Annotated in this window: 52 protein-coding genes (1 of these 52 cut by a window edge); 19 read left to right on the forward strand and 33 right to left on the reverse strand. The window is 70.9% G+C overall.

All coding sequences use genetic code 11. The annotated features are described in order from the left end of the window. Positions 1-223 precede the first annotated feature (223 nt). The 10 genes from IEY82_RS17130 to IEY82_RS17175 form a co-directional block, all read right to left on the reverse strand. The gene (locus IEY82_RS17130) at positions 224-3,853 is read right to left on the reverse strand and encodes an NlpC/P60 family protein (RefSeq protein WP_189125126.1); all 3,630 of its coding nucleotides are present in this window, start codon (positions 3,851-3,853) and stop codon (positions 224-226) included. A 670-nt stretch (positions 3,854-4,523) separates the two neighbouring features. Further along, entirely contained in the window at positions 4,524-4,913 is a 390-nt protein-coding gene (locus IEY82_RS17135) for a DUF7715 family protein (RefSeq protein ID WP_189125127.1), read from the reverse strand. After that, complete coding sequence (locus IEY82_RS17140; RefSeq protein ID WP_189125128.1) at positions 4,913-5,266, reverse strand: hypothetical protein; 354 nt, start codon at positions 5,264-5,266, stop codon at positions 4,913-4,915. Before IEY82_RS17140 ends, IEY82_RS17135 begins: the two co-directional genes overlap by 1 nt. Positions 5,267-5,495: 229 nt before the next feature. After that, positions 5,496-6,044, reverse strand: coding sequence for a hypothetical protein (locus IEY82_RS17145; protein WP_189125129.1), 549 nt, complete (start codon positions 6,042-6,044; stop codon positions 5,496-5,498). A 275-nt stretch (positions 6,045-6,319) separates the two neighbouring features. Further along, complete coding sequence (locus IEY82_RS17150; protein ID WP_189125130.1) at positions 6,320-6,523, reverse strand: hypothetical protein; 204 nt, start codon at positions 6,521-6,523, stop codon at positions 6,320-6,322. Continuing rightward, complete coding sequence (locus IEY82_RS17155; RefSeq protein WP_189125131.1) at positions 6,520-6,852, reverse strand: hypothetical protein; 333 nt, start codon at positions 6,850-6,852, stop codon at positions 6,520-6,522. Before IEY82_RS17155 ends, IEY82_RS17150 begins: the two co-directional genes overlap by 4 nt. Beyond that, on the reverse strand, positions 6,849-8,372 hold the full coding sequence (locus IEY82_RS17160; RefSeq protein WP_189125132.1) for a winged helix-turn-helix domain-containing protein: 1,524 nt from the start codon (positions 8,370-8,372) through the stop codon (positions 6,849-6,851). The genes IEY82_RS17155 and IEY82_RS17160 overlap by 4 nt, the downstream gene beginning before the upstream one ends. After that, complete coding sequence (locus tag IEY82_RS17165; RefSeq protein ID WP_225263315.1) at positions 8,369-9,139, reverse strand: bifunctional DNA primase/polymerase; 771 nt, start codon at positions 9,137-9,139, stop codon at positions 8,369-8,371. Before IEY82_RS17165 ends, IEY82_RS17160 begins: the two co-directional genes overlap by 4 nt. Positions 9,140-9,144: 5 nt before the next feature. Further along, positions 9,145-9,354, reverse strand: coding sequence for a hypothetical protein (locus tag IEY82_RS17170; protein ID WP_189125134.1), 210 nt, complete (start codon positions 9,352-9,354; stop codon positions 9,145-9,147). Between the two features lie 118 nt (positions 9,355-9,472). Next, entirely contained in the window at positions 9,473-9,754 is a 282-nt protein-coding gene (locus IEY82_RS17175; protein ID WP_225263304.1) for a hypothetical protein, read from the reverse strand. A 138-nt stretch (positions 9,755-9,892) separates the two neighbouring features. Here IEY82_RS17175 and IEY82_RS17180 point away from each other — a divergent pair, with 138 nt between their 5' ends. Next, positions 9,893-10,480, forward strand: coding sequence for a hypothetical protein (locus IEY82_RS17180; protein ID WP_189125135.1), 588 nt, complete (start codon positions 9,893-9,895; stop codon positions 10,478-10,480). Here the strand turns inward: IEY82_RS17180 and IEY82_RS17185 are convergent, their stop codons facing one another. After that, complete coding sequence (locus IEY82_RS17185; protein WP_189125136.1) at positions 10,481-11,374, reverse strand: tyrosine-type recombinase/integrase; 894 nt, start codon at positions 11,372-11,374, stop codon at positions 10,481-10,483. A gap of 49 nt (positions 11,375-11,423) precedes the next feature. Then, on the reverse strand, positions 11,424-12,443 hold the full coding sequence (gene ligD / locus IEY82_RS17190) for a non-homologous end-joining DNA ligase (protein WP_189125137.1): 1,020 nt from the start codon (positions 12,441-12,443) through the stop codon (positions 11,424-11,426). 329 nt (positions 12,444-12,772) lie between these two features. Between ligD and msrB the strand changes: the two genes are divergently transcribed. Further along, a complete protein-coding gene (msrB, locus tag IEY82_RS17195) occupies positions 12,773-13,174 on the forward strand; it encodes a peptide-methionine (R)-S-oxide reductase MsrB (protein ID WP_189125138.1) in 402 nt (133 codons plus the stop codon). 58 nt (positions 13,175-13,232) lie between these two features. On the opposite strand, the gene hemQ is transcribed toward msrB, so the two are convergent. Both hemQ and hemG read right to left on the reverse strand, forming a co-directional pair. After that, positions 13,233-13,934: a hydrogen peroxide-dependent heme synthase gene (gene hemQ, locus IEY82_RS17200; protein WP_189125139.1), complete on the reverse strand. Its 702-nt coding sequence runs from the start codon at positions 13,932-13,934 to the stop codon at positions 13,233-13,235. Between the two features lie 4 nt (positions 13,935-13,938). Next, entirely contained in the window at positions 13,939-15,342 is a 1,404-nt protein-coding gene (gene hemG / locus IEY82_RS17205; protein ID WP_189125140.1) for a protoporphyrinogen oxidase, read from the reverse strand. Between the two features lie 122 nt (positions 15,343-15,464). On the opposite strand from hemG, the gene IEY82_RS17210 reads away from it, so the two are divergent. After that, a complete protein-coding gene (locus IEY82_RS17210) occupies positions 15,465-16,427 on the forward strand; it encodes a DUF4349 domain-containing protein (RefSeq protein ID WP_189125141.1) in 963 nt (320 codons plus the stop codon). Here the strand turns inward: IEY82_RS17210 and hemE are convergent. Further along, positions 16,415-17,437, reverse strand: a complete 1,023-nt coding sequence (gene hemE, locus IEY82_RS17215) for a uroporphyrinogen decarboxylase (protein ID WP_189125142.1) — start codon at positions 17,435-17,437, stop codon at positions 16,415-16,417. The two genes, IEY82_RS17210 and hemE, sit on opposite strands and share 13 nt — an antisense overlap. A gap of 586 nt (positions 17,438-18,023) precedes the next feature. Here hemE and IEY82_RS17220 point away from each other — a divergent pair. The 6 genes from IEY82_RS17220 (at position 18,024) to IEY82_RS17245 (ending at position 23,829) form a co-directional block, all read left to right on the forward strand. Further along, entirely contained in the window at positions 18,024-18,620 is a 597-nt protein-coding gene (locus tag IEY82_RS17220) for a DUF3000 domain-containing protein (RefSeq protein WP_189125143.1), read from the forward strand. Between the two features lie 45 nt (positions 18,621-18,665). Continuing rightward, on the forward strand, positions 18,666-19,892 hold the full coding sequence (locus tag IEY82_RS17225; RefSeq protein ID WP_189125144.1) for a ribonuclease D: 1,227 nt from the start codon (positions 18,666-18,668) through the stop codon (positions 19,890-19,892). A gap of 76 nt (positions 19,893-19,968) precedes the next feature. Next, positions 19,969-21,114, forward strand: coding sequence for a Gfo/Idh/MocA family protein (locus IEY82_RS17230; RefSeq protein WP_189125145.1), 1,146 nt, complete (start codon positions 19,969-19,971; stop codon positions 21,112-21,114). Then, entirely contained in the window at positions 21,114-22,271 is a 1,158-nt protein-coding gene (locus IEY82_RS17235; RefSeq protein WP_189125262.1) for a dihydrodipicolinate synthase family protein, read from the forward strand. Before IEY82_RS17230 ends, IEY82_RS17235 begins: the two co-directional genes overlap by 1 nt. Beyond that, positions 22,268-23,185 (forward strand): sugar phosphate isomerase/epimerase family protein, encoded by a 918-nt coding sequence (locus IEY82_RS17240; protein ID WP_189125146.1) that lies wholly within the window; start codon positions 22,268-22,270, stop codon positions 23,183-23,185. Before IEY82_RS17235 ends, IEY82_RS17240 begins: the two co-directional genes overlap by 4 nt. Before the next feature lie 29 nt (positions 23,186-23,214). Then, on the forward strand, positions 23,215-23,829 hold the full coding sequence (locus tag IEY82_RS17245) for a GNAT family N-acetyltransferase (RefSeq protein ID WP_225263299.1): 615 nt from the start codon (positions 23,215-23,217) through the stop codon (positions 23,827-23,829). Here the strand turns inward: IEY82_RS17245 and IEY82_RS17250 are convergent. The 5 genes from IEY82_RS17250 to IEY82_RS17270 form a co-directional block, all read right to left on the reverse strand. After that, positions 23,798-26,416: a PEP/pyruvate-binding domain-containing protein gene (locus IEY82_RS17250; protein ID WP_189125147.1), complete on the reverse strand. Its 2,619-nt coding sequence runs from the start codon at positions 26,414-26,416 to the stop codon at positions 23,798-23,800. The two genes, IEY82_RS17245 and IEY82_RS17250, sit on opposite strands and share 32 nt — an antisense overlap. An 80-nt stretch (positions 26,417-26,496) precedes the next feature. Then, positions 26,497-27,420: an alkaline phosphatase family protein gene (locus IEY82_RS17255; protein ID WP_225263297.1), complete on the reverse strand. Its 924-nt coding sequence runs from the start codon at positions 27,418-27,420 to the stop codon at positions 26,497-26,499. Continuing rightward, positions 27,417-28,199, reverse strand: a complete 783-nt coding sequence (locus IEY82_RS17260) for a sugar phosphate isomerase/epimerase family protein (protein WP_189125149.1) — start codon at positions 28,197-28,199, stop codon at positions 27,417-27,419. Before IEY82_RS17260 ends, IEY82_RS17255 begins: the two co-directional genes overlap by 4 nt. Next, a complete protein-coding gene (locus IEY82_RS17265; protein ID WP_189125150.1) occupies positions 28,196-29,200 on the reverse strand; it encodes a LacI family DNA-binding transcriptional regulator in 1,005 nt (334 codons plus the stop codon). The genes IEY82_RS17260 and IEY82_RS17265 overlap by 4 nt, the downstream gene beginning before the upstream one ends. Before the next feature lie 105 nt (positions 29,201-29,305). Then, on the reverse strand, positions 29,306-30,178 hold the full coding sequence (locus tag IEY82_RS17270) for a hypothetical protein (protein ID WP_189125151.1): 873 nt from the start codon (positions 30,176-30,178) through the stop codon (positions 29,306-29,308). A gap of 616 nt (positions 30,179-30,794) precedes the next feature. Between IEY82_RS17270 and IEY82_RS17275 the strand changes: the two genes are divergently transcribed. The 4 genes from IEY82_RS17275 to IEY82_RS17290 all read left to right on the forward strand — a co-directional run bounded on the left by IEY82_RS17275 (position 30,795) and on the right by IEY82_RS17290 (position 35,443). After that, positions 30,795-31,541 (forward strand): hypothetical protein, encoded by a 747-nt coding sequence (locus IEY82_RS17275; protein ID WP_189125152.1) that lies wholly within the window; start codon positions 30,795-30,797, stop codon positions 31,539-31,541. Between the two features lie 60 nt (positions 31,542-31,601). After that, entirely contained in the window at positions 31,602-32,765 is a 1,164-nt protein-coding gene (locus tag IEY82_RS17280) for a thiolase family protein (protein ID WP_372459731.1), read from the forward strand. After that, positions 32,762-34,894, forward strand: a complete 2,133-nt coding sequence (locus IEY82_RS17285; RefSeq protein ID WP_189125154.1) for a 3-hydroxyacyl-CoA dehydrogenase NAD-binding domain-containing protein — start codon at positions 32,762-32,764, stop codon at positions 34,892-34,894. The genes IEY82_RS17280 and IEY82_RS17285 overlap by 4 nt, the downstream gene beginning before the upstream one ends. 138 nt (positions 34,895-35,032) lie before the next feature. After that, the gene (locus IEY82_RS17290) at positions 35,033-35,443 is read left to right on the forward strand and encodes an SSI family serine proteinase inhibitor (RefSeq protein ID WP_189125155.1); all 411 of its coding nucleotides are present in this window, start codon (positions 35,033-35,035) and stop codon (positions 35,441-35,443) included. Positions 35,444-35,489: 46 nt separating this feature from the next. On the opposite strand, the gene IEY82_RS17295 is transcribed toward IEY82_RS17290, so the two are convergent. Beyond that, positions 35,490-36,986, reverse strand: coding sequence for an amino acid permease (locus tag IEY82_RS17295; RefSeq protein ID WP_225263295.1), 1,497 nt, complete (start codon positions 36,984-36,986; stop codon positions 35,490-35,492). Positions 36,987-37,037: 51 nt separating this feature from the next. After that, positions 37,038-38,918 (reverse strand): 1-deoxy-D-xylulose-5-phosphate synthase, encoded by a 1,881-nt coding sequence (gene dxs, locus IEY82_RS17300; RefSeq protein ID WP_189125265.1) that lies wholly within the window; start codon positions 38,916-38,918, stop codon positions 37,038-37,040. A gap of 131 nt (positions 38,919-39,049) precedes the next feature. On the opposite strand from dxs, the gene IEY82_RS17305 reads away from it, so the two are divergent. Both IEY82_RS17305 and IEY82_RS17310 read left to right on the forward strand, forming a co-directional pair. Beyond that, complete coding sequence (locus tag IEY82_RS17305) at positions 39,050-39,883, forward strand: neutral zinc metallopeptidase (protein WP_189125156.1); 834 nt, start codon at positions 39,050-39,052, stop codon at positions 39,881-39,883. A 111-nt stretch (positions 39,884-39,994) separates the two neighbouring features. After that, positions 39,995-40,780, forward strand: coding sequence for a neutral zinc metallopeptidase (locus IEY82_RS17310; protein WP_189125157.1), 786 nt, complete (start codon positions 39,995-39,997; stop codon positions 40,778-40,780). A gap of 2 nt (positions 40,781-40,782) precedes the next feature. Here the strand turns inward: IEY82_RS17310 and IEY82_RS17315 are convergent, their stop codons facing one another. The 4 genes from IEY82_RS17315 to IEY82_RS17330 all read right to left on the reverse strand — a co-directional run bounded on the left by IEY82_RS17315 (position 40,783) and on the right by IEY82_RS17330 (position 45,232). After that, a complete protein-coding gene (locus IEY82_RS17315; protein WP_189125158.1) occupies positions 40,783-41,988 on the reverse strand; it encodes an ROK family transcriptional regulator in 1,206 nt (401 codons plus the stop codon). Between the two features lie 35 nt (positions 41,989-42,023). Continuing rightward, positions 42,024-43,286: a sugar ABC transporter permease gene (locus IEY82_RS17320; protein ID WP_189125159.1), complete on the reverse strand. Its 1,263-nt coding sequence runs from the start codon at positions 43,284-43,286 to the stop codon at positions 42,024-42,026. Next, a complete protein-coding gene (locus IEY82_RS17325; protein WP_189125160.1) occupies positions 43,283-44,047 on the reverse strand; it encodes an ATP-binding cassette domain-containing protein in 765 nt (254 codons plus the stop codon). The genes IEY82_RS17320 and IEY82_RS17325 overlap by 4 nt, the downstream gene beginning before the upstream one ends. A 78-nt stretch (positions 44,048-44,125) precedes the next feature. After that, positions 44,126-45,232 carry a sugar ABC transporter substrate-binding protein gene (locus tag IEY82_RS17330; RefSeq protein WP_189125161.1) on the reverse strand — a complete coding sequence of 369 codons (1,107 nt, stop codon included), beginning with the start codon at positions 45,230-45,232 and terminating at the stop codon, positions 44,126-44,128. Between the two features lie 182 nt (positions 45,233-45,414). Here IEY82_RS17330 and IEY82_RS17335 point away from each other — a divergent pair, with 182 nt between their 5' ends. Next, on the forward strand, positions 45,415-46,068 hold the full coding sequence (locus tag IEY82_RS17335; RefSeq protein ID WP_189125162.1) for a 4a-hydroxytetrahydrobiopterin dehydratase: 654 nt from the start codon (positions 45,415-45,417) through the stop codon (positions 46,066-46,068). A 78-nt stretch (positions 46,069-46,146) separates the two neighbouring features. Here IEY82_RS17335 and IEY82_RS17340 read toward each other — a convergent pair whose 3' ends face one another. After that, complete coding sequence (locus IEY82_RS17340; RefSeq protein WP_189125163.1) at positions 46,147-46,872, reverse strand: sulfite exporter TauE/SafE family protein; 726 nt, start codon at positions 46,870-46,872, stop codon at positions 46,147-46,149. A gap of 199 nt (positions 46,873-47,071) precedes the next feature. Between IEY82_RS17340 and IEY82_RS17345 the strand changes: the two genes are divergently transcribed. After that, positions 47,072-48,163, forward strand: a complete 1,092-nt coding sequence (locus IEY82_RS17345; RefSeq protein ID WP_225263293.1) for a neutral zinc metallopeptidase — start codon at positions 47,072-47,074, stop codon at positions 48,161-48,163. A 332-nt stretch (positions 48,164-48,495) separates the two neighbouring features. Here the strand turns inward: IEY82_RS17345 and acnA are convergent, their stop codons facing one another. Together acnA and IEY82_RS17355 are read right to left on the reverse strand one after the other, a co-directional pair. Next, entirely contained in the window at positions 48,496-51,270 is a 2,775-nt protein-coding gene (acnA, locus tag IEY82_RS17350) for an aconitate hydratase AcnA (RefSeq protein WP_225263314.1), read from the reverse strand. Positions 51,271-51,409: 139 nt separating this feature from the next. Continuing rightward, on the reverse strand, positions 51,410-52,138 hold the full coding sequence (locus tag IEY82_RS17355) for a metal-dependent hydrolase (protein ID WP_189125165.1): 729 nt from the start codon (positions 52,136-52,138) through the stop codon (positions 51,410-51,412). Positions 52,139-52,477: 339 nt separating this feature from the next. Between IEY82_RS17355 and IEY82_RS17360 the strand changes: the two genes are divergently transcribed. Further along, positions 52,478-53,191, forward strand: a complete 714-nt coding sequence (locus IEY82_RS17360; protein ID WP_189125166.1) for a PadR family transcriptional regulator — start codon at positions 52,478-52,480, stop codon at positions 53,189-53,191. A gap of 55 nt (positions 53,192-53,246) precedes the next feature. Further along, a complete protein-coding gene (locus tag IEY82_RS17365) occupies positions 53,247-53,744 on the forward strand; it encodes a DUF1707 SHOCT-like domain-containing protein (RefSeq protein WP_189125167.1) in 498 nt (165 codons plus the stop codon). Positions 53,745-53,813: 69 nt separating this feature from the next. Here IEY82_RS17365 and IEY82_RS17370 read toward each other — a convergent pair whose 3' ends face one another. The 4 genes from IEY82_RS17370 to IEY82_RS17385 all read right to left on the reverse strand — a co-directional run. Beyond that, a complete protein-coding gene (locus IEY82_RS17370; RefSeq protein WP_189125168.1) occupies positions 53,814-55,214 on the reverse strand; it encodes a sugar porter family MFS transporter in 1,401 nt (466 codons plus the stop codon). An 80-nt stretch (positions 55,215-55,294) separates the two neighbouring features. Next, on the reverse strand, positions 55,295-55,894 hold the full coding sequence (locus tag IEY82_RS17375) for a response regulator transcription factor (RefSeq protein WP_189125169.1): 600 nt from the start codon (positions 55,892-55,894) through the stop codon (positions 55,295-55,297). Next, positions 55,891-56,982, reverse strand: a complete 1,092-nt coding sequence (locus IEY82_RS17380) for a sensor histidine kinase (RefSeq protein WP_189125170.1) — start codon at positions 56,980-56,982, stop codon at positions 55,891-55,893. The genes IEY82_RS17375 and IEY82_RS17380 overlap by 4 nt, the downstream gene beginning before the upstream one ends. Continuing rightward, positions 56,979-57,360: the 3' end of a sensor histidine kinase gene (locus tag IEY82_RS17385; RefSeq protein ID WP_189125171.1), read on the reverse strand. Its footprint extends 743 nt past the window's final position; only the last 382 of its 1,125 coding nucleotides appear in the window; its start codon lies off the right edge, out of view — the gene reads right to left on this strand; its stop codon occupies positions 56,979-56,981. The genes IEY82_RS17380 and IEY82_RS17385 overlap by 4 nt, the downstream gene beginning before the upstream one ends.

Here is a 57,360-nt window from a genome sequence, read left to right on the forward strand (position 1 = left end):
CCCGATCAACTCGCCAGACTCCTCGGTGTAACAACAGTCCGCCGAGGACCGTGGCCCTGCCCTTGGGGAAGCATCGGGCAGGGCCACTCGACCAAGCCCCCCGGGAGCGTGCACGCCTGTCGCTCGCTGGGGTTGCCGGCCCTGTCCCGTGCACTGCGGACAGGACGGGACAGGGCCGGCGTCCACCACGCGCGCACCCGCGCGTAAGAGGCTCGCGAAACTCTCAGCGGGGCCTGCTCTTGGACAGCCAGTAGAGGTCACGCGCCATCTGGTCGGGCGTCTGCATGTCGTTGGTGATGTAGTCGCCTTGGATGTTGACCATCGGCCCGTCGCCGCCCTGGGCGCCGCCGGCGAGGGACTTCCACTGCTGGTCCGTCAGTACCGGCTCGGGTGAGCCAGTGCCGTTGTAGACGAGCGAGTGACCGGTCGGCAGGAACCCGCCCGAGTCGTAGGTCGCCGGAGGCACGCCCACGAGCTGCGCCGCGCGGGCGGCCACCTCGCGCACCTTCAGCCCGGTCTGCGGAGCCTCGACGATGGTGTTCGGTGAGGCGTACAGCCAGACATGCCCCGGATGCGGGAACCCGAGAGCACCGGGCACCGGCTTGGCAATCTGCTTCACCCATCCCATCTGCTGCTGCGACGTGCGCGGGATGTCGCCGCGGCCTGCGGCCTGCCACGCCCTCATAGTGAGGCCTGAGCAGTCGAACGAGCCCGGCCCGGTCCCGCCCCACTGGTACGGCTTGCCGAGCTGGGCGCGAGCGAACGCGAGAGCCTTCCCGGCGCCGGCGCCACCCTGAGCGGCTTCCTTCCCTTCCAGGAACTTGACCACGTCGGCGACCATCTTCTTAGGCCACGCCGTGAGCATCTGCCCCCACTGCGAGCCGCCCATCGCCTTCGCCGCCTGGTCGAGGATCGGGTTGAGGAACGCCTCGGCGCCAACCTTGACGCCCTTCGCCAGCACGTCACCGATGATGCCGCCGGTCGCGAATCCGCCGGCGAACCGCTCGCGCATGAAGCCCGACGCACCCGACACGCCGCCGTGCCGGGCAGCTGCATTGGCCTGGTGCACGAAGTCGGAGCCGACCGCCCGCGTCCACTCCGGACGCATGACGGCCTCGCCGCCCGACACCGCCGCGACCATCGTGTCCCGGCCTGGCGTATAGCCGGGCAGTACTCCGCCCGTGGCCAGAGCGGGCAGCGGCGCGAGCTTCATGTCCTTCAGCCCGAGCGCGTCGGCCACGGTGTTCCACAGCTTGACGATGCCGTTGTTGTAAACGGTCTCGATCACGAAGTTGACCGGCGCCTTAGCGACGGCCTTCAGCCCGTCCCAGAACTTGCCGACCAGCTCCACGCCCTTCTTGAAGCCGTTCGGCAGCGTCTCGGAGATGAACGTCCACAGCGCCGAGAACGCGGGCTTGACGACCTTCTCCCAGACGAACGCGATAGCCTCGCCCACCTTGGTGAAGACGGGCTTCACGATCGTGTCGTGGAACCAGACGACCTTCGGCGCCAGCGTCTCGGTGATGAACGTCCACACGGCCTTCAGCGCCGGCTGAATCCAGTTCGTCCACGCGTACTTGATGAACTCGCCGATCTTCTGGAAGACGGGCTTCACGATGGTGTCGTGGAACCAGAGCACCTTCGGGCCGAGGGTCTGCGTGATGAACGTCCACAGCGCCTTCAGTGCCGGCTGAATCCAGTTGGTCCACGCGTAGCTGATCGCCTTGGAGATCGCATCCCAGGCGGGCTTGATGACGTTCTCCCACAGCCACGTGATCGCCGGGCCGAGGACCGTCTGCCAGAACACCACGAGCTGCGAGACGGCCGGCTGAATGACGTTCTCCCACGCCCACTTCACAACCCACGCGATGCCTTGCAGGGCGGGTGTGACGATGTTCTGCCACAGCCACACGATCACCGGGCCGAGGACGTTCTGCCAGTACGCGACCAGGATCTCGAACGCGGTCTTGATGATGTCGATCACGGCCTTGAACCCGGCATCACCTGACAGCCCCTTGGCCAGAGAGGCGAACGCCCCGGTGATCGTCCCGAAGACTCTCAGGATGACGGGCATCAGCGGCAGAGCGGCCTTGACCAGTCCGGCGAACCCGACGATCAGATCACCGATGATCTTCCCGAGTCCGCCGATCGCGCCCGGTGCGGCGGCCGTCATCTGCTTGAAGAAGTCCGTCCAGAACTTGCCGCCGAGAGCCTTGGCCGCGGACTTCTCCAGCGTGACCAGAGCGCCGGCCGACGCCTTGATCAGCGGCGTCATCGGCTTGAACAGCTTCTCGACGACCTTCAGCCCGCCCGTGATCACCGGCAGAACCGCGCCGCCGAGATCCTTCTGAAACTTCTCGTACGTCTTCTTGAAGGCTTGCAGCGACTTGGCGGCGGCCTTCTCGGCGGGCGACAGGTCCGGGCCCTTCGGCGTCGCCGTGGCGCTCTGCCTCGCGGCCAACGCGGCCTGCTTGGCCTGCTGCTTGGCCTGCTCGCGGGCGATCTTCTCCTGCAAAGCGGCGATCTTCTGCTGCCGCTTCACGCCCTCGACGGCCCGCTTCGCGTCGTCGACCCGCTTCTCGGCGTCGGCCAGCGCCTTACGCGCGTCCGCCACCCGCTGCGCCGCCTCCTCACCGGCCTTGCCCGACTCGGCGTACGCCTGGGCGAGCGCCCGTTCCTGGTCGATCACGCGGGCGTTCGCCGACTCCACCGCCTGCTTCGCCGAGACGACCCGGTCGTTTCCCTCGACGCCCTTCGCCTGCTCGGCGTTCAGCCGCTCCTGCTCGGCGCGTAACTCCTCGACGCGGATCTTCGCTCGCTCGTAGGAGATCGACGCCCGTTCGATGTCCTCGGCGTTGCCGCCCTTGCGTGCGGCGGCCAGCTCCCGTTCGGCGTCCGCCACGTCGAGTGCGGCCTCGCGCTGGTCGAGCGCGTTGCCTCGCAAGCTGCGGGCGACGCCCTCCAGATCCTTGATCGCCTGCTGCCGTGCCCGGTTCAGGTCTTCCTGCGCCTTCAACGCCTGGCGCTGAGCATCCGCCAGCGACCGTTCAGCAGCCGCGGCCCGCTGAGCCGCGGCGGCCTGAGCCGACGCCGCCGACTGGACCGCCTGCTTCAGCCGGTTCTGCGCCTCGACCACGCCGCCAACGGCGTCCTTCACCCGGTCCTGGGCGCTGCGCAACGTCTCGGCCGCGTTCGCCGCCTGCAACACCTTGATCTGCGCCTGCGCCTGCTCGATCACCAGATTGCGGGTCGCGCCCGTCGCCGCTGCCAGACCGCGCGCCGCCGCGTTCCCGGCCTGCTCCTGCGCATTCAGCGACTCATTGATCCGGCCCAGCGCCGGGATCGCCACCGCCGCGATACCGGCCACACCGAGCAGCGCCGGCGTCAGCACCGCCACCACGCCACCCGCGACCGCCGCGGCCGTGGCACTCAACGCCAGCAGACCCGACGACACCGCCGCGAGTTTCGCCAGCGCCATCCCCGCGTCGACATTCACGTTCACGTGCGCCGTACGGCCATCCAGCCTCGACACCGCAGCGTCGGCAACGGCCAGATTCGCCACAGCCCCACCGACATCGGCATCAGCGTTCACGTTCGCGCGGCGGCCATCCAACCCGCTCACCACCGCACCGAGCGCAGCCAGCGCAGCCTGAGCAGCCCCCGTGTCCGCGTCCGCCCGCACCCGCACCGACTGACCGGCCGCCCGCTCCGCCTCACGACGCAACGCCTCGATCGACGAACGAGCAGCCGACGTGTCCGCCTCGACCGGCACGGAGATCTTCTTCAGGCTCGACAAGATGCCGCGCTGCACCTCACGGCCCGTCTCCTGGCCCACACCGAACGCGGCAGGCACGATCTGACGGCCTAGCTGCTTGTTGAAGCCCTTCGCGTCCGGGACTACCGGGACGACAACCTCGCCGGCCTTGAACTCCGTCATGCCTCAACTCCCCCGGGGAATGACCCCCGATCCACCAGGGCAAGCCGTGTTGTAACGCTTATGAGGCTCTGACCTGGGATTATTCGTCTGGAAGGTGGGGGGCTAAGGGGGGCGCTCGGCGTTTTCGCTGATCAGGAACTAGTCATGGCCCGTACAAGATCTCCGGCGCAATCACCGTCAGCGCTCGGGACAAAACAGACAAAGGGGACACCCCCCAGGTCCTTGCGGAATCGGACATACCGGACGTGATCATGCGATGAGTCCCGGATGCGGCTCGGCCGGTCTCTTGCGTGGCTTGCGTGCGCGTGCCGCGGCTGCTGCCTGCGCTCCCTGCCGGCCTGTGCGCCTGCGGTGATGCGTCCTGCACAGAAGCCTGAGGTTGGCCAGGTCGTGGTCGCTCGGGTCCCCTATGTGGTCGACCTCTAGGTTCTCTGTGCTTCGGCAGAGTTCGCCTGCTTCGATCCAGCGGCAGGACTGGTCGCGCTTCTTGACGCGCTCGACGCGGGCAGGCCAGTCGACGGGCCTTGCTGTGGTGCGCCACATCTGGCCGGACTCGACACGGTCACGCGGGTTGGCCTGTACGCGCCTAGGCATGGTCGGTCTCCATGAGCTCGAAGACGTGGCTGTCGTCCTCGATGCGGATGGTCACGTAGGCGCCGGCTCCGAAGTCCTCGGCGATGGCGGCGAGGGTCTGCGCTTCGTCTACGGCGTCCTTGACCTCCCAGTCCCACGTTTCAGCGAGGAACAGGCTGATGGTGTTGAGGTACTCCGATGGGGTCATGTCGGGCTTGTCGATGACCTCGGCGAGGGTCGTTGCCCTACTGCTGCCTACGCCTGCCCATGACCTCTCACAGCCGCATGCATGCTCTTGTCCGCTGGAGCACACGAACGGCCGGTAGAGGAGTTCGCCGGGGATGGCGTGGTTGAACCCGTCGTCTCGCGGGTCGTCGCTGTGTGGTGCTGCGAGTATGAGCATCAGGCGTTCTCCTGCTGCTGGCGCGCGGCGAGTTGCCGGTCTCGGAGCTGTTCGAACCTGGCGCGGTCTACGCCGTGCGTGTGGCCCCATGCGTCTTGGTCTTGCCGCCACAGTTCGGCTGATCGCAGGCCGCGGAAGCGGACGGTGGGGCCGACCTGGTCGATGTACCTGCTCTCGTCGTACACGAGCAGGTGATCGGGGATGACGGGCATGTCGGCGTAGGTGAGTACCTCGTTGACTGCCTGCTTGAGGTGCTGGCCTAGGTCTGGCGGGACGTTGGCGAGGGTGTGTCCGAGGATGGCGGTCACCCTGTCCTCGAAGTCGTCGGGGATGGTCCTGATCGCGGTGGCCACGCTGTTCTCCTTTGTGTGGAGCGGACCGGCCGCACGGGTAGCCGGTCCGCTCCGTCTCGCCCCGTGCCTGCGGCGGCGAGGTCTGTGGGTTATGCCGGGCCGGGTGGCTGGCCGCGGCGTAGGAAGTCACGGACGGCTTGCCTGCGGCGTTCGAGGAGCTGCCGTAGGCGTTCTTCCATGAGGGTCCGCGTGACGTCGGGGTTGCTCTGGTCTTCGGGTGGCTTGTCGTTCATCGCGGCCGGCCGGGGGCGATGGCGCCGATGTAGCCGCGGACTTTGCCGGTGTCGGCGAGGGCGCCGGCGAGGGCGTCTTGGATGGGTACCCGGATGTTGCCGAGGGCGACGCGGTTGCCGTCGAGGCGGATGTGGTCGGCCTGGGTGAAGGCGTCGGCGTTGGCCCATCCGATGCCGTGGTCTTCGTTGCCGGGGCGGATGCCTTCGGCGAGTAGGCCGGAGATGACGGCGTCGCGGTCGGCTTCCATCGCGTCTTGGATGCGGATCATCTCGGCGAGGGTTTGCCGGAGGGTGTCGGCGAGGGTGTCGCGCTGCTGGCGCTGGTCGAGGATGCCGCGTGCTCGAGTTCGGAGGTCGTCGAATCGTGCGGCGCGTTCGGCTTCGGCCTGGCGGGTGGCGGCGCGTTGGTCGGCCTGCTGCTGTAGCTCGTCCAGTTCGGCCAGTACTCGCGCCCGCTCGTACTCTTCGGGGGTGACGTCGCCGCCGTCGAGGATGCGCTGACGTAGCTCAGCGAAGGTCGGTGGCTCCGTCGTGGTCATGCCCATCGTGCTCCTTCGTCCTGATCCACCAGTCGCGGCCTGCTCGGCGGGCGGGGAGTTTGCCTGCCCTGCAGAGGCGCCGTACGTGCTGCACCGTGTAGCCGGACCGTTGGGCCCATTCGGTGCTGCTGACTTCTATGGTTTCAGAACGATCGAACGCATGTTCGCTAGGGAACATGGGCGGGTTGAGGATGTCGCGAAGCAGGCCGGGCAGCTCGGCGGGGAGGTCACGCCCACGATCGGAATCGTCGCGGGCGTGACCGAGTAGCCAGGCGGCAAGGTCAGGCTTCGTCACCTGTGCCGTACCTGCGCTGGAGTCGGCGGGCGAGGGCGAGAGCGACGCGCGGTGTCATGACGGGCATGCGGGCGAAGGTCTCCACGATGCCGTCAACGATCGCTTCGGCCCGCTGGTCGAGGACCTGGTCTATGCAGTCGTCGGCCTCCTCGGGAGTCAGCCCGTAGTCCGCCGGGTTGGGCAGGGTCACGGGGTCTCCTCCGGCCCGATGGTGCGTTCGTAGTTGCCCACGTCGTCAGCAGGGCACAGGGTGGCCATGTCGTAGTCGGCGAACACGGCCCGCGTCTCGTACGGCGGTTGCATCAGCTTCTCCTCGGTGCGCACGTCGTAGTGCCCTTCGGGGAGCGGGATGTCCCAGCAGGCGACGGTTGACCGGTGCTCCTGCAGGAGGATCGCCGGGCATGGGCTGGTGCTCGGTCCGTCGTCGTGCCGGTAGACGTTGCGCCATCCGGGAGGCAGGGCGGTGACGGCCACCGTCTCCCAGTGCTCGACGTAGCGGGATGGCTTGCGGTTGGTCATGAGGTCTCCTTGGGCTTCTTGCGGTGGGCGGCCTTCCGGCACCTGTCCTCGCAGTACTTGGAGGGCAGCTTGGCCGGGGTGTACGACTTCTTGCAGTGGCCGCACTTCTGCTTGGGCAGCTTGGCTTTGGCGGGCTTGCGCGCTGCGCGAGGCTTGGCCGGAGGTGGTTCGGGGGCGGGATCGGGCGAGGGCGTGCCGGGCACCTGTAGCTGAGCCGGGTGGACCTCGGCGGGGGTTCCGCCATTTTTGGTTAACCTCGCGTCCCCGTCCCGGGGGAGGGTGTCGCCATTTTTGGTGGCCTTCGGTGGCGAACCATCTCCCTTCGCGCCCCCGGGAGTCCCCTCGCCATTTTTGGTCAACCTCGCCAGCGCCGATCTGTCGATGCGCTCCGAGATGGCGAAGACGTTGCGGGTCCCCTGGCCCCACTTCTCCTCTCTGGCCTCCAGCACGCCGAGCAGGTGCAGTTCGTCCAGGCCGCGTTCGACGGTGGTCCGGGGGAGCTGCAACCCGTTCTTGACGTCGCCAACGGGCTTCGGCCCCTCCTTGAAGAGGTAGGCGAGGATGCGACGACGAAGAGGCGGCAGACTGTCTCCCGCACACCGGGCCGCAACAGCGAAGGCGCGTGCCCGGTCCATCCCGAGGGCGATCCCGCCGCGCACGATCTGGGCGAGCTGCTTCGTGAAGCGGGTCGGCATCTCGGGTGCGTGGGCGTAGACGACCTTCGGCCCTTCGCGCTCGACGGCGGTCCGAGCGAGGGTGACGACGTCCGCCAGGTCGAGGAGGCTCTCCATCTCAGGATCGGTCAGCTCGATGGCCGTGCCCCGCTCCACTGAGCAGATCAGCTCACCTACCAGCTTGCGCAGTTCCTCGCGCATGGCGGCCTCGTAGCCGACGTTGCGCAAGGCTTGGAGTCCGGCCGCGCGGCGGTTCTCGGAGGAGTCGATACGAACGAGCACGAACCGGTCACCCATGCTGGAGATCACCGCGTGAGCGGAGTCCCATGCCGTCGTGACCGCTCCAATGACGGCGATCTTCCCTCGCCATGAAAGCGTCTTGCCGCCTTCGGTTCCTACCTCGCGGTTCCATCGGCCGTCGTACACCTCGCGGAGAGCCGCGAGCACCTCCGCGCGGGAGTCCCGGCTCATGCTGATGATCGTGGTGACGTCCTTCACGACAAGCAGGCCCGTAGCGCCGAGCTTGCACAGCAGGCCACCTGTCGCGTCTGCCGCCCGGTCCTTCTCGCTCGTCCCGGACAGGAGCGCTGCCTCGCCGGAGATCGTTGACACGATCAGGGCACCGGCACCCTCCAGCGGCATCACGGTCTCGGTCTTAGCTGCTCCAGACCCGGACAGCACCAGGAGCCAGCAAGGGTCACCTTCGAGGCGCTCAGCAGCGGCGGCGGACAGAACGGCATCGAGGGCACCGAGGTCGTACTTGTCGCCGAGCCACTTCTTGTAGGCACCCCTAACCGTCTCCAGAAGTTCACCAAATTTGGCGGAGGGGGTCTCAGGGGCGGTCACGCGGTCCTCCTGGTCGTGGTACGGAACGCGTCGGCCACCGTGCGGGCTGCCTGCCGCTCGTCGAATCCGTCGCCGAACTGCATGGCGCGGTACAGCTCGTGTAGCTCGACCTCGCTCGCGCCGTTCTCCGAGGCCCGGCACGCGGCCCAGAACAACGCCTGGTTGCGGCCCGGTTTGGTCTTGCCTGCCAGGAACGCGGCGAGGTGGTCGATGCCCGTGCCGACGCTGGCGCGGTGGGGTGCGGCCCGCACAGGCTTGGGCGGGTCGAGGAACTGCCGGACCGACGACCAGTTGAGTTGAGCTCGCGCCTCTGGACGCTCCGAGATGAGCGTGTACGGCCTGCCGTCGACGACGGAAGGCGGCGTGAGGACGTAGCCGCCGCTCGATTTCCAGTCGATGAAGTGGCGCTTCAGTGACCCGCACGCCTGATCCGTCCCGACATAGTGGGCGTGCCCACCGCCAGAGGGCGTGCCCACGAAGACCAGCGGTTCGGGCAGCAAGCCCGCGGCCCGGAGTCGGTGGAAGGCCGGCCACCCGGTGCCGCCCGGCTTCACGTCGATGTCGAGCACGTCGCGCCAGGGGTGACCGGTGGCCATCGCGACGTTCCCGTTCGGCTCGTGCCTCCACCACCGCGAGGCCAACTCAGGGTTGTCCGTGGCACTGAGGACCCCGTTCGGGAGGAACCGCGTCAGCGGAGCCTTGCCGCCCGGCTCGCAGATCAGGACCCGCCCGCCCTGGCTGATGATGGCCAGGGCGGCGGCGAGCATCGCGTTCACGCGGCCCGCCTTCCGCGCTTGGCCTTCGGCGCGTGCAAGGCGAGCTGGTACTTGGTGCCGCATCGGGCCGTACGCGCGAGCAGCGCGGGGGCGGGAGCCTTGACCCTGTGCGCGTGAAAGTAACCGCACTCGCACTCGTCATCAAGGATGATCAGCACCGTGACCATGCCCCACGCGGGCGGGAACGCGGTAGCGGAGTGAACCACAGGAAGCTGCCCGGTCACGTGACGCGCACGGGTCCGGCGCGCTACTCTGGCGGTGTCGTTGGTGGCCTGCTGGGTCATCGAATCGAGAGCCGCCCCTGGCCGGGCGGCTTTCGTGTTTTCAGGCGGCATCGTCCACCTCCCTGCCCCGGGTCTCGCGCCCGCTGCGAGCGCGAGCGGACCTGTACGCGAGCCTCGTGAAGTACGCCTTACGGGCGGACTCGGCGGCCAATGCGCGAGTCTCAGGGGTCATCTCTCCGTTGGGGTCAACCTCCTTCTCGAACCGCGACATGAACGTCTCGCGGGCCTTGGCCAGCTCGGCGGACCTGTCGCGGGCCTTGCTCCACCGCACATGGGCGGCCAGGCGTGCCCGCATGGCGCGCTGTTCCGGGGTGAGGGGCATGCTCCGTCTCCTGACATGAGAGAGCCGGGGGCACAGGCAGATGCGCTGTGCTCAGAGGGAGCATAGCGCGACTAGATGGTTCACTGGATGGTTGAGCCTTGCAATGTTGACGTACATCGAAAGTGGTAGGTTGACCGGGTGCGCACACGGAAGAGCATTGGCAACATCGGCTACGCCGAAGCCCAGATCGGGCCGGATCACTGGGTTCGCGTCGGAGATCGACTACTGCCGAAGCAGATTCACGTCGTGTTGCCGGGCGCCGGCGGACAGCCTCGACTCACCGCACGCCTAGAGGTGGTTGAGGGCATCCCGCAGTGCCGGGAGATCACGATTGCGAGCGTCGAGAACGGCCGCGAGGTGAAGCAGAACGACCTTCGCACGGTGAGCATCGCCGAGATGGTCGAGGGCATCTACGCCGGCTTCTCCGAGAAGATCGAGCGGGAGGAGAACGGCGTGATCATGGCCGTGGCATCCTCTGGCGAGATCGCATATGTGGATGCGATGCACGACATAGCGGCTGCCCGAAAAGGGCGAGGGGCGCGAAAGATCACGCCCACGTTCCTCGCCGAGGTCGCGGACGTCTACCGCGCCAACGTCAACGAAAATCCGACACAGGCCGTTCGGCGCACGTATGACGTCAGTACGAGCATGGCGGCAGAGTACGTCCGGAGAGCCAGGAAGGCGGGGCTTCTTCCGGCGACGACCTCCGGAAAGAAGCAGGCGTAGCTAGAGCTGGTCGCCGAGTCCCATTCGCTTGTGAGCGTCGCGGGCTCGCTGGTCTGCCGTGCTCGCCGCGTACCGGCCCAACATTTCGGCGGAGCGCCAACCGGCGAGGCGCATCAAGTCACGCTCCTGCCCGCCCTGGGACAACCACCGATGCGCGAATGTGTGCCTGAACCTGTGCGCGTGGACGTCATCAATTCCCGCCTTCGTCGCCAAGGTCCTCAACAGATCATCGATGCCATCCGTGGAGTAGGCGCCGCGCTGACTCAGCCACAGGCCGTCGAGGTGGGCCAGCTTGTGCTGGCGACGGGCACGGATGTAGCGATCGAGGGATCGTGCCGTCTTGGCACCGAAGGGCACCGCACGCCCACGTCTCCCCTTGCCGATGACGTGGATCACGTCGTGATCAAAGTCGACGTCGTCGAGCTGCATCCCAGCCAGCTCTGAGATTCGTACGCCGGTGTCGAAGAACACGCGCACGATCGCCTCGTTGCGCCGGCCGAAGAAGTCGGTGCCGGAGGCGGTCTTGATGAGTGCGGCGATCTCGGCGTCGGTGAAGACGGGCACGGGCGTCTCGGGAGGCCGCGGCGGTTCGATGTTGGCAAGCGGGTTAGAGGTGATCTCCTCCTCGGCGAGGAGCCAGCGTACGAACCGGCGCATCCCGCGGAATCGGGTCAGCACGGTCGAGGTGGCGTTCTTGGCGGACAGGTCCCCCAGCCACCCGGTCAGGTTCGACTTGGTCAGCGAGTCGAGGGTCTGCGGTAGGTCGCGCTCCTTAAGCCAGTCTCCGAAGTAGCGGACGGACTGGAGGTAGAGGGTGATGGTCCGCTCTGCCTTATTGGAGGCGCGTAAGTCCCGAGCGAACGAGGCTGCGAGGTCTTCAAGAAGTTCGGGCACAGGGCTAGGTTATCTGGAGAGTGAGCGTTATGCTATGGCAAGAGATGGTCTAGTTCTGGTCATTTCCGCTGGTAGACGGCCTAGCTTTGCTTGGTTGCACGCGCTTGGGCTCGCCGGGCATCTTCGGATAGTTGGGCGGATACGGCAGGTCGCCGCGGTCGTCTGAGGCGTACCAGTCGAGCAGCGTCTCGATCGAGTACGCCTCGTCGTCGATGGCGGCGTGGACGTCGCCCAGCTTGGCGAAGCGGGCCGGGACGGTGCGGATGTCGAAGTCGGCCGGATCGGCGTCCTCCAGCTCCTCCCAGGTGAGCGGGGTGGAGACGGGCGCCGTGGGCCTGGCCCGCACCGAGTAGGCGCTGGCGATCGTCCGGTCGCGGGCGTTCTGGTTGAAGTCGATGAAGACCCGCTCGCCGCGCTCCTCCTTCCACCAGGCCGTGGTCACCAGGTGGGGCGCGCGCTCCTCCACGGCCCTGGCCAGGGCGATGCCCGCGTGACGTACCTGGACGAAGTCCCAGCGCGGTTCGATCCGGACCGCGATGTGCAGGCCGCGGTTGCCCGAGGTCTTCACGAACCCGGTCAGGCCCGCCTCGGCGAGCACCTCACGGGTCAGGAAGGCGGCCTTGCGCGCGGCGTCGAACTCGAGCCCCGGCTGCGGGTCGAGGTCGACGCGCAGCTCGTCGGGGTGCTCGACGTCGGACGCGCGCACCTGCCAGGGGTGGAAGTCGATCGTGCCCAGGTTGGCGCAGTAGGCGATCGCGGCCACCTCGGTGACCCGCAGCGAGTCGGCCTTGCGTCCGCTGGGGAAGGTGACGGTGACGGTGCGCAGCCAGTCGGGATGCCGGGGCGGCATCCGCTTCTGGTAGATGGCCTCGGTGTGGATGCCGTCGGGGTGACGTTTCAGGTTGGTCGGGCGGTCTCGCAACGCCCGCAGCGCGCCGTCGCCGACGCTCACGTAATACTCGACGAGCTCGCGCTTGGTGCCGCCGATCTCCGGAAAGTAGACCTTGTCGGGATTGGTGACCTTGACGGTCCGCTCCCCCACCTCGAGCTCTATGTACGGCGATGCCATGCCCCCGAACCTACCCCGGACCGGTCCGCGAACGGGTGGGTCCGTCCCGGAGCCGCCTCGGTGGCGGGACCGAGGGCTCGACGGGACGGACCTTTTAAGATCACCCGCCATCGTCGCCGTCCCGGGCGCTGGCGCGCCGCCCGGCCGGCCTCTGATCGCCTGCGACTCCAGCACGGGCGTGGGCTGTGCCGCCTCAGCGATCCGGCGAATGATCTCACCCTTGACAGGAGGCGATGACACCCCCTTGCTTACAAAGACGCAAATTCGCCCCAGAAAGGATGCTTCCCCCTGCGGAGATCTCTTTTTGCCGCATCTCGTACGCTGAACGTATGGACAAGGTCGTCAAGAGCGAGGCCGAGTGGCGGGTTCAGCTCTCGCCCGAGGAATTCCACGTGCTCCGCGAAGCCGGCACCGAGCGGCCCTTCACCGGTGAATACGTCGACACCAAGACCGAGGGCGTCTACTCCTGCCGCGCGTGCGGGGCCGAGTTGTTCAGGTCGGACGCGAAGTTCGAGTCCCACTGCGGATGGCCGAGCTTCTTCGAGCCGTCGGAGTCGGAGGCGGTGCGGCTGATCGACGACCGCAGCCACGGGATGGTGCGCACCGAGGTGCGCTGCGCCCGCTGCGACTCCCACCTGGGTCACGTCTTCCGGGGCGAGGGCTACGCGACCCCCACCGACGACCGCTACTGCATCAACTCCGTCTCGCTCCGCCTCCAGTCAGCCGAGTGAACGCGGCACGCCCCCGCGCTTTGCCGAGCGCGAGGGCGTGCCGTGAGTCGCCGGCTGATCACGGCAGGGCCGCGACGAGCTCCTGGACGGGCTTGCGGGCCCCGGTGTAGAAGGGGATCTCGATCCGGGTGTGCTCGCGGGCCTTGGCGCCGCGCAGGTGACGCATCAGGTCGACGATCCGGTGCAGCTCGTCGGCCTCGAAGGCGAGCATCCACTCGAAGTCGTTGAGCGCGAAGCAGGCGACCGTGTTGGCCCGCACGTCGGCGTAGTCGCGGGCCATCTTGCCGTGCTCGGCGAGCAGCGCCCGGCGCTCGGCGTCGTCGAGGAGATACCACTCCAGCGACCGTACGAACGGGTAGACGCTCACGTAGGCCCGCGGCTCCTCCTCGGCCAGGAACGCCGGGATGTGCGACTTGTTGAACTCGGCGGGCCGGTGCAGCGCCATCGCCGACCAGACCGGCGTGGTGTGGCGGCCGAGACCGGTGCGGCGGAAGCGGGAGTAGACGTCCTGCAGGTCCTCGGGGGTGGGAGCGTGCCACCAGAACATGAAGTCGGCGTCGGCCCGGAAGCCGGCCACGTCGTAGAGGCCCCGGGTCACCACGTCCTTCAGGGCGGCCTGCTCCAGCAGCTCACCGAGCTCGTCGGCGAGCTGGCCACGGTCGCCCGGCACGGGCTCGGTCACCTTGAAGACGGACCACATCGTGTAGCGGATCACCTGGTTGAGATCGCGGGCCTTCGGCCGCGCAGCGCCCTCTGTCATGCCTCTATTCTCCTCGCTGGGACAGGTGGTCCAGAATCCGGCCCGCGGCCGTCCGGGCGGTGGCGACGCAGGCGGGAATGCCGAGCCCCTCGTAGGCGGCCCCGCACACCGCGAGCCCCGGCTGCACGGCCACCGCGGACCGCACCCTGGCCACCCGGTCGAGGTGGCCCACGTTGTACTGCGGCAGCCCGCCGCCCCACCGGGTGACGCGGGTGTCGACGGGCAGCCCGCGCACGCCCATCACGCCGGCCATCTCGGCCGTGCCGAGCGAGACCAGCTCGGCGTCGTCGCGCTGCAGCAGGTGCTCCTCGCCGACGCGGCCGATCGAGCAGCGCAGCAGCACCAGGTCGCCCGCGAGGTGGGGCCACTTGACCGAGCTGAACGTGACGGCCTTGACCGGGCGGCCCTCGACGGGCGGGACGAGGTAGCCGGTGCGCGCGGGCGGCTCGGGGAAGGCCGCGACGGGGTAGGCCAGCGTGACGACGGCCATGCTGGCGTACTCGATCTTGGCCAGCTCGGTCGCGGCCCCCGGCACCTCGGCCCCGAGCAGCCGGGCGGCGGCGGGAGCGGGAACCGCCACGATCACCGCGTCGGCATCGATGACCTCGGGCTTCGGCACCGGGCCGGTCACGAGCCGCCAGCCCTGCTCGGTGCGGCACAGCTCGCGGACGGTGACGCCGGTACGGACGTCGGCCTCGGCGGCCTTGGCGACGGCCTCGGGCAGGCTGCCCATGCCGTCGCGGAGCGTGGTGAAGACGGGGCCGGCGTCCCTGGGGCTCTCCTCGGCCATCCGCCGGGCGGCGCTGAGCAGCGAGCGCTCGGATCGGGCGGCGGCGGCCACCTGGGGCATCGTGGCCTCCAGCGACAGCTTGTCGGCGCGGCCGGCGTAGACGCCGCCGAGCAGCGGCTCGACGAGCCGGTCAAGGACCTCGCCGCCCATCCGGGCCCTGATGTAGGCGGCTACGGACACGTCGGTGCGCACCAGGGTCGGCGGCAGGATCTGGTCCATCGGCACCCGGAGCAGCCCGCCCGGCGACAGGATGCCGGATTTGGCCAGCTCGGCCAGGTCGGCCGGCACGCCCATGACCTGTCTCCTGGGCATCGGCCGCAACGCGCCCCTGCTGAGGATGGCGGAGCCGGCGGAGCCGGGGCTCATCAGGTCGTCGCCGAGCCCGGCCGCCTTGGCCAGCTCCTTGCCCTCGGGCCGCCTGGCCAGCATGGCCTCGGCGCCCACGTCGACGCTGACTCCGGCGACCGGCGAGGCGAGCAGCTTGCCGCCGACACGCGGGGCGCCCTCCAGCACGGTGATCCTGATCCGGTCGCCCCCGGCCTGGCGAAGGTGCCAGGCCGCGGCCAGCCCCGAGATGCCGCCGCCGACCACGACGACGTGGGGCGCGTTCTCTTCCACGGCGTTCCCATTCACGGCTCCTGACGTTACCGTCTCGGGTGCCTGACCGGCCGTTCGGGGCGCGTGACCATACCGTGACGGCTGCCATCAAACCCGCCTGTTCCCACGGCCGTCATAGGGGCATGAAGAGATTCCGGTACGGCGTGGCGTTGTCGGCCGCGTGCGTTGCCCTGCTCGCGTCAGGGTGCGGCGGCGGCTCGCTCCGCACCATTTCAACCGATTCAGCCCCGGCCGCGGCGCCCGAGTCGGCGGTCGCGCAGGACCGGGCGGACACGGACGGCTCCGCGGAGGTCAGCCCCAAGTCCGCCGCCAAGAGCGGGCGGTCGGCGGGGAGCGGCGAGAACCTCGCCTCCAACGTCAAGCTGACCCAGCAGGAGCGCCAGGTCGTCTACGTGGCGAACATGACCGTGCGGGCCAAGGAGGTCACGGCGGCGGCCTCGCGGGCCAAGCAGATCGTCACCTCGGCCGGCGGCTACCTGTCGAAGGAGGAGTCGCACTTCTCCGACGGCGGAGACGGCTCCGCCACCCTGGAGTTCAAGGTCCCGCCCGCCCGTTATCCCGAGGTGCTCGCGAGTCTCGGCAAGGACCTGGGCAAGCAGCTCTCGGTGAACCAGGGCACCCAGGACGTCACGCTGCAGGTGGCCGACGTCGACAGCCGGCTGAAGTCGGCGCAGGAGGCCCTCGTCTCGCTGCGCACCCTGCTGAAGAAGGCCGACACGATCGGCCAGGTGCTGGAGGTGGAGCGGGAGATCTCCGCCCGCGAGGCCGACCTGGAGTCGCTGCAGGCGCGGCAGAAGGAGCTGGCCGCCCAGGTGGGCATGGCGACGCTCACGCTCAACCTGGTCGGGCCGGTCACCGTGGTGCCCGAGCCGTCGGAGGAGCCGGCGGGCTTCCTGGGCGGGCTCGCCGCGGGCTGGTCGGCGCTGAAGGGGTTCGCGATGGTGGCCCTGACGGTGCTCGGCGCGGTGCTGCCGTGGCTGATCGTCATCGTGCCCGTGGTGCTGCTCGTGTCCTTCCTCGTGCGCCGCGCGCGTGGCAGGAGGACGCCCCCGGCCGTCGCCCCGGCGGAGACTCAGGCCTCGTGAACCAGGTCGGTCAGCCGTCTGAGCTGGTCGGGGTCGGTCGAGGGGAGCACGCCGTGGCCCAGGTTGAACACGTGACCCTCGGCCGCCCGGCCGCGGCGCAGCACCTCGCGGGCCTTGCGCTCGACGACCTCCCACGGGGCCAGCAGGATGGCCGGGTCGAGGTTGCCCTGCAGCGCCTTGCCGGGGCCGACCCGCCGGGCGGCCTCGTCCAGCGGCACCCGCCAGTCGACACCGACCACGTCGGCTCCCGCCTCGCCGAGCAGGCCGAGCAGCTCGCCGGTGCCCACGCCGAAGTGGATGCGCGGCACGTCGAGGTCGGCGAGCCCGTCGAAGATGCGGCGCGTGTGGGGCAGCACGAACTCGCGGTAGTCGTCGGGGGCCACCGCGCCCACCCACGAGTCGAACAGCTGGACGGCCGAGGCGCCCGCCCTGATCTGGATGCGCAGGTGCTCGAGGACGATGCCGCTGAGTCGTTCCATCAGCGCGTGCCACAGCCGCGGCTCGCCGTACATCATGGCCTTGGTGCGGTCGTGGTTCTTGGACGGGCCGCCCTCGATGAGGTAGGACCCGAGCGTGAACGGCGCGCCGGCGAAGCCGATCAGGGGTGTGCCGCCGAGCTCGCCGACCAGCGCCTCGATGGCCTCGGTGACGTAGGTGACGTCGCCGGGCTCGATCGGGCGCAGCGCGTCGAGGCCGGCCGCGTCACGGATCGGCTGGGCCACGACCGGGCCGACCCCGGGCTTGATGTCGAGGTCGACGCCGATGGCCTTGAGCGGCACGACGATGTCGCTGAAGAAGATGGCGGCGTCGACGCCGTAGCGGCGGACCGGCTGCATGGTGATCTCGACGATGAGCTCGGGCGTGGCGCACGCCGTGAGCATGGGCACGCCCTCGCGCACCTTGAGGTATTCGGGCAGCGAGCGCCCGGCCTGGCGCATGAACCACACGGGAGTGTGCGTGACGGGCCGGCGGCGGCAGGCGCGCAGGAACGCTGAGTCGGCGAGATTCACCCTCCAAGGGTGCCATGGCCTGCGCGCGGTCCGGTATCCGGCGTGAGGTGTCGGAAAAGTAGGCATTGGACGACCAAAATCATGATCAGATGGTCGGATGCACGTTTACCGGCCGACCCGGCATCGGCGCCGCACCCGGGTCGAACACACCCCATGGGCGACCAGAAAGCCGGTCTCGACTGGACCAAATGTTCCCCAAGTGACCGCGCGGCATCGATTCAGCATCCACTTTCGGGACACGCCGAGCGCGTTGCGGGGAATTGTCGGCGCGGCATGCCAACGTCGGAGCCACGACCCGACGAAAGGCCCCAGTGCGATGACCGCGTTGTGGAGTTCCCCAGAGCGCCGCAGAGAGACCTGCGCCTCGTGCGCTGGTGAGCGGCAGTTCGAGCGACCACCGTGCCTCGACGGGCACGAGCCGGGCGAGTGCGCCGAGTGGGCCTGCGTCGAGTGCGGTCACGCCCTGCTCATCGCCCAGGTCACGTCCACCCGCCCGGTCCGGCAGCTGGTTGCGGCAGCGGTTTGATCGCGAACGATGAGCACCCCCGTGGTCCCCTTCCGCCCGTCTACGACCTACTCTTCGACTATGACCCTCGGTGACCGGCCACCGGCTCCGGCCGCGTTCCGGCACGCGGTCGAGAGCCTCCGGCTGGCCGAGGTCAGACCGGAGATCGAGCTCGAGGACCTGCCCGCGCCGCAGCGGCTCGCGCCCTACTCCGCGGCCATGGGCGCCTCCGTCTACCGTGACGACGACGAGCTCGCGGTCGGCCGGCTGATCCTGCTCTACGACCCCGACGGCCAGCGCGGCTGGGAGGGTCCGTTCCGTTTGGTGGCCTACGTACGGGCCGACATGGAGCCCGAGATCACCTCCGACCCGCTGCTCGGGCCGGTGGCGTGGAGCTGGCTGACCGAAGCGCTCGACGCCCACCAAGCCGACTACTCCGCCGCCGGCGGTACCGTGACTAGAGCGGTGTCCGAGGGATTCGGCAACAAGGCCGACGATCCGGTCACCACCGAGCTCGAGCTGCGGGCGTCCTGGTCCCCCACGCACGAGGACCTGTCCGGCCATGTCGCCGCCTGGTGCGACCTCATGTGCGTGGCGGCGGGGATCCCACCGCTCCCACCCGATGTGGCCGCCATGCCCCGCCGACGCGATGATCCGGAGAGTGACCGAACGAAGTGAGGGCACCAGTCAACAGAACAACAGCGTCATGAGAGCGGTGGACTCATGACAGAAGAACGCACCGTCGTCCCCCTGCTGGAGCCGCGCGGAGGCATCCCCCCGGTCGTCGCCGACGCCGCGTCCCTGGCCCGGACCGTCGACGCCTTCGCCGCGGGCACCGGTCCGGTGGCGGTCGACGCCGAGCGCGCCTCCGGTTACCGCTACGGCAACCGCGCCTATCTGGTGCAGCTGCGCCGCGCGGGCGCCGGCACCGCGCTGATCGACCCGATCACCTGCCCCGACCTGTCCGCGCTCGACCAGGCGGTGGCCGACGCGGAGATCGTGCTGCACGCCGCCTCCCAGGACCTGCCGTGCCTGCTGGAGATCGGCTTCCGGCCGCGCGCCATGTTCGACACCGAGCTGGCCGGCCGGCTGCTCGGCTACGAGCGGGTGGGGCTCGGCACCATGGTCGAGACCGTGCTGGGGCTACGACTGGAGAAGGGGCACTCGGCCGCCGACTGGTCGACCCGGCCGTTGCCCGAAGCCTGGCTGCGCTACGCCGCGCTCGACGTGGAGGTGCTGGTCGAGCTCCGCGACGTGCTGCGCGCCGAGCTGGAGGAGAGCGGCAAGCTGGAGTGGGCGCGCGAGGAGTTCGCCGCCGTGCTCGGCACACCGCCGACCACGCCCCGGTCCGACCCGTGGCGGCGCACCTCGGGCATCCACAAGGTGCGCAACGTACGGGCCCTGGCCATCGTGCGCGAGCTGTGGATGATGCGCGACCGGATCGCCCGCGAGAGCGACCTGGCGCCGGGCCGGGTGCTGCCCGACTCCGCGATCGTCGCCGCCGCCCTCGACGTGCCGCGCACCAAGAAGGCCCTCACCGAGATCTCGGCCTTCACCGGGCGCAGCGCGCGCAGGCACATGAGCGACTGGCTGAGCGCGGTGAGCCGGGCCCGCGCCCTGTCCGACGGCGAGCTGCCGCAGCCCAGCACCCCGGGCGACGGCCCGCCTCCCGCCAACCGGTGGGCCGACCGCGATCCCGCCGCGGCCAAGCGGCTCAGCGCCGCCCGCGCCGTGGTGGCCGCGCTCGCCGACGAGCACCGCATGCCGACCGAGAACGTCCTGCAGCCCGACGCGGTGCGCAGGCTCACCTGGGAGCCTCCCGAGGAGATCAGCGACGAGAGCGTGGCCGAGCGGCTGCGCGGGCTCGGCGCCCGCGCGTGGCAGGTCTCGCTCACGGCCCACCCCCTCGCCAAGGCCCTGGCCAGACTGGAGACCAAGGGCGACCTCTAGGTACGGCCGGCGCACTTGACGCCTCCGGCGGCCCAGCCGTACGTTGCGGGAAAGCGCTTTCCTTGAAGGGGATCCCATGAGCGTGCGCACCATCGGCGTCGTGATGAACGGCGTCACCGGACGGATGGGCCATCGCCAGCATCTGGTCAGGTCCGTCCTGGCCATCAACGAGCAGGGCGGCGTCACGCTCTCGGACGGCGAGCGGGTCCTGCTCAGGCCGGTCCTCGTCGGGCGCGACCCCGCCCGGCTCGCCCGCCTGGCCGCCCGCCACGGCGTCGCCGAGCACACCACGGAGCTCGACGCCGCGCTCACCGGCGACGACAACCTGATCTACTTCGACGCCCAGGTCACCTCGGCCCGGGTGAAGTCCGTGCTCAGAGCCATCGACGCGGGCAAGCACGTCTACACCGAGAAGCCGACGGCCGAGTCGGTCGACGAGGCGGTCGCGCTCGCCGAGGCGGCGGCGGCAAGGGGCGTCAAGAACGGCGTGGTCCAGGACAAGCTCTTCCTGCCCGGCCTGCTCAAGCTGAGACGGCTGATCGACGGCGGCTTCTTCGGCCGGATCCTGTCGGTGCGCGGTGAGTTCGGCTACTGGGTGTTCGAGGGCGACTGGCAGGAGGCGCAGCGCCCGTCGTGGAACTACCGCGCGGCCGACGGCGGCGGCATCGTGCTCGACATGTTCCCGCACTGGCACTACGTGATGGAGAACCTGTTCGGCCGGGTCGAGGCGGTCTACGCGAAGGCCGCGACGCACATCCCGGCCCGCGTGGACGAGCACGGCGCCGCCTACGAGGCCACCGCCGACGACGCCGCGTACGGGATCTTCGAGCTGGAGGGCGGGGTGATCGCCCAGATCAACTCCTCCTGGACGGTCCGCGTCAACCGCGACGAGCTGGTGGAGTTCCAGGTGGACGGCACACACGGCAGCGCGGTCGCGGGGCTGCGCGACTGCCGGATCCAGCACCGGGCCGGCACGCCCAAGCCGGTCTGGAACCCCGACCTGCCGGTCGCCACGCGCTTTCGCGAGCAGTGGCAGGAGGTGCCGGACAACACCGAGTTCGACAACGGGTTCAAGATCCAGTGGGAGCTGTTCGTCCGGCACGTGCTGGAGGACGCGCCCTTCCCCTACGACTTCGCCGCCGGAGCGCGCGGCGTCCAGCTGGCCGAGCTGGGGCTGCGCTCCTCCGCCGAGGGCCGCCGGATCGAGGTGCCGGCACTGTGATGATCGACCTGCCCGGCGGGGCGTACGCCCTGCGCGAGCCCGTGACCTGGCCCACGCAGGGCGCGCCCGTCACCGGCCGCGTCGGCTACGCGGCGGCGCACGTGGTGGCCGATCCGCTCGGCGACAACACGCCCGGCTCCCCCGCCGCCGTCGACTGGGACGCCACTCTCCGCTTCCGCCGCCACCTGTGGTCGTACGGCCTGCGGGTGGCCGACGCCATGGACACCGCGCAGCGCAACGCGGGCCTGGACTGGGCCGCGACGAAGGAGCTCATCGCGCGCGGCGCCCGTGCGGCCCGCGACTTCGGCGATCCCGCCACGCTGCTGGCCTGCGGCGCGGGCACCGACCACGCCCCCGGCGCGGCCGGCCTGGCCGCCGTCACCGCCGCGTACGCCGAGCAGATCGACACGGTGCAGTCGGCCGGCGCCCAGGTGATCGTCATGGCCTCGCGCGAGCTGGCCCGGGTGGCGAACGGTCCCGGCGACTACCACCAGGTGTACGGCAAGCTGCTCGGCCTGGCCGAACGGCCGGTGATCCTGCACTGGCTCGGCGAGATGTTCGACCCGATGCTGGCCGGCTACTGGGGCTCGGCCGACGTGCCCGCCGCCACCGACTCCTTACTGGAGCTGATCCACGCCCACGCCCCGATGGTGGACGGGGTGAAGGTGTCGCTGCTGGACGAGGAGCACGAGGTGAGGCTGCGCGCGGCGCTGCCCGGTGGGGTGCGGCTCTACACGGGCGACGACTTCAACTACCCGTCGCTGATCAAATCGGGCTCGCACGCGCTGCTCGGCGTCTTCGCCGCGATCGCCCCCGCGGCGGCGGCCGCCCTCAGGGTGCTCGACGCGGCCGAGTCCGGCGGCCAGGCCGATCGCGACCGGCTGCTGGCCGACTACGACCAGATTTTGGCGCCGACCGTGCCGCTGTCGCGGAAGATCTTCGAGCCGCCGACCTATCACTACAAGACCGGCATTGTCTTCCTGGCCTGGCTGAACGGCCATCAGGACGCGTTCGCCATGGTCAACGGCGCCCAGTCGGCGCGTTCGCTGCGCCACCTGACCGAGGTGTTCCGCCTGGCCGACCAGGCGGGGCTGCTGGCCGACCCGGAGCTGGCCGTGCGCCGGATGAGGGCGCTGCTGGCGGTGAACGGCCAATGAGTCTGTCGCTCAACCAGTGGACGACCAGGCGCTGGTCGGTGGCCGAGGCCGTGGACGGCTGCGTACGGCACGGGCTGGCGGCCGTGGGGCTGTGGCGCGAGAAGGTGGCCGAGCAGGGGCTGGCCGAGACCGTCAGGCTGGTGCGCGAGGCCGGGCTGCGGGTGTCGTCGCTGTGCCGGGGCGGTTTCCTGACCGCGGGCGGACTGCCCGGCGAGGAGGACCGTCACGCCTTCGCCCGAGCTCTCGACGACAACCGGCGGGCCATCGACGAGGCGGCGGAGCTGGCGGCGGCCTGCCTGGTGATGGTGGTGGGCGGTCTTCCCGGCGTGCGGGCGGGCGCACCACTGCCCGCGAGCGGCCTCTCACGCGAGCCGGCCGCGGGCGGCTCGGCTCCCTGCCCGCCCGGCTTCTCACGCGATCTGGCCGGGGCCCGTGAGCGGGTGGCCGAGGCCCTCGGCGTCCTCGCGCCCTACGCCGGGGAGCGCGGCGTCCGGCTGGCGCTGGAGCCGCTGCACCCGGTCTACTGCCCGGACCGGGCCGTCCTGTCCACGCTGGGCCAGGCGCTCGACCTGTGTCAGGCGTACCCGCCGGAGCAGGTCGGCGTGGTCGTCGACACCTTCCACGTGTGGTGGGATCCGCGGCTGTCCGACGACCTCGCCCGCGCTCGCGGCCGGATCGCCGCCTACCAGGTGTGCGACTACCTGCACCCGCTGCCCGCCGACGTGCTGCTCGGGCGTGGCATGATGGGCGACGGAGTGATCGACTTCGGGCCGATCACCCGGGCCGTGGCCGGGGCGGGCTACACCGGCGACGTGGAGGTCGAGATCTTCAACGCCGACGTCTGGGCCGCCGATCCCAACGACGTGGTGGCCACCATGAAGGCCCGCTACGCCGCCCTGGTGCCGGCCGGCTGACCCTTTCCCCCTGACGAAAGGCGAGATCCTTGGGCTCGCACAACGACCGTCTGGCCCTGCCCGGTGACGTCCATCTCGCCGGTGCGGGTCTCATCCTGCGCGAATGGGCGGAGCAGGATCTGCCCGCGATGTCCGAGCTGTTCGACGAGCCGGCCGTCGCCCGCTGGACCCCGCTGCGCTCCCCCTTCGACCAGAGCGCCGCCCGCGCGTACCTGGACCAGGCCCGCCAGCGCCGCGCCGAGGGGAGGAGACTCCAGCTCGCCATCACCACCGACGGCGGGCGGCCCCTCGGCGAGATCCTGCTGTTCGTCACCGGCGAGCCGGGCGAGGTGGAGCTGGCCTACGCCGTCGGCGCCGCGCACCGCGGCCGGGGCCTGGCGGTGCGCGCCGTCCAGCTGATCACCGCCTACGCCTACGACCCTCTGGCCGGCAGCCGGGTGCTCCTGCGGATCGCCGCCGGCAACACCGCCAGCGCCGCCGTGGCCCGGTCGGCCGGGTTCCGCCTCACCGACGCGCCCGCGCTCGTCCGCGAGGGCTCCGACCCGTTGCACACGTGGCTCCACCACCGGACCACCGCACCACAGGAGACGGACGCGTCCGTTCCGGAGCCGCTCAGACCTCCGCCGGCTCCTCCTCGACGGTGACGGTGACGGTGCCCGCCGCGCCGTTCACCCTGATCAGGTCGCCGGTCGTGATGCGGCGGGTGGCCTCGGGCACGCCGACCACGGCCGGGATGCCGTATTCACGGGCCACCACCGCCCCGTGCGACATGGCACCGCCCATCTCCATCACCAGCCCGCCGGCGGTGAGGAACAACGGCGTCCAGCCGGGGTCGGTGGACGGGCAGACCAGGATCTCGCCCGGTTCGAGGTGGGCGCCGACCGGGTCCAGCACCACCCTGGCCGGGCCGGTGACCGTGCCGGCCGAGGCGGCGGACCCGGTCAGCGCGCCCTCGGCGGCCGTGGCCGACAGCGTCTCCGGCTCGGTGCCGTCGGAGAGCATGATCCTGGGCACGTGCCTGCGGCGGGTCTCCCGCTCGTGGGCCGCCCGCCGCCCGGTCACGAGGTCGCGCAGGTCGCCGCCGGCCAGCGCGGCCCTGGCCTCCTCGACGCTCAGGAAGAACACGTCGTCGGCCGAGCCGAGCACCCCGGTGGCCGCCAGGTGCTCGCCGACGGCCAGCAGACTGCGCCGCAGCCCGGCCAGGACCCGCACCAGGTAGAACTTGGGCAGCTCACGCAGTCCCGCGTACGTCCTGGTGCGGCGGAGCGCGAAGCGGGTGACCGCGGCCCGAGGGCGGCCCCGGCGGCGGGCCCGGGCGACGATCTCGGCCATGGCCGCGTCCGCCTCGGCGGCTCCTCTGGCGAAGAGCGCGTCGGGGGCGAGGGGGCCGGCGTCGTCCATGCGCAGATAGTTGGCCAGGACGCCGAGCAGGTGGGCGGGGTCGTCCGACCAGCGCGGCACTCCGAGGTCGATCTCGGCGACGCCGCGGTGGCCGTAGACGTCGAGGAAGCGCGCGATGCCCTGCTGGGCCTTCGGTGGCAGCTCGCCCGCGCGGTAGAGGCGCACCAGCTCGCCGACCGGGTGCCGGCGGAACGGCTCCGGCTCGACCCGGCCGGCCAGAGCCCAGAGCTCCAGGTCCATCTCGGTGGTCGGGTTGTGCGGAAGGGCGCGGAGCACGTCCTGCATCTCGCTCAGCGGCAGGCCGGACAGCCGCGAGGCCAGCCCGAACAGCCCGTAGCCGGTGAGCGCGATCGGCATGATCGAGATGATCTGCGGGAACGTGCCGCCGAGCACCCATTCCGCGTGGTCGAGGCGCTGCGCGGGCGTCGCCCCGACAGGCACGCGCAGCCGCGCGTCCAGCCGCTCGCCCACCTCGCGGGTGTAGGCGAGGGCGCGGCCCGGCCTGGTCAGCGCCTGGAACACGCGGGCCGGCGCGCGCACCCGGCGGGCGAAGCGCGCGAGGCCCAGCAGGACCGGCCGGAGCGAGGTGCGCGTGACCGACAGGCGGGGATCCTCGACGAGCCGCTCCAGCACGGCCGCGGCGCGGGTCTCGCCCACGGCCAGGACGCGCGGCAGGATCGCCCGACCGGCCCGGCCGCGCACGGCCGTGGTGAGGTCGATCCACAGCCGCCCGCCGGACACCGCCAGGAAGGCCGGCCCGGCCCGCCGCTCGGCCGGGGCGTGCCCGAACAGCCCGGCGGCGCCGGAGGCGAGCAGCCGGAACGCCGAGAGCCCCATCGGCGTGAGCGGGCCCATCACGCCCTGGACGACGTTGACCGAGAAGTAGACCCGCAGCCCGTCGCGCGCGCTCTCGGGCAGTGGGTAGAGCGTGGTGATCGGCCGGGCCTGGGTGAGCCAGAGGGCGCCGTCGTCGCCGATGGCCCACTCGGTGTCCTGCGGCGCGCCGTAGTGGTCCTCGACGCGGACGCCCAGCGCGGCCAGCTCGCGCGCCTGGGCGTCGGTCAGGCACAGGCCGCCGGGCGCGGTCTCGACGTGCTCGGTGCCGCCGCCCGGCAGGGAGCGTACGGCCAGCCGCTTGTCTCCCTCGTGCCGGAGCAGGATCTCGCCGGTGGCCGCGTCGACCGCGAACCGGTCGGGGTTGACCGCGCCGGAGACCACGGCCTCGCCCAGCCCCGGGGCGGCGTCGATGACGGCCTCGCGCCTGCGGCCCGTCACCGGGTTGGCGGTGAACATCACCCCGGCCACCCGCGCGTCGACCATCATCTGGACGACGACCGCGAGCCGTACGGCGGCGTGATCGATGCCGTTGGCCTCGCGGTAGGCGACGGCGCGGTCGGTCCACAGTGAGGCCCAGCAGCGGCGGACGGCGTCGATCACGGCGTCGGGGCCGACGACGCCCAGGTAGGTGTCCTGTTGTCCGGCGAAGCTGGCGAACGGCAGGTCCTCGGCCGTGGCCGAGGAGCGCACCGCGACCGGCACGCCGTCGCCGAGACCGGCGTAGAACTCCCGCACGGTCTTGGCCACCGGACCGGGCACGGGCGTCTCCAGCAGCCGGCTCCTGACGGCCTCGGCCAGTCCTGGGCCGCCCCGGGCGATGACCACGTCGAGCTCCGCCGCCTCGGCGACCTGGCGGTAGGCCTCGGTGGTCAGCACCCAGCCGGCGGGGACCGGGAATCCCGCCCTGGTCAGCTCGCCGAGGTTGGCGGCCTTACCGCCCACCTCGGCGAGCATCCCGGCGTGGATCTCGGAGAACTCCAGTGCGGTGTTCATCGCGCCCCCAGGGTCTTCGTGCGTCTCGCCCCGAGTCTCACTCTTCCGAGGCCAGAATTCAACACGCGATGAAAAGATTCTCAGAAGCGGAGCGGGCTCCCGTCGAGCTCCCAGGCGGGGTCGGCGTCGATGCCCAGCGCGGCCAGCGCGGTGGGGGCCACGTCGACCAGCCTCGGCTCGCCGAGCGAGCCTCCGCCCAGGTCCTCGCCCAGCCGGGCGGCGATCACGAACACCGTGCGCTCCTCGTCGGAGACGCCGCCGTGACCGCCCTCGTCGACATGGCCGTGGTCGGTCGTGACCAGCACCGTCCAGCGCTCGCGAGGGTACGACGGCCGCGCGCGGACCGTGTCGAGCAGACGGCCCAGGTAGGCGTCCTGGAGCAGCAGCGCGTCGGCGTATTCGCGACAGAGCGGGCCGAGGTCGTGGGCCACCTCGTCGGTGTCGCCCAGGTAGACGAACGCCAGGTCGGGTCCGTCGCCCGCCAGGTGGGCCGCGGCGGCCTCGGTGACCCGCTCGTCGCCGGCGTGGAAGGTGATGGCGTAGCCGTCGACCACGAACCGGGTGCCGAGGGCCGGGCCGAAGGCACCGTGCTCGGCCAGCGCGGCCCAGGAGAAGAAGGCGGCGGTGACCAGGTCGGGGCGGACGGAGCCGGCCCGAGTCAAGAAATCCGGATATTTCGCGAACTGGGCTCCTGCGAACCCGTTGTCCACGACGCCGTGCTTGTCCGGCCAGACCCCGGTCGCGATCGACGACCATCCGGGGCCGGAGTCGGTGCGCGCCCTGATCAGCCGGACGTCGTCCTGGACGTCGCCCGGTGACGTGGCGGACTCCGGGACGACCTCGCCCGGCGACTCGGTGCGGGGCGCCCCGGCCTCGCCGTACGGGAGGCGGCTGGTGCCGTACCGGCCTGCGGACATCAGCGCGCCGAGCACCGGCGGGCGCACTGCGGCGAGCCGGTCGAAGCGCAGGCCGTCCATGCCCACCACGAGCACCTTGTCGATCATGCGGAGGTCCTCCCGAAACGTCGCACCCATGCGGCGGCGCCGGGCAGGACCTCCTCGACCGGGGCCACCTGGGGATACCAGGCGCGCTCCCATTCGAGCGAGACCCATCCGTCGTAGCCGGCCTCGCGCAGCAGTGTCCCGCACTCCTCCAGCGGCACCGCACCGGCCCCCAGCGGCACGGGCGTGCAGTCGCCGGCCGAGACCGCGTCCTTGACCTGCACGTAGGCGAGCCAGGGCCGCAGCGCGGCGAGCGTGGCGGCGGGCGGCTCGCCGCCACGCCAGGGATGCAGCAGGTCCCAGAGCGCGCCGGTGGTCTCGGGGACGGCCGCCGCGCCGAGCAGGCCGGCCACGGCCGCGCCGGTGGCCAGCCGGTCGTGCGTCTCGACGAGCACCCGGACGCCGAGGTCGGCGGCCGCGCCGGCGACGGCCCGCAGCCTGCGCGCGCCTACGGCCGGGTCGTCACCGCGCGGGAAGACCCGCACGCCGAGGGCCCCGAGCTGGGCGGCCAGCGCCAGGTCGGCGAGCAGCGCCTCGACGGCGGGCCCGTCGGGGCCGGGCTCGCACACGCCGACGTAGCCGGCCAGGGCGGCGACCTCCAGACCGGCGTCCGCGATCCGCTCGCGCACGGACCGGCGTTCCTCGCGGCCGAGCCCCCGGTGCACGCCGGTGTCGGGGTGCAGGCGGAGTTCGAGACCGTGGCAGCCGTGCCCGGCCGCCACCTCGATCGCCCGGTCGAGCCCCTCGCCCGGCAGGCCGAGCGTGCTGAGCGCCAGCTTCACCCCGGCTCCCGCCGGAGGTCCCGCACGCTCGCGCGCAGCACGACCTCTCCGGCGACCTGCTCGACCACCGGCGTCTCCCCCGCGTCCAGCGCGAGCTCCAGCGCCCGCGCGCCGAGATCGGCCAGCGGCAGGCGTACGGTGGTCAGCGCCGGCACCTGGTCGCGCAGGGTGGCGATGTCGTCGAAGCCCGCCACCGAGACGTCCTCCGGCACCCGCACACCGCGCTCGCGATAGGCGGCCAGCGCGCCCACGGCCATCACGTCGTTGACGGCGAACACGCAGGTCGCCTCACCCGTCTCGGCCGCCGCCGTGTAGCCGCCGTCGCGGTCGAAGGGGCCGTGGACGACGCGCGGCTCGGGCAGCCCGAGCTCCCGGATCGCGGTGACGAACCCGTCGCACCGGTCACGGGCGGTGATCAGCCACGGGGGCCCGGCGAGCACGGCGAACCGGGTGTGACCGAGCCCGGCCAGCGCGCGGGCCAGCTCCGCCGCGCCCTCCCGGTTGGCGGGAGCCACCGTGTCGACGCCCAGCAGGGGCTGGCCCACGCAGGCCACCCGGCCCCCGGCGTCGAGGTAGCGCCGCAGCTCGTCGCGGAGCCGGCCGGTCACCTCGGGGTCGTCGACCCGCGACCCGGCCAGCAGCACGGCCCGTACGCGCTGGGCGTTGAGCGTGGCCACGTAGGCGATCTCCTGCTCGGGGTCGCGGTGGGTGGTGCCCACCATGACGAGCAGCCCCTCGCCGGCCGCGGCGCGCATGGCGCCGTCGGCCAGCGCGGCGAAGTAGGGGTCGGTCAGGTCGTGGACGACGATGCCGATGACATTGCTCGCTCCCCGGGCCAGCGTCTGGGCCGCCATGTTGGCGCGGTAGCCCAGCTCACCGGCGGCCCGTTCGACCCGCGCGCGCAGGTCGGCGCCGACCTGGCGGGTGCTGCCGTTGAGCACCCGCGAGGCGGTCGCGAGCGAGACGCCCGCCTGCTTGGCGACGTCCTCCAGCGTGACCACGACACCTCCCGGAAAGCGGTTGCCTCTGGCGCCGGACCGGCGCCCGGCTCCGCATCCTCGCACGCCGCGCCCGTCCGAAGACAGGAGACCCTGGAGAAACGCGGGTCAGACCCAGGGGAACAGCCTCTCGAACAGGCCCTTCCTGGTCTCCGCCGGGGTCGGCACGGGCTCGGCCTCCATCGTCTCCACCTCGGCCGCCTCCCTGCCGGTGGGCTCACCGGCGCCCTTCGGCTCCTCCGCGCCCTTCGGCTCCTCGGCCAGGTCGAGATCTTGGGGCTCCTGGGTGGCCCGTCTGCTGGGCTTGACCGTCGGCTCGTCCACGCGGCCGGTGGGCGTGGCACGCGGCGTGGCGGTGCGCGTCGGCCGGGCCCGCGTGACGGTCGGCGTCGGCCGGGCGGTCTGCGAGACGACCGGCTCGGGCGTACGCGACTTCTCGGGCGCGGTCGTCGCCTCATCGGTGCCGTCCGGGACAGGGGACTCGGCGGGCGCGCTCACCTCACCGGCACTCGCGCACCGCGCGCCCGCGCACGGGTCCTCGGACGACGCGCCGGTCAGCATCCATCCGGCGCCGGCACCGAAGATCACGACCGCCGCCGCGCCCACCAGCAGCACCCTGGTACGGCGGCGCACCTCACGCCGGCGGTCCTCCTCCTCGTCGTCGACATCGGTCCACCCGGATCCGAGGAACCCCCGCCGAGGCTCGTCCTGGGCGGACTCGTACGCCTTGTCGAGCGGCAGGTAGCCGCGGGTCGCCTCGTCGCCCGCGGACGGCGTCTCGGCCACCTGCTCCGACGCCGGGTCCACCTCGTCACGAGGCTCGCCCTTGTCCGGCGGCAGGATGTAGGTCTCCCGGACGACGGGTTGCTCGTCGGTGTCGTCGGTGCTCAGGCGCGGGGACAGCACGTCGCCGGTCAAATCGGGGTTCAACGACCTGCCCTGCCCACCCTCGTAGGACCTGTCGTTCTCGTCGCGAGCCACGATGTACCTCTCTAGTACGAATACGGACCGCAACCTTTCCTAACAGAATCAACATCACCTTGTCCGGAAATTCCACTCCTTTCGCCAAGAGAACATCCGTAACTCCGCCCCCAGCCCGCACTGCGCCGGCAAGTGACGGCTTCAGCTACGGCGACCAAGCCCAAGGGGCGGAGACAGGCGCTTCAGCATCGGCGAGTAGCCAGGACACCGAACCCGAGCACGCGCTACGGCGCCCAAGAGGAACGGCCGGACAGCCGAAAGCGGAGGCGGGTGGGCGTTCCGGCCGACTTAGGACCGTGCCAAGTACCCCCGCACCCGAAACAACGCCGAAGGCGAAAAACACCAGACCCCAGGCAATCGCGGTCGGCCGGAACGCCCACCCGCCTCCGCGGCCACCCGCAGAACGGGCCCGCCGTAGACAACGCCCACCCGCCTCCGCGGCCACCCGCAGAACAGACCCGCCGTAGACAACGCCCACCCGCCGCAGCACCCACAGAACAAACCGCACCCACGAAGGGCCCCGGGAAACAGAGGGAGCCGAGCCGCGAATCGAGGGCTCCATCCAAATGCCCAGATTCCAGGCCGCTCCCGCAAAGGGAGGACATCATTGACGTCCATGCCGTCGACCCACGTCGCACCCCCTCCCGGCGCACAGGCGTTGACCAGGCTCCGGGCACGGGCCCGCGCCGCCCGCCGGACCGCGCTCATCGCGCTGACCGGCCAGATCGCCCTGCTCTCCTGCGCCCAGTCACTCGCCGAGCGGGCGGCGACCGGCCAGGAGGCACCGCAGGCCGTGCCGCCGCTGGCCGTACTGTCGCTGATCCTGTTCGCGGGCGGGCTGCCCGTGCTGGCCGTCACCCAGGCAGCCTGGGGCTCCCGCGAGCGCGCCGCGCGCAGGCGCGAGCGGGAGCTCTACGCCGTCCGCCGCGAAACCCCCGGCCAGCCACTGAGCAGGCTGGTCATGGCCTGCGGCTGGGCCGTGACGCTGCTGCTCGGCTTCACCCTGCCGCGACTGTTCGAGGCGGCCGGGTGGCACGGCCTCGCGAGCGCGTCGACCACGGCGGTGGAGGCGCTCTCGCTGGTGAGCGTGGCGGCCGGGGTGTGCTTCGTCACCTGGTGGGCGCGCGACGCGCTGGGGATCGCGGCGCGCGCCGTCCGGCGGGGCAGGCCGCCGGCGGATCCGTGGGATCCCGGCCGGGGGCGGAGCGCGCGGCCGGCGAGGAGCGCGGCGCTCTGGACGGGCGCGGGCGCGGCGGTCGCCGTCCTGGCCGGGACCCGCGCCCACCTCTGGGAGCCGCCGGCCGCCGTGCTCTGCGCGCTGGCGGCGGCCACCCTCGTCTGCGGTCTAGTTACTGACGAGTAGCATTGGTTCGACAGCTGTCCAGCAACGAGGAGCGAATCCGTGCCTTCCTCTCGTGACGTCGTGTTCGTCGACGGCGTTCGCACGCCTTTCGGCCGGTCCGGGCCCAAGGGACTGTACGCGGAGACCCGAGCCGACGACCTGGTCGTCCGGGTCATCCGCGAACTGATCCGGCGCAACCCCGGCCTGCCGCCCGAGCGGGTGGACGAGGTCGCCATCGCCGCCACCACCCAGATCGGCGACCAGGGCCTGACCATCGGCCGCTCGGCCGCGGTGCTGGCCGGACTGCCCAAGTCGGTGCCCGGCTACGCGATCGACCGCATGTGCGCGGGCGCGATGACGGCGGTCACCACGGTCGCGGGCGGCATCGCGTTCGGCGCGTACGACGTGGCGATCGCGGGCGGCGTCGAGCACATGGGCCGCCACCCGATGGGCGAGGGCGTCGACCCCAACCCGAGGTTCCTGTCGGAGAAGCTCGTCGACCCGAGCGCGCTCATCATGGGCATGACGGCGGAGAACCTGCACGACCGCTACCCCTCGATCACCAAGGACCGTGCCGACGCCTACGCGGCGCTGTCGCAGGAGAAGGTGGCCAAGGCCTACGCCGACGGCAAGATCCAGCCCGACCTGGTGCCGACCGCGATCCGGACGGCCGAGAAGGGCTGGGGCCTGGCGACCGAGGACGAGGCCCCACGGCCCGGCACCACGGTCGAGGGCCTGAGCGGCCTGAAGACGCCGTTCCGCCCGCACGGCAACGTCACCGCGGGCAACGCCTCCGGCGTCAACGACGGCGCGACCGGCTGCGTCGTCGCCGCCCGGGAGGTCGCCGAGGAGCTGGGGCTGACGGCCAGGATGCGGCTGGTGTCCTACGCGTTCGCCGGGGTGGACCCCGAGGTGATGGGCGTGGGGCCGATCCCCTCGACCGAGCGGGCGCTGCGCCTGGCCGGGTTGTCCATCTCCGACATCGGGCTGTTCGAGGTCAACGAGGCGTTCGCCGTACAGGTGCTGGCCTTCCTGGAGCACTTCGGTCTCGCCGACGACGACCCCCGCGTGAACCCCTACGGCGGCGCGATCGCGTTCGGCCACCCGCTGGCCTCCTCGGGCGTGCGGCTGATGACGCAGTTGGCCCGGCAGTTCGGCGAGCGCCCCGACGTGCGCTACGGCATCACCACCATGTGCGTCGGCATGGGCATGGGCGGCACCGTGATCTGGGAGAACCTTGTATGAGCGACCTCAACAACCTCGACGGCTGGCGCGCGCTGCTGAGCGAGCGCAACGGAGCCCGCGCGGACGAAGTCGTCACCAAGGCGCTGGTGCGCGACGTGGAGCTGCCCGGCGGCGCCGGCACGATGGCGCTGATCACGCTGGACAACGGCTTCGACCACACCAGGCCCAACACCTTCGGGCCGCGCGGCCTCTTCGCGCTGAACGGCGCGCTGTCGGAGATCGAGGCCCGCACCGACCTGGTCGCGGTGGGCGTCACGGGCAAGCCGTTCATCTTCGCCGTCGGCGCCGACCTCAAGGGGGCGTCCGCGGTGACCTCCCGCGAGGAGGCGCTCGCGATCGGCCGCCTCGGACACCACGTGTTCCGCCGGCTGGGCGAGCTGCCGATCCCGTCGTTCGCGTTCGTCAACGGCGCGGCGATGGGCGGCGGGCTGGAGATCGCGCTGCACTGCGCGTATCGGACGATCTCCTCGGGAGTGCCGGCGGTCGCGCTGCCGGAGTGTTTCCTCGGCCTGGTGCCCGGCTGGGGCGGCACGCAGCTGCTCCCCCGCCTGATCGGCCCGGCCAAGGCGATCAAGCTGATCATCGAGAACCCGCTGGCGCAGAACCGCATGACCAGCGGGGCCCAGGCGTTCGAGCTGGGCGTCGCCGACGCGATGTTCGAGCCGGCCGACTTCCTGGAGGAGTCGCTGCGCTGGGCGGCCAGGGTGATCACCGGTGACCTCACCGTCGATCGGGACGAGACCGACCAGGACAGGGCCGACCAGGACGGGGCCGACTGGGACAAGGCGGTGGCCGACGCGCGCTTCCTGGTCGACATGAAGCTGCACGGCGCCTCCCCCGCCCCCTACCGGGCGCTCGACCTCATCGCCCAGGCCCGTACGGCCTCGCGCGACGACGGCTTCGCGGCCGAGGACGAGGCGCTGGCCGACCTGCTGATGGGCGACGAGCTGCGGGCCGGGCTCTACTCGTTCGATCTGGTGCAGCACCGCGCCAAGCGGCCGGCGGGCGCCCCCGACCGGGCGCTGGCCCGCAAGGTCACCAAGGTCGGCGTGGTGGGCGCGGGGCTGATGGCCTCGCAGATGGCGCTGCTGTTCGCCCGCCGGCTGGAGGTGCCGGTCGTGCTGACCGACCTCGACCAGGCCCGGCTGGACAAGGGTGTCGGCTACGCGCACGCCGAGATCGACAAGCTGCTGGCCAAGGGCCGGGTCTCGGCCGATCGGGCCAACCGGCTCAAGGCCCTGGTGACGGGCTCGCTGACCAAGGACGCGTTCGCCGACGCCGACTTCGTCATCGAGGCCGTGTTCGAGGACCTGGCGGTCAAGAAGCAGGTGTTCGCCGAGGTCGAGGCGGTGGTCTCGGCGGAGTGCACGCTGGCGACCAACACCTCGTCGCTCTCGCTGACGGAGATGGGCGCGGACCTGGAGCACCCGGAGCGGCTGGTCGGGTTCCACTTCTTCAACCCGGTCGCCGTGATGCCGCTGCTGGAGATCGTCAAGGGCGCCGCGACGGACGACGCGACGCTGGCCACGGCGTTCGCCGTCGGCAAGTCGCTGAAGAAGTCGTCCGTGCTGGTCAAGGACGCGCCGGCGTTCGTGGTCAACCGGCTGCTCACCCGCTTCATGGGCGAGGTCATCGCCGCGGTCGACGAGGGCACGCCGCTGGAGACGGCCGAGCACGCGCTGGACGACCTCGGGCTGCCGATGACGCCGTTCGCGCTGCTCCAGCTGGTCGGCCCGGCTGTCGGCCTGCACGTGGCCGAGACGCTGCACGCGGCGTTCCCCGAGCGCTTCGGCGTCTCGGAGAACATGGCCAAGCTGGTCGCCTCCGGCAAGCCCGGCGTGTACGCGCCCGACTTCTCGCTCGATCCCGAGGCGGTGGCCCTGTTCGCGGGAGGCTCCTCGCCGTCCTCCGCCCAGGAGGTACGACGGCGCGTGCTGGAGGCGCTGGCCGAGGAGATCCGCATCATGCTGGACGAGGGCGTGGTCGCGGCGGCCCAGGACATCGACCTGTGCATGATCCTGGGCGCGGGCTGGCCGTTCCACCTGGGCGGCGTCACGCCGTTCCTGGACCGGTCCGGCTTCGCCCGGCCGCGCTTCCTGGAGCCCGGCGTGGCCTCGCTGCCCGCCTGATCCTCTGCGAGAGGGGACCCGCTGCGACGGGTCCCCTTTTATCAGCCTTTGCCCGACAGCTGATCACGTGGCGCAATCAAGAGTCGATCCAAGGCCAGTGTCGAGCAGCCGCCGGGTAAGACCCGCACTATGCACATCGTGAACAGGCTGCTACTCACCGCAGCGATCAGCATCCCCGCGCTCGGCGCAGCGGGCGCCGCCTCGGCACTCGCCTCGACGCCGGTGTCCGCGGGCCACCACGCCCGGTCGGTCCTGACGATCACCGTCACGGACAGCAGCGGGAAGTCGAAGGCCTACCGGCTCACCTGCGACCGCGACGGTGGCAACCATCCCAATGCGACCGCGGCCTGTGACGCGCTGAGAAGCGTGAACGGGCAGATCTCGAAGTTGAGCCGGCCCGACGCGATCTGCACCCGGGAGTACTCCCCGACCAAGGTGTCGGTCAAGGGCACCTGGCGCGGCGCCAACGTGTCCTTCAGCGGCTCCTACCCCAACAGCTGCCTGGCCCGGGCGGCCGTCGGAGCGGTCTACCCGGAACGCCCGAGGTGATCGCGCGTGGGGGGCGGGCGTCGTCCCGTCCCCCACGACCATCCGGTCACGAGCCCGCCTCGCGCGCCAGCCGGCTGTGCCGATAGCCGTAGGTGAAGTAGAGCACCGCCCCGATGAGCATCCACACCACGAACCGCAGCCAGGTCTCGACCGGCAGATTGAGCATCAGGTAGAAGCAGGCGAGCACCGACAGGATCGGCAGCACCGGCACCATCGGCGTACGGAAGGACCGCGGCAGGTCGGGCCGCGTCCGGCGCAGGATGATCACCCCGGCCGACACCACCACGAACGCGAACAGCGTGCCGATGTTGACCAGCTCGGCCAGCGCCCCGAGTGAGATGAAGCCGGCCAGCAGGGCCGCCACCACGCCGATGATCACCGTGAGCCGGGCCGGCGTGCCGAATCTGGGGTGCACCTTGGCCAGCTGACGCGGCAGCAGCCCGTCGCGGCACATGGCGAACAGCACCCGCGTCTGCCCGAGCATCAGGATCATCACCACCGTGGTGAGACCGGCGATCGCGCCGATGCTGATGAGCGTGGCCGCCCACGTCTGGCCGACCGCGGTGAACGCGTCGGCGAGCGGCGCCTCGGTGCTCAGCTCGCGGTAGTTCTGCATGCCCACAACGACGAGCGAGACCGCCACGTACAGCAGGGTGCAGATCGTCAGCGACCCGATGATGCCGCGGGGCAGGTCGCGCTGCGGCTTGATGGTCTCCTCTGCGGCGGTGGCCACGATGTCGAACCCGATGAAGGCGAAGAACACGATCGCCGCGGCCGAGAAGATGCCGATCACGCCGAAGGCGACCGGAGTGAGGCCGAACAGCACCTGGATCAGCGGCGCCTTCAGCCCGGAGACCTGTTCGGTGGGGATCGAGGCGGGGACGAACGGCGAGAAGTTGGCCGCCTTCACGAAGAACAGCCCGGCCACGATGACCAGCAGGATCACCGCGACCTTGATGGTCACGATGACCAGGTTGACCCGGGAGGACAGCTTGATGCCGGCCACCAGGACGCCGGTCAGCATCAGCACCACGACCATCGCGGGCACGTTCACCGTGGCGTTCTCGCCGGCGATCGACGCGGGCAGGTCGAGGCCGAGCGACGACAGGAGCGAGGCGAAGTAGCCCGACCAGCCGACCGCGACCACCGCGGCGGCCAGGGCCATCTCCAGCATCAGGTCCCAGCCGATGATCCAGGCGGGGAACTCGCCGAGGGTGGCGAAGGAGAAGGTGTAGGCGGAGCCGGCGACCGGGATCGTGGAGGCGAGCTCGGCGTAGCAGAGCGCGGCGAGACCGCAGACGACCGCGGCGACGATGAAGGAGACGGCCACGGCGGGGCCCGCGAGCTCCTTGGCCACCTGCCCGGTCAGCACGAAGATGCCGGTGCCGACGATCACACCGATGCCGAAGACCGTGAGGTCGGTGGCGGTCAGACGTTTGCGCAGCCGATGTTCCGGAGCCTCGGTGTCGCGGATCGACTGCTCGACATTCTTGGTGCGAAGGATGTCCACGATCTCCGACCTTCCCTGACCGCAGGCGGTCATGCACGCTCCCCCGCCGTAGAGGAGCGTGCCGGGACGTGACCGTGGGGCCGGTCAGGAGTTAGCGGTCTGGCTCTCGATCGGCTGGCTCCGCTTCGCGACCGCCTCGGTGATCTCGCGGGCGAGGTCCTGGCCGGTCAGCCCGATGCGGCCGAGGATCGCGGCTCGCTTGGCGTGGTCGAGGAAGTGCTGCGGGATGCCGTAGGTGCGCACGGGCACATCGATGTCGGCGTCGCGCAGCAGGCGGGCCACCGCGTCGCCGACACCGCCGACGCGGCCGTTGTCCTCGACGACGACGACCAGCTTGTGCGTGGCCGCCGCGCCCGCGAGGGCCTCGTCGAGCGGCTTGACCCAGCGCGGATCGACCACGGTGGCCGAGATGCCCTGGGCGTCGAGCAGGACGGCCGCGTCCATGCAGACCTGGGCCATCGGGCCGACGCCGACCAGCAGCACGTCGGGGTCGGCGGCGCGCAGCACGTCCATGTCGCCCAGCTTGCCCACGGCCTCGATCGGCTCGGCGACGGGACCCTTGGGGAAGCGCAGCACGGTGGGCCCGTCGGAGACGGCCACGGCCTCGCCGAGCAGCTCGGTCAGCCGCTCGCCGTCGCGCGGCACCGCGATCCGCAGGCCGGGCACGACCTGCAGGATCGACAGGTCCCACATGCCGTTGTGGCTGGCGCCGTCGTCACCGGTGACGCCGGCCCGGTCGAGCACCACGGTGACCGGCAGCCGGTGCAGGGCCACGTCCATGAGGAGCTGGTCGAAGGCGCGGTTGAGGAAGGTCGCGTAGACGGCGACGACCGGGTGCATGCCGCCGAGCGCGAGGCCGGCCGCGCTGGTCAGCGCGTGCTGCTCAGCGATGCCGACGTCGTAGATGCGCTCGGGGTAGGCGTCGGCGAAGGCGGCCAGGCCGGTCGGGTGGAGCATGGCCGCGGTGATCGCGACCAGATCCTCGCGCTCCTTGCCCAGCCTGACCAGCTCCTCGCTGAACACGTTGGTCCAGATGCGGCCCTTGGGCTTCTCGGCGCCGGTCTCGCGGTCGAACGCGCCGGGCGAGTGGAACTGGTCCTCGTCGTGCTCCTCGGCCGGGGTGTAGCCGCGGCCCTTCTGGGTCAGCGCGTGCACGATGACCGGGCCGCGGAAGTCGCGGGCGGTGCGCAGCGCCGCCTCCATGGCCTGCTCGTCGTGGCCGTCGATCGGGCCGATGTACTTGAGGCCGAGGTCCTCGAACATGGCCTGCGGGGCCAGGATGTCCTTGACGCCCTTCTTGAAGCCGTGGAGCGCGTCGTAGAGGACGGGAACGTTCCCGATCTTCTCCTTGACGTACTCGAGCACCTCCTCGTAGCGGCGGGTGACCCGCAGCTTGGACAGGTGGGAGGCGAGCCCGCCGATGGTCGGCGAGTAGGAGCGGCCGTTGTCGTTGACCACGATGACGACCGGCAGGTCCTTGACGGCCGCGATGTTGTTGAGCGCCTCCCAGGCCATGCCGCCGGTGAGCGCGCCGTCGCCGATCACCGCGACCACCGTGCGGTCGCGCTCGCCGCGCAGCTTGAACGCCTTGGCCAGTCCGTCGGCGTAGGACAGCGCGGTGGAGGCGTGCGAGTTTTCGATGAAGTCGTGCTCGGACTCGGCCTGGCTCGGGTAGCCGGACAGGCCGCCCTCCTGCTTGAGCGCGTCGAATCCGGCGGCCCGGCCGGTGAGCAGCTTGTGCACGTAGGCCTGGTGACCGGTGTCCCAGACGACGGGGTCGCCGGGCGAGTCGAAGACCCGGTGGATGGCGATCGTCAGCTCGACCACGCCCAGGTTGGGCCCCAGGTGCCCGCCCAGGCGGGCGCACACGTCGACGAGCAGGTCACGGATCTCCCCCGCCAGCCTCGGCAGCTCCTCGACATCGAGCCGTTTGACGTCGTGCGGTCCCTCAACCGAGCCCAGCAACCCGCTCACGGATGCGATCCCCTCTGCTTCTGTGCGCCAACGGATCGAGTCTAGTTCGTGGTCGTCACGCTGACTCCATCGAGTCAATTGCGTCCATATTTGTACGATCTTGACCTAGTCTTTCACTCATTATGAACACTCTCCCCCTGAAGACACTGACGACTCTCGTGGCGGCCGGCGCGGTGATCGGGCTGGCGGGCACGGGCACGGCGTCAGCCGCAACACAGCCCACCGGCCAGGCACAACAGCAGGTCACGGCCCCACCGAGAGGCAAGGCGGCGGCGACGGCCAACCCGCTGTACAAGACCGGACGGCTCGCGTCATCCAACTGCTCCCCCGGCTCGCTCCCGCGCGGCAGCACCGCCGCCTACAAGCGCTTCCTGACTCGGGTGACCAACTGCCTGAACCGGTCGTGGGCCACCCAGTTCCGTAAGGCCGGCCTGCCCTTCAGCAAGCCCCGGCTGCGCATCATCACCAAGAAGGTGCGCACGCCCTGCGGCCCCTGGAGCGCGGGCGCCGACGGCGTCTACTGCTCGGCCGACCGCACGATGTACATGCTCATCACCAAGACGCAGCTGCGCAGGCCGTACGCGCTGGGCATCACCCGCCTGATGGCCCACGAGTACGGTCACCACGTCCAGCAGGTGTCCGGCATCTGGAACTACTACTGGTCCGCCAGGAACAGCACCGGCCGCTCGGGCCAGCTGCAGCTCTCGCGCCGCTCCGAGCTCCAGGCCGAGTGCTTCTCCGCGGCCTTCATGAGCACGATCAGGAACACGCTCCCCGTCGACCCGGCCGAGTGGGACCACACCGTCGAGTGGTTCCGCCAGAACGGTGCCAAGGCCTGGGCGCAGAACGACCATGGCAAGGGCCCCACGCAGGCCTTCTGGATGAACCGCGGCTTCAACTCCGGCTCGCCCGGCTCCTGCAACACCTGGCGCGTCTCGGCGCGCTACGTCTCCTAGTCACGACCTTGGGGCGGCCGCGTCACACCGGCGCGGCCGCGCTGTGGGTTTCATGGCAAAAGCAAAGAATTAGTAAACAAATTCGCATTAACTGGTCTAGTATCCGCGATCGTGCGTATTCCCCTTGTCGCAGCATCCGTCTGCATCACCGTGGGCCTGGTCCTGACCGGCACCGCCAACGCGGAGACCGCCAAGCCCTCCGCTGCGGCCGAGATCGCCGCACCGCCCGCCGTACTGACCAAGAACAAGATCTACCGCTCCGGTACGCCGTCACCGCAGTCGTGCGGGGCCCCCGACATCACCCGGGGCAGCACCGCCTCCCTCAAGACCTTCCACCGGGCGATGGCCCGCTGCGCCGACCGCTTCTGGGCCGCCCGCTTCAGGGCCGCCGGGCTGAGGTACACCCCGCCCAAGGTCACCATCACCACCGGCAGTAGCTCGGTCTGCGGCAAGATCACCAACAACGGCGCACAGTACTGCCCCGTGCAGCGGACGGTCGTGATCCGCATCATGAAGCGTGACCTGCGCGACCCGTTCCGGATGAACATCGCCCACTCCGCCGCCCACGAGTGGGGCCACCACGTGCAGGAGCTCACCGGCATCCTGGACGCGCAGAACAGGCTCTACTGGCGCGCCCGCGGCCAGGCCCGCACCATCCTCAGCCACCGCCTGGAGATGCAGGCCGAGTGCTTCGCCGGCCTCTTCTACAGCGCCACGCTCGACACGCTCAACACCGGCATCACCTGGGACCAGTGGACCGACGCGGTGTCCAGGGGCACCGAGAGCAAGGCCCACGGCAAGCCGCGCAACCTCGCCTACTGGCAGAACCGCGGTTACAACGGCGGCTCGGCCCGCTACTGCAACACCTGGACCGTGTCCAACGCGCGCGTCGCCTGACGTCAGCCGGTGACCCGCGCCAGCACCTCGAGCGGGTCCGCGAGCACGTGGGCGAAGGCCAGCTCGGCCGCGCCCACGAGCGTCGCGTCGTCGGCCAGCGCCGAGGTGCGCAACCGGAGCCGCTCCCGCTGGGGAGCCATGGCGTGCAGCGCCATCCGGCTGCGCACCTGGGCCGCCGACCCCAGATAGATCTCCCTGAGCATGCCGCCGAAGATGACCATCTCGGGGTTGAAGATGTTAACCAGGTTGGCGACGCCCAGCCCGAGCCAGTCGCCGACCCTCTTCAGCGCCTCCTGCGCGACGATGTCGCCCCGGTCGGCCGCGTCCACCACCGCCCGCACCGCGTCGCGGCCGTGCTGGCCGCCGCCGAGCTTGCCCGCCGCCTCCAGCAGCGCCCGCTCGCCCACCTCGGCCTCCAGGCAGCCGCGCGAGCCGCAGCCGCAGACTCGCCCGCCGGGATTGACCACCATGTGGCCGACCTCGCCGCCGTAGCCCTCGTGGCCGCCGAGCAGGTGACCGCCCGCGATGATGCCGCCGCCGATGCCGACGTCGCCGTGCAGGTAGATCAGGTCACGTACGGCGACGCCGACGCCCCGGCTGTGCTCGGCCAGCGCCGCCAGGTTGGCGTCGTTGCCCACGCTGACCGGCAGCCCGAGGCCCAGCCTGCGGCCCAGCTCCTCGCCGAACGGGATCTCCTCGGCCTGCAGGTTGGGGCCGAACCTGATCACGCCGTCACCCTTGCGCACCCCGCCCGAGACGGCCGCGGCGGCGCCCACGCAGACCGTGTCGGCCCGCGTCTTGCGCCGCATCTGCCGGGCGAACCCGGCCAGCATCCCGGCCAGCTCCTCCAGCTCGAAGGGACCGCGCCGGCGTACGGCCTCCCTGCGGTCGAGAATCGTCCCGCCGAGCCCCACCCGGGCCACCGCCAGCCGGTCGGGCCCCACGTCGAAGGCGAACACGTAGACCCGTGACGACTCCGGGCGCACCACCAGCGAGGGGCGGCCGGCCCGGCCCGTCTCGCGCGGCAGCTCCTCCCGCACCAGCCCGGCGGCGGTGAGATCGGAGGTGAGCGCCATGATCGTGCTGCGGTTGAGGCCCATCTTGGAGGTGAGCTCGGCCCGCGACGTCGGCCCCCCGAGGTGCACGTGCCGCAGCAGCGCGCCGAGGTTGTGGCGCCTGATGTCCTCCTGCGAGGGGCCGGCACGCATCGTCTGGTTGTCCTTACGAGGGTGGAAGTCGCTGATCACCTTAGACCAGCGGCAGCCGCCCGCTTGCGCGCCAGGGCGTCCACACCGGCGGCGAGCAACAGGACGAACCCGGTCACCAGGTACTTCACACTCGCGCCGTACTGCATCAGCCCCATGCCGTTCTCGATCACGGCGATGACCGCGCCGCCGAGAATCGCGTCGAGCGCCCTGCCCTTGCCCCCGAACAGGCTGGTCCCGCCGATGACGGCCGCGCCCACAGCGTAGAGGAGCACGGAGCTGCCGCCGGTGTTCGGGTCGACCGAGCTGGCCCGCGAGGCCGCGATCACCCCGCCGACGGCGGCCATCGAGGAGCAGATCACGAACGCGCTGATCCGGATCCGGTCCACCGCGATGCCCGCCCGCCGGGCCGCCTCCGCGTTGCCGCCGACCGCGTACAGGTGCCGTCCGAACGCGGTGCGGCTCAGCACGAACGTCCAGAGCACGAGCAGCGCGAGGATGACCGGCACCACGATCGGCACCCCGGTGAGCGAGGCGAACTCCGGGTTGAAGCTGCGTTCGAGGTTGAGCACGTACACCGCGACGCCGGCGACGACGGCCAGGGCGCCCACCCGGCCCGCGATCATGGAGAGCGGCTCGGCGACCAGGCCGCGCCGGGCGCGCTTGCGAGCCCGGGTGAGCTGGACCAGCGCGTACGCCGCGACGCACCCGGCGTACAGTCCCCAGCCGAGGGCCGGGGGCAGGTTCTTCTGCGCGATCGCCTTGATCACCGGGTCGTTGATCGAGATGTTGGTGCCCTCGCTCACCAGCACCAGGGCGAGCCCCTGGAAGGCGAGGAACGCGGCCAGCGTCACCACGAACGACGGGATGCCCACCTTGGCGACCAGGGTGCCGAGCATGGTGCCGATGATCACGCCGCTGACGATCGCCGCGAGCACGGCCACGTACCATGGCAGGCCCATCTCGGTCAGCGTGACCGCGAGGACGGCGGCGCAGACGCCGCTGGTGAACCCGGCCGACAGGTCGATCTCGCCGAGCAGCAGGACGAACACCAGGCCCATCGCGATCACCGTGATCGCCGCGCCCTGGGTGAACAGGTTGGCGAAGTTGATGGCGGTGAGGAAGGAGGGCCGGGCCAGGGCGAAGGCCGTGCAGAGGACCAGCAGCCCGAAGACCGCGGGAAGCGCGCCCATATCGCCGCCGCGGACCCGCTCCAGGTAGGCACGCGAGCTGTTGGTGATGGACGGTGAGCTGGCCGCCGCGACGACGGCCTCGCCCGGAAGTTCCTTGACCTTGCTCATGGTGCGGTCCCGTTCTTGAGGCCGAGGTCTCCGCTCCGGCCGGAGGTGATCAGTTCGACGATCTGGGCGTGGGTCACGTCGGCCGTCCTCACCTGGGCGGCCATCCTGCCCAGGTAGAGGGCCGCGATCCGGTCGGAGACGGCGAACACGTCGTTCATGTTGTGCGAGATGAGGACGACGGCCAGGCCCTTGTCGGCCAGCCGGCGCACCAGCTCCAGCACCTGCGCGGTCTGCGCGACGCCCAGCGCCGCGGTCGGCTCGTCGAGGATGACCACCTTGCTGTCCCACAGCACGGCCTTGGCGATGGCGACGGTCTGCCGCTGCCCGCCCGACAGGCTGGAGACCCGCTGCCGGATCGACTTCACGGTGCGGACGGACAGCCCTTCGAGCGTCTCGCCGGCGAGCTCCTCCATCGTGGCCTCGTCGAGCACGAGGCCGTTCTTGCGCTCCCTGCCGAGGAACATGTTCTGGACGATGTCCAGGTTGTCGCAGAGCGCCAGATCCTGGTAGACGATCTCGATGCCGAGCTCGCCGGCGTCGCGCGGGCCGTGCACCTGCACGGGCCGGCCGTCGAAGACGATCTCGCCGGCGTCGATGGGATGGATGCCGCCGACACACTTGACCAGCGTCGACTTGCCGGCGCCGTTGTCGCCGACCAGCGCGGTCACCTCGCCGGCGTAGGCCGAGAAGGTGACGTCGTGCAGGACCTGCACCGGGCCGAAGCTCTTGTCGATCCCGCGCACTTCGAGCAGGGGGGTCATGGGTCTCCCTCGGGGAAGGGCACGGCCCCCGTTCGTGGCGTGGGCCGTGCCCTGTTCCGCTCTGTTACTGGACGCCGGTTACTGGATGCCGGCCTCGGTGCACTTGGCGGCGAAGTCACCGGTGCACAGGTCCTCCTTGGCGACGTAACCGTCGGCCACGACGTCCTTGACGTTCTCGAACGTGATGGCCTGCGGGTCGAGCAGCTCGGACGGGACGTCCTGGCCGCTCTCCGGGTCCTTGACGCTGCCGCTCGCCGTCGGCTTCTCGCCCTTGGCCAGCGCGACCGCGAGCTTGGCCGCCGCGTCGGCCTCCTTCTTGACGGCCTTGTAGACGGTCATGCACTGGTCGCCCGCGAGGATGTTCTGCAGGCCCTGGACGGTGGCGTCCTGGCCGGTGACCGGCACCTTGCCGTTGAGGTTGTTCTTCTTCAGCACGGTGATGGCGGCGTTGCCGAGGCCGTCGTTGGCCGCCAGCACACCGGCGATCTTGGGCTCGGTGGTGAGCATCTGCTCGAAGATCGTGCCGGCCTGGGTGTTGTCCCATTCGGGGACGGCCTGGTCGGGGCCCTTGACGTACTCGCCGGCGTCGAACTTCGGCTTGAGCACGCCGTCGTAGCCCTGCTTGAACAGGGTGGCGTTGTTGTCGGTGGGAGAGCCGTTGAGGTAGGCCACGATCGGCTTGTCGGCCTTCTTGTCGGCCAGGCACTTGCTCAGGCCCTCACCCTGCAGGGTGCCGACCTTGGTGTTGTCGAAGCTGACGTAGAAGGCGGCGCCGCCGCCCAGGGTCAGCCGGTCGTAGTCGATGGTCGCCACGCCTCGCGACTTGGCCTTCTCGATGACGGACTTGCCGGTGCCGCTGTCCAGGTTGACGATCATCAGCACGGTGGCGCCGTTGGTCATCATCTGGTCGGCGATGGTCTGGAACGCGGTCTTGTCGTTCTGCGCGTTCTGGATGTCGTAGGCCACGCCCGCGGCCTTGAACGCCTCTTCCAGGTATTTGCGGTCCGCTGTCTCCCAGCGGGCCGAGGATTTGCTGTCGGGCAGGATGACGCCGATCTTCCCGGCCTTCTGTGAACTCTCTGCCGTCGAAGTGGCGCCGGTCTGACCGCTGTCGCCCCCGCAGGCGGTGAGACCGAGGGCGAGCGCGGCGGCTGCGGCGGTCAGGCTGAGGATCCCCATGCGCATGGTGCAGGGTCCTTTCTTCCGGAGGCACCCGGATGAATGTTGTTTGCGGCAACGTATTCCTGGTACGGCCTGCTTTGGAAGACCCCTGATGCGCACGATTTGTTGTTCCGGGTAACAATCCAGAAACGTGCGGGCCGGGCGACCGGTGCTCGTCGTCACGTCCTCCCGTGCGAAGATGCCCTGTGAGCAAGCTGACCGGACAACAGATTGAGGCCGAGCGGCTGGACGGGTGGGCCTACCTGCTCGGCGGCCTGCAGGCCCGCATCCACACCAAGGACTTCGCGACCGGGCTCTCGGTCGTCAACGCCATCGGCGCGGTGGCCGAGGAGATGAACCATCATCCCGAGCTCACCCTGCGCCACACCCACGTGGACGTTCGGTTGAGCGGCCACGACGAGCACGCGGTCACAGAGCGTGACATCCTGCTCGCCCGTGCCATCTCCGCCGTCGCCGCCGACGCCGGGGTGCGGCTGGAGTCCTCCGGCATCTCCCGGCTCGAACTCGCCCTCGACACCCCGGGCCCAGACGTGATCGCACCGTTCTGGGCCGCGGTGCTGGCGATGGAGCACCTGTCCGGCCCCGGCTCCGGCGACGAGGTTCGCGACCCGGCCGGTGTCCTGCCGACCGTGTGGTTCCAGACCTCCGGCGGCGGGGAGCCCCGCCAGCGCTGGCATCTCGACATCTGGCTGGATCCCGCGCAGGTGGAGCCACGCATCGCCGCGGCGCTCGCCGCCGGCGGCACGCTGGTCAGCGACGCGGAGGCGCCGAGCTTCTGGGTGCTCGCCGACCCCGAGGGCAACCGGGCCTGCCTGTGCACCTGGCAGGGCCGCGACTGACCTCGGCCGACGCTCGCGGGCGGCCCGTCGGCGGTCGCCGAGTCTCGTGCCGGCCGCCGAGGCGCGCCTTCGCACCGGTCACGCGGCAAGACTCTGGATGATGAGGACCAGGGCCGAGATCGCGGCCACCAGCAGGATGGCGGCCCGCACCCTGCCCCCGTCCAGATATCTCCGCAGCGGCCCGGAGACCAGGAACCCGAGGATCATCGGCACGATGAGGGTCGCGCCCGTCGTCAGCGCCCGCGCCGGAAGCCGGTCGACGACGGCCAGGATGACCAGCGACTGCGCGGCGCTCAGGAAGAAGAACATCGCCAGCGTGGCCCTGATCTGCGCCCCCTTGGCGCTCTGGTAGACCAGCGCGATGGGCGGCCCGCCGATGCCGGTGGCGGTGCCGGTGATGCCGGACACGAACCCGGCCGCGGTGACCGTCACTCCGTTGCGCGGCACGCTCAGCGCCCGCGCGGTCAGCCCCACGGCGACGAGCACCATGACACCGACGAAGACGCCTAAGGTGTAGACGGATATGTAGACCACGATGACGCCGCCGATGACGCTACCGGGCAGCCGCCCGAGCATCCCGAAGCCCACCCCGCGCCAGTCGACCCGCCGCCACTCCACGGCCAGCGTGAACAGCGGCAACGTCAGGTTGACCACCTGGATCGCGCCGGGCATCACGGCCGGATCGAGCAGGGTCAGCACGGGCGCTCCCACCAGCCCCAGCCCGAATCCCACGCTGCCCTGCACCACCGCGCCCACGAATACCGCCAGCCCACCGACGATCAGCACAAGTGCCTCAGGATTCATAGGGCGAGTCAATCACCCTTACCCTCCGTTGCCCTTACACATGCGAGCGTGACGGGGTGATGTAGGCCGACCGGCCGCGAGCAGGGCTACCGAAGGCCCGTGCTCGTCGTCGGCGACGACTTCAACACCGCGACCGCTGTCAAGGTGATCGTGCCGCTGACCACGACCGCGGCACCCCACTGCTCTAAGCTCCTTGATCGTGCTCTTCCGCTCCCCGGCCGAGGCCGTTTCGGCCGACGCGAAGCCCTCTCCCGCCCCGCGCACTCCTGCGGCGCACGCCCGCCCCGGACGCGCCCGCTCAGGGCTCGATCGCTCAGGGCTCGATCGCACCGAACCCGATCACACCGCGCCTGCCCCCTCCAGGCGTCAACGCGCCAGCCCTCGGGGCCGCGCGGCGCTCTCGGCGTCGGTGTTCGCGCTGAGCGCCACCTGCCTCGCCCTGCCTCCGAACCCCGCCGAGGCGTCGCCTCGATCCGCCGGCGGGCCGGCCACCGTCGCCGAGGCCATGCCGCCCGTACGGCACACCGCGGCCTCGTCCAGGCGGGCTGCCACGAGGCCGGCCGCGCGTGGCGGCGCAACCTCGCTCTCCCCTCCCCGCGGAGCCGGGCCGGGAGCGCCCGCCCGGCTGGCGCGGAGCGGCAGGCTGGCCGCCCGAGCGTGCCCGGAGCCGCCGCTCGTGTGGGGCAACGTGCCGCGAGCACGGGAGTACTTTGGAGTGATCGCGAAATGCCTGGACAAGTCGTGGTCCGCGCACTTCGCCAGGGCCGGGCTGGCGTTCCGGAAGCCCACCGTGCGGTTCTACGACGAGCCCGAGCAGCGGGTGTGCGGCGTCCGCTGGCCCTCCGGCGCCTCCGCCTTCTACTGCACCGAGCGGGGCACCCTGGTCTTCCTGCTCACCGGCGACTGGATCGAGGGCCGCACCGACCTCTATCCGCTCAAGGTGGCCGCCCACGAGTACGCTCACCACGTGCAGAGCCTGACCGGCATCAGGCGCCACTACGAGGCCCGGATCCGCGCCGACCACGCGCGCCAGGCCGAGCTGGGCCGCCGCTACGAGCTCCAGGCCGACTGTCTGTCCGGGGTGTTCATCGGCAGTGTTTGGGGATCGCTGTCGCGGAGCCAGGACGACTGGGCCGCCGTGGTGGAGGCGACCAGAGCGACCGGTGACGACGACGACCGCCGCAGTCACGGCACGGGAGGCAACCGGGCCTACTGGCTCAAGCGCGGCTTCACCGCGGTCTCCCCCGCGGCCTGCGACACCTGGAGGGCGGCCCCCTCCCGGGTCTCCTGACCTCGGCGACCGAGTCGCCCGGGCATCAGGCCGCTGACGGATCCACGAACCAGAGCTCCTGCCCGGCTCCGGGATGGGGGCCTGACGGACGCCGCGAACCAGAGCTCCTGCCCGGCTCCGGAAATGGGGCCCATGACCGGCTTGGGAAAGGCCCGGGATGCCCGGAAGCCGCCTCGCGCATGGGTGCGGCGACGAGGCGGCCTCCGGTGGTCGGGTGGTTCCCCCGAGACGGGCGCGTGAGGATCGCGCCCTCCCGCGCCGCCGGTGAGGCGGGCGGGCACCCGCCGCCGCCGTCCGGCTGATGGCCGGGCGACGGAGGCGGGACGTGTGACCTACTTGGCGAGCAGCGAACGCAGGACGTACTGCATGATGCCGCCGTGCCGGTAGTAGTCGGCCTCGCCGGGCGTGTCGATGCGCACCACCGCGTCGAACTCGACGTCGCCGGCCTTGACGTGCACGGTCGACGGGATGCCGCCCTTGTTGAGCTCCTCGACCCCGGTGAAGTCGAACGTCTCCTCGCCGGTCAGCCCGAGCGACTCGGCCGTGACGCCCTCGGGGTACTGCAGCGGCAGCACGCCCATGCCGATCAGGTTGGAGCGGTGGATGCGCTCGTAGGACTCGGCGATGACGGCGCGGACGCCGAGCAGCGCGGTGCCCTTGGCCGCCCAGTCACGCGACGAGCCGGAGCCGTACTCCTTGCCCGCCAGCACCACCAGCGGCGTGCCCGCCGAGGCGTAGTTGACCGAGGCGTCGTAGATGAACGACACCGGGCCGTCGGGCTGGGTGAAGTCGCGGGTGTAGCCGCCCTCGGTGCCCGGCGCGATCTGGTTGCGCAGGCGGATGTTGGCGAAGGTGCCCCGGATCATCACCTCGTGGTTGCCGCGCCGCGAGCCGTAGGAGTTGAAGTCGCGGACCTCGACCCCGTGCGCCTGGAGGTACTGGGCGGCGGGGGTGCCGACCTTGATCGAGCCGGCCGGCGAGATGTGGTCGGTGGTGACCGAGTCTCCCACCTTGACCAGCACCCGCGCGCCGGAGATGTCGGACACCGGCTCGGGGGACGACGGCATGCCCTCGAAGTAGGGGGCCTTGCGGACGTAGGTCGAGTCGGGGTCCCACTCGAAGGTGTCGCCCGTCGGGATGGGCAGCGACCGCCAGTGGTCGTCGCCCTTGAACACGTCGGCGTAGTCACGCTCGAACATGTCGCGCCCGATCGAGGAGTTGACCACGGCCGAGATCTCCTCGGGCGCCGGCCAGATGTCGCGCAGGAACACCGGCTCGCCGTCGGCGCCGACGCCGAGCGGCTCGGTGTCGAGGTCGATGTCCATGGTGCCGGCCAGCGCGTAGGCCACCACGAGCGGCGGCGAGGCCAGGTAGTTCATCTTCACGTCGGGGTTGATGCGGCCCTCGAAGTTGCGGTTGCCGGACAGCACGGCGGTGACCGCGAGGTCGTTGGCCTGGATCGCCTCGGAGATCTCCGGGATCAGCGGCCCGGAGTTGCCGATGCAGGTGGTGCAGCCGTAGCCGACGAGGTTGAAGCCGATCTTGTCGAGGTAGGGCTGGAGCCCTGAGCGCTCGAAGTAGCCGGTGACGACCTGCGAGCCGGGCGCCAGCGAGGTCTTGACCCACGGCTTGCGGGTCAGGCCCTTCTCCACGGCGTTGCGGGCCAGCAGGGCGGCGCCGAGCATGACGTACGGGTTGGAGGTGTTGGTGCACGAGGTGATCGCGGCGATGGAGACGATGCCGTGGTCGATCTCGAAGGAGGTGCCGTCGGCCAGCGTGACCCGCACCTTCTTGTGCGGACGCGAGCCGTCGAGCTCGGGGGCGTGCGGCTGGTCGCCGTTGCCGCCGTGGCTGATGGCCGGGGAGTCGGACGCCGGGAAGGACTCCTCGGACGCCTCGTCGGCCGGGCCGAGGACGGTCGGGGCGTAGTCCTTGACGGCCGCGCGCCAGGCCCGCTTGGCGTCGGAGATCTCGATGCGGTCCTGCGGGCGCTTGGGGCCGGCGATCGACGGGACGATGGTGCCGAGGTCGAGCTCGATGTATTCGGAGAACACCGGCTCGGGCGCCGACGGGTCGAGCCAGAGGCCCTGGGCCTTGGCGTAGGCCTCGACGAGCGCGATCTGCTCCTCGGAGCGGCCGGTCAGCCGGAGGTAGTCGACGGTCTGGCCGTCGATCGGGAAGATGGCGCAGGTGGAGCCGAACTCGGGGCTCATGTTGCCGATGGTGGCCCGGTCGGCCAGCGGCACGGACGAGACGCCCTCGCCGTAGAACTCGACGAACTTGCCCACCACGCCGTGCTTGCGCAGGATCTCGGTGATCGTCAGCACGAGGTCGGTGGCGGTGGCCCCGGCGGGCAGCTTGCCGTTGAGCTTGAAGCCGACCACGCGCGGGATCAGCATGGAGATCGGCTGGCCGAGCATCGCGGCCTCGGCCTCGATGCCGCCGACGCCCCAGCCGAGCACGCCGATGCCGTTCTCCATCGTGGTGTGGGAGTCGGTGCCGACGCAGGTGTCGGGGTAGGCCTTGCCGTCGCGGGTCATCACCACGCGGGCCAGGTGCTCGATGTTGACCTGGTGCACGATGCCGGTGCCGGGCGGCACCACCTTGAACTCGTCGAAGGCCGTCTGGCCCCAGCGCAGGAACTGGTAGCGCTCGCGGTTGCGTTCGTACTCGCGCTCGACGTTGCGCTGGAAGGCGTCGGGGTGACCGAAGTAGTCGACGATGACCGAGTGGTCGATGACCATCTCGGCCGGGGCCAGCGGGTTGATGCGGGCCGGGTCGCCGCCCAGGTCGCGTACGGCCTCGCGCATGGTGGCCAGGTCGACGACGCAGGGCACGCCGGTGAAGTCCTGCATGATGACGCGGGCCGGGGTGAACTGGATCTCCACGCTCGGCGCGGCCTCAGGGTCCCAGCCGCCCACGGCGCGGATGTGGTCGGCGGTGATGTTGGCGCCGTCCTCGGTGCGGAGGAGGTTTTCCAGCAGGATCTTCAGGCTGTACGGGAGGCGGGCAGCACCCTCGACGGCGTCCAGCCGGAAAATCTCATATGACGCGTCGCCGACGCGCAGCGTGTCACGGCTGCCGAAGCTGTTCGCGGACACGGTGATTCGCCCTCCTCCATAGACGGTTGCTCCTTTGAATCCTGCCGCACGGAGGAAGCGATCAGTACGTTAGGTGACCCTAACTCCACAGGCCGCGGCGGATGTCTCGACATCAAGATATCCGGAAAAGTATCTCGACATCAACTTAAACCGGTCCGAGGCGGACGAACAGCAGGCCGACGATGGCGATGGACAGCAACGGGGCGAGGATCTTCTGCTCGAACTTCCGGCCCGTCTTGATGCCGATCTTCCACGGCAGCAGGAACTTCACCGACAGCGGCCAGAGCACCGGGCAGCCGCGCTCGGTCATGCAGTCGCCCACGACGTGGATCAGGCAGCCGATCCCCACCGCCAGGCCCAGCCAGGCGTAGCCCACCCCCTGGGAGAGGAACACCGCGTAGAGCCCGGCCGTGAGCCCGATGTTGACCAGGGCCGACCCCATCTTGTTGCCGGGGATGCCGACGCCGATGGCGCGCAGCGCCAGCCCGATGAGCAGCACGACCATGATGGCGCGGCCGAGCGGATAGGTGCCGGCCAGCCAGTGGGCGCCCAACCCCATCGCGACCGCGAAGGCCAGCGAGTGGGTGGCCCCCCGGTGACCGCCGCCCAGCCAGTTGACCGCCTTGCTCAGCATCCAGGTGACCGGACCGAAGGTCTGCGCGATCGTCGCGCTGGGATGGTCGAGGTCGGGCAGCATCGCCGCGCCCGCGCAGACGATCGCCCCGGCGACGAGCTCGGACGGGCCTAACGCGCCCGCCATGATCCCGGTCTCGATGAACCGGCTGGACTCCATGACCATCGGCAGCGCCGCGAGCCCCGGCGCGAGCCCCAGCCAGGCGATGGCTCCCGTCATCGCGTGCGTGTGACCCATCATGATCCGGACTGTACGGCAAAGCCCGTGGCCCCGCGTCGGCCGCGTCCCACCCGCCTCGACGGCCGTCCGGGCCGGTCGGCGACGTACCCGTGAAACGAACGTACCCGCGAAACGACGTACCGGTGAAACGCAGACGAGGTCGTCTCCACGGCGACAGCACCCCCCAGCCCTGCCGACGCGGAACGACCTCGTCTGCTCTGAACAACGAGGCCGCCCGGCATCCTGTTCCCCGATTCCGCAACTTTTTCGTGATCTGTCTCACTTCGCGCCAAGCGTTGCCTACGACATGTTGTCGATATATCTTTGAAGCATCTAGAACAGTCAGAAGGAGGAACCATCATGACCTCAGCACAGGCGGCGGGCGGGCAGTGGCCCGACGCCCGCGAGTTCAAGCGCGCGGCGCGTGACGCGATGAGGGCCATGGCCGGCGCCTGGCAGCAGGGCGGGCACCGCCACCATCACCACCACCACCAGGGACCGCACGAGGAGAGACACCGGGGCAGGCGCCCGTTCCCTCCCGAGTTCGGGCGTGGGCCGTGGGGGCCCGGCGCACCGTGGGGCCAGCACCGGGGCGGCTGGGGCGGCCGCGGCCGGAAGGCCAAGCGGGGCGACGTCCGCGCCGCGATCCTGGCGCTGCTCGCCGAGCAGCCGCGCAACGGCTACCAGATCATCCAGGAGATCGCCGAGCGCAGCGAGGGCGGCTGGAAGCCCAGTCCGGGCGCCGTCTACCCGGCGTTGCAGCAGCTCACGGACGAGGGCCTGGTCGTCGCGCAGGAGAACGAGGGCCGCAAGACCTTCCGCCTCACGGACGAGGGCCGCGCCTACATCGACGCGCACCCCGACGAGGTGCGCGCCCCGTGGGACGAGATGCGTCCCGACATCGACGAGAACACAGCCGACATGTGGGACCTCACCCGCCAGTCGGCGTTCGCGCTCATGCAGGTTCTGCAGACCGGGAGCGATGCGCAGATCCGCGAAGCGCGTAAGACTCTTGTTGAGACCCGGCGCAAGCTCTACCAGATCCTGGCCGACGGCGATCCGGGTGAGGAGTGACCTCATGACCGGCGCCGCAGCGAGAAGCCGGCTCGGAGAGAAGGAGCCCCCTGTCATGGATCCCCGCGACCTCCGCATCGGCGACGCCGAACGCGAGCACACGATGACCGCCCTGCGTGAGCACTTCGCGCAGGGCCGCCTCGATCACGAGGAGCTGGACCAGCGCCTCGACCAGGCCCTCACCGCGCGGACCGCCGGCGAGCTGGCCCGGGTGACGGCCGACCTGCCCGGCCCCGGCGCGGCGGGCCCGCGGTTGCACCCCGGCCCCGCCGTACCGGGGCCGGACGACTGGCACGCGGCCACGGAGGCGCAGCGGGCGCAGATGCAGTCCATGGGGCAGGCCCACCGCGACCTGCGGCGTGAGTGGCGCCAGTGGCCCCACCGGTCGCATCACCATCACCCCGGGCCGGGGCCCTTCCTGCCGATCCTGTTCGTGATCGGGATCGTGGGGCTGATCTTCGGCGGCTGGGGGCTGCTCAAGGTGGTGCTCTTCATCTGGGTCGGGTCGATGATCGTCAGCGCGATCCGCCGGCGCGCCCACCGCCGTCCCTGACCCCGCCCGCGCATCGACGCCGGGGCCGGGCCGTCGGTGTCCCGCTCAGGCGTCCCACTCGGCGGTGGGTCAGCCCATCTCCTCCAGCTTGCGGCCCTTCGTTTCCTTGACCCATTTGACGACGAAGAGGAAGGACAGCGTGGCGAAGCAGGCGTACCCGGCGTAGGTGGCCGGCAGGTTCCACTCCGAGAGGGCCGGGAACGACACGGTGACCGCCCAGTTGGCGATCCACTGCGCGGACGCGGCCACACCGAGCGCGGCGGCACGGATCCGGTTGGGGAACATCTCCCCCAACAGCACCCAGACCACCACACCCCACGACAGAGCGAAGAACAGCACGAACGTGTTCGCGGCGATGAGCGCGATCATGCCCTGCGGGCTCGGCAGGGTGACCGTGTTCCCGATCTTCTCGGCGGTGCTGAACGCCCAGGCGGCGGTGCCCAGCGAGACGGCCATGCCGGCCGAGCCGATGAGCAGCAGTGGCTTGCGCCCGATCTTGTCGACCAGCGAGATCGCGATGAACGTGCCGACGATGTTGATGACCGAGCTGGAGAAACTGATCAGCAGCGAGTTGCTCTGCGTGATGCCCACCGACTGCCAGAGGACGGACGAGTAGTAGAAGATCACATTGATGCCGACGAGCTGCTGGAACGCCGACAGGGCGATGCCGATCCACACGATGCCCCGCAGCCCCAGCCGCGGCCCGCGCAGGTCCCTCATCGTCGGCCTGCGCTCGGTCTGGAGCACGTGCTGGATCTCGGCCACCCGGGCGTCCAGGTCCACCTCGGAGCCCTCGACCTCGGCCAGCACCCTGCGGGCCTGCCTGGGACGACCGGCCATGATCAGGTATCGGGGCGACTCGGGGATCGTCAGGGCGAACAGCAGGTAGAGCAGGGCCGGCACGACACACGCGCCCAGCATCCACTGCCAGGCCTGCAACCCCCACACCTCGTTGTTGACGTTCCCGCCGGCCAGCCGCGCGATCGCGTAGTTGACCAGCTGGGACACGGCGATGCCGAGCACGATCGCGAGCTGCTGGAACGAGCCCAGCCGCCCGCGGTAGGCGGGCGGCGAGACCTCGGCGATGTAGGTGGGCCCGAGCACCGAGGCCATCCCAATCGCGACGCCCGCGATGATGCGCCAGAGGGCGAGGTCCCAGATGGCGAACGGCAGCATCTGCCCGATCGAGCTGATGGCGAACACGATCGCCGCCACCTGCATCGTCCTGGTACGGCCCAGCCGGTCGGCCAGCCCGCCGCCCACCCAGGCGCCGATGGCGGAGCCGAGCAGCGCGATCGCGACCACGAGCCCGATCTCGACGGCGCCCACCGCGAAGTACTTCTGGATGCCGACCACGGCGCCGTTGATGACGGCGCTGTCATAGCCGAACAGGAACCCGCCGATCGCCGCGGCCGCCGTGATGAAGACGATGTGGCCCAGGTGCTCTTGATGGGCGTCGTGAGTCGCCATGCCGGCCCCCCTTCAGGCCCGGGAGATACCCGCAGGTCAAGGGGGTACGGCTGCACTTACACAAACTTGAAGGAATCAGATCAAAGCCAACCCATCCGCTGGGCGGTGCGAATGGCTTCGAGCCGGTTCTGGGCACCCAGCTTGGTCATCGCGCTGGACAGGTAGTTGCGTACGGTGCCCTCCGTCAGGTGCAGCTCGGCCGCGATCCTGGCGATCGTGGCCCCGTCGCCGGCCAGCCGCAGGGCGTCGCGTTCCCGCTCGGTGAGCGGGCTGTCACCGGCCGCCATGGCCGCCGCGGCCAGCTCCGCGTCGAGGTAGCGGCCGCCCGCCTGGACCTTGCGGATCGCCATGGCCAGCTCCTCGGCCGAGGCGTCCTTGCCCAGGAACCCGCTCACGCCCGCCGCCATCGCCCGGCGCAGGTAGCCGGGACGGCCGAGGCTGGTCAGAATCACGATCTTGCACTGGGAGCTGATCTGCTCGGCCGCGCTCAGGCCGTCCATGCCGGGCATCTCGATGTCGAGCACCGCCACGTCGGGCCGGTGCTCGGTGACCGCGGCCAGCACCTCGTCGCCCCGGCCCACCTGCGCCACCACGTCGATGCCGTCCTCCAGGTTGAGCAGGGCGGCGAGGGCGCCGCGGATCAGGTGCTCGTCGTCGGCCAGCAGCACCCGCGTCGTCACGCCCGTACCGCCGCTCTGAGCAGGTAGGAACCCTCCGCGGTGGGCGCGGCGGTCAGCGTGCCGCCCGCCGCCCGGACCCGCCCGGCCAGCCCGCCGAGCCCGTTGGGGGCGTGGTCGCCCACCGGCCCGTTCACCCCGTCGTTGGACATCTCCAGCACCCCATCCGTGATCGTGATCGTGCAGTGCCCCGCCTCGCTGTGCTTGAGCACGTTGGTCGCGCCCTCGCGCACGATGGTGGCCAGCAGCGTGCGGGTCTCGGCGCTCAGCGCGGCCGTGTCGGCGCGCACGGTACAGCTCACGTCCGCCGCCTCCAGCACCGCGCGCACGCTGGACAGGACCTCGTCGAGGTCCAGCGCCCGGTAGCTCTGCACGGTGGCGCGCACCTCGCGCAGCGCCTGCCTGGTCAGGTCGCGGACCTCGAACATCTCACGCCCGGCCGCCGCCGGATCGGTCTCCAGCGCCTCCTGCGCGCCCGCCGTCCTGGCGGAGATGTCGGCGAGGCTCTGCCCGAGCAGGTCGTTGAGGTCGCGGGCGAACCTCAGCCGCTCCTCCGACACGGCCAGCCTGGCCTTGGCCTCCTGCCCCTCGTGCGCCTCCTTGGCCACCCGCCAGAGCCACAGGTTGGCCAGGACGCAGCCCACGACGAGCGCCGTCAGCAGCGCCTGGAACGCGAAGAGCGCCCACGACCAGCCGCTGACCAGCGCCACGTAGCCGTTGACCGCCAGGACCGACCCGACGGCGGCGAGCGTGACGGTGCGCCGCCGCCCGAACGGCGTCAGCATCGCCACCCACAGCACGGGCGCCCAGACGACCGGGATCGCCGACAGCGGCAGCGCGATGACCCCGGTCACGGCCAGCAGGACCGTGGGACGCGAGCCGCCCCTGACCGCGATCCGGAACGACCGGGCGGCCAGCGCGACCAGCACGGCCAGCAGGACGGCCGCGCCGCCGGCCGCCCATCCGGGCAGGCCGAGACGCCACCGGAGGTACAGCTCGGCCAGGCCGATCAGGGCCGCCAGGTGGATGATGTCGGTGGAGTAGACGATGAGCCACCGGATCTTGTCCAGCTTGGTCGCGCGTCTTCTCATGCGGGCACCACCGCCCGCAGCAGGAACTCGCCGGTGGAGGTGGGCCCCGCCGACAGAGAGCCGCCCACGGCGGTCATCCGCTCGCAGAGCCCGCGCAGCCCGGTGCCGCCCCCGGCCAGGGAGCCGTGCACCCCGTCGTTGCGCATCTCCAGCACGCCGCCGTCGATGACGATCGCGCACCGCGTGGCGGCACTGTGCTTGAGCACGTTGGTGGCGCCCTCGCGCACCACCCACGCGAGCAGCGCGCGGGCGCCGGGTGACAGGCCGTCGGTCCTGGCCTCGACCGTGCAGCGGGTGCCCGCCGCCTCCAGCGCGGCGCGCACGCCGTCGAGCTCCTCGTGCAGGTCGAGCCCGTGGTAGCCGTCCACGGCCAGCTGG

The organism is Nonomuraea cavernae (genome assembly GCF_014646355.1).
GTDB lineage: Bacteria > Actinomycetota > Actinomycetes > Streptosporangiales > Streptosporangiaceae > Nonomuraea > Nonomuraea cavernae.

Bases quoted from the DNA above. Each gene is read 5' to 3' on its own strand.
- IEY82_RS17135 (WP_189125127.1), bottom strand. From the start codon at position 4,913: ATGCTCATACTCGCAGCACCACACAGCGACGACCCGCGAGACGACGGG.
- IEY82_RS17145 (WP_189125129.1), bottom strand. From the start codon at position 6,044: ATGGGCATGACCACGACGGAGCCACCGACCTTCGCTGAGCTACGTCAG.
- IEY82_RS17155 (WP_189125131.1), bottom strand. From the start codon at position 6,852: ATGACCAACCGCAAGCCATCCCGCTACGTCGAGCACTGGGAGACGGTG.
- IEY82_RS17165 (WP_225263315.1), bottom strand. From the start codon at position 9,139: ATGCTCGCCGCCGCCCTGGCCATCATCAGCCAGGGCGGGCGGGTCCTG.
- IEY82_RS17175 (WP_225263304.1), bottom strand. From the start codon at position 9,754: ATGCCCCTCACCCCGGAACAGCGCGCCATGCGGGCACGCCTGGCCGCC.
- ligD (WP_189125137.1), bottom strand. From the start codon at position 12,443: ATGGCATCGCCGTACATAGAGCTCGAGGTGGGGGAGCGGACCGTCAAG.
- msrB (WP_189125138.1), top strand. From the start codon at position 12,773: ATGGACAAGGTCGTCAAGAGCGAGGCCGAGTGGCGGGTTCAGCTCTCG.
- hemQ (WP_189125139.1), bottom strand. From the start codon at position 13,934: ATGACAGAGGGCGCTGCGCGGCCGAAGGCCCGCGATCTCAACCAGGTG.
- IEY82_RS17210 (WP_189125141.1), top strand. From the start codon at position 15,465: ATGAAGAGATTCCGGTACGGCGTGGCGTTGTCGGCCGCGTGCGTTGCC.
- IEY82_RS17220 (WP_189125143.1), top strand. From the start codon at position 18,024: ATGACCCTCGGTGACCGGCCACCGGCTCCGGCCGCGTTCCGGCACGCG.
- IEY82_RS17225 (WP_189125144.1), top strand. From the start codon at position 18,666: ATGACAGAAGAACGCACCGTCGTCCCCCTGCTGGAGCCGCGCGGAGGC.
- IEY82_RS17230 (WP_189125145.1), top strand. From the start codon at position 19,969: ATGAGCGTGCGCACCATCGGCGTCGTGATGAACGGCGTCACCGGACGG.
- IEY82_RS17235 (WP_189125262.1), top strand. From the start codon at position 21,114: ATGATCGACCTGCCCGGCGGGGCGTACGCCCTGCGCGAGCCCGTGACC.
- IEY82_RS17240 (WP_189125146.1), top strand. From the start codon at position 22,268: ATGAGTCTGTCGCTCAACCAGTGGACGACCAGGCGCTGGTCGGTGGCC.
- IEY82_RS17250 (WP_189125147.1), bottom strand. From the start codon at position 26,416: ATGAACACCGCACTGGAGTTCTCCGAGATCCACGCCGGGATGCTCGCC.
- IEY82_RS17255 (WP_225263297.1), bottom strand. From the start codon at position 27,420: ATGATCGACAAGGTGCTCGTGGTGGGCATGGACGGCCTGCGCTTCGAC.
- IEY82_RS17275 (WP_189125152.1), top strand. From the start codon at position 30,795: ATGCCGTCGACCCACGTCGCACCCCCTCCCGGCGCACAGGCGTTGACC.
- IEY82_RS17285 (WP_189125154.1), top strand. From the start codon at position 32,762: ATGAGCGACCTCAACAACCTCGACGGCTGGCGCGCGCTGCTGAGCGAG.
- IEY82_RS17295 (WP_225263295.1), bottom strand. From the start codon at position 36,986: ATGACCGCCTGCGGTCAGGGAAGGTCGGAGATCGTGGACATCCTTCGC.
- IEY82_RS17305 (WP_189125156.1), top strand. From the start codon at position 39,050: ATGAACACTCTCCCCCTGAAGACACTGACGACTCTCGTGGCGGCCGGC.
- IEY82_RS17315 (WP_189125158.1), bottom strand. From the start codon at position 41,988: ATGCGTGCCGGCCCCTCGCAGGAGGACATCAGGCGCCACAACCTCGGC.
- IEY82_RS17320 (WP_189125159.1), bottom strand. From the start codon at position 43,286: ATGAGCAAGGTCAAGGAACTTCCGGGCGAGGCCGTCGTCGCGGCGGCC.
- IEY82_RS17325 (WP_189125160.1), bottom strand. From the start codon at position 44,047: ATGACCCCCCTGCTCGAAGTGCGCGGGATCGACAAGAGCTTCGGCCCG.
- IEY82_RS17330 (WP_189125161.1), bottom strand. From the start codon at position 45,232: ATGCGCATGGGGATCCTCAGCCTGACCGCCGCAGCCGCCGCGCTCGCC.
- IEY82_RS17340 (WP_189125163.1), bottom strand. From the start codon at position 46,872: ATGAATCCTGAGGCACTTGTGCTGATCGTCGGTGGGCTGGCGGTATTC.
- IEY82_RS17355 (WP_189125165.1), bottom strand. From the start codon at position 52,138: ATGATGGGTCACACGCACGCGATGACGGGAGCCATCGCCTGGCTGGGG.
- IEY82_RS17360 (WP_189125166.1), top strand. From the start codon at position 52,478: ATGACCTCAGCACAGGCGGCGGGCGGGCAGTGGCCCGACGCCCGCGAG.
- IEY82_RS17365 (WP_189125167.1), top strand. From the start codon at position 53,247: ATGGATCCCCGCGACCTCCGCATCGGCGACGCCGAACGCGAGCACACG.
- IEY82_RS17370 (WP_189125168.1), bottom strand. From the start codon at position 55,214: ATGGCGACTCACGACGCCCATCAAGAGCACCTGGGCCACATCGTCTTC.
- IEY82_RS17380 (WP_189125170.1), bottom strand. From the start codon at position 56,982: ATGAGAAGACGCGCGACCAAGCTGGACAAGATCCGGTGGCTCATCGTC.